The sequence below is a fragment of the Nocardia sp. BMG111209 genome, from assembly GCF_000381925.1.
GTDB lineage: Bacteria > Actinomycetota > Actinomycetes > Mycobacteriales > Mycobacteriaceae > Nocardia.
In genome coordinates this window covers 746,319-803,989 of sequence record NZ_KB907308.1, presented here as the reverse complement: position 1 = coordinate 803,989, position 57,671 = coordinate 746,319, and the positions used below count along the sequence as shown (strand labels likewise).

Here is a 57,671-nt window from a genome sequence, read left to right as displayed (position 1 = left end):
GCTTCCTGTTCTACTCCGGCTTCTATCTGCCGATGTACTGGTCCTCACGCGCCAAGCTGACCAACACCGCCGACCTGATCCGCCTGATCATCCGCGACGAGGCCGTGCACGGGTACTACATCGGCTACAAGTACCAGAAGGGGCTGGAGCCGCTCACCCAGCCCGAGCGCGAGCAGCTGAAGAACTACACCTTCGAGTTGCTGTTCGAGCTGTACGAGAACGAGGTGGAGTACACCCAGGATCTCTACGACGAGGTCGGGCTCACGGAGGACGTCAAGAAGTTCCTCCGGTACAACGCCAACAAGGCGTTGATGAACCTGGGGTACGAGGGGTTGTTCCCGAAGGACGAGACGGATGTGAATCCGGCCATCCTGTCGGCACTGTCGCCGAATGCCGACGAGAACCACGACTTCTTCTCGGGGTCGGGGTCGTCGTATGTCATCGGCAAGGCGGTCAATACGGAGGATGAGGACTGGGAGTTCTGAGCCGCGCGCATTCCCTCGCCGGCGGCTTACCCTGCCAGGAGTGTTGATGCACCTGCCACCCGATATCGCCGCGCGGGCACTGCTGGACGAGTTTCCGTGGGTGGATGTCATGCCCGCGGCGGCTCGGCAACAGTTCGTCCACGATTTCGCTCGTGCTTTTCGAGCGTCCGCAGAACTGGGGGAGTGGTCCGTGTTGGCGCAAACCCTCGGAGAGTGGCGCAGTACTGCCGCGGTCTACGCGGATCCGGTTCTCGCGGAACAGCTTTCGGGCCCGATCGACGACGACTTCGGTCCGGTTCACGAGCCGATCGGAAACTGAACAGTGCCCGCCGAGAGTGGTGATCGGGTGGCGCCGCCGAGGCAGCCCGGGATGTGGGAAGCGCGGTTCGCGACGACGCATGCCGGCAAGGGGTGCGGGTGGGCACATCCGGTACTGCCCCGATCCGGTGCTGACGTTCGACCGCGCACACCTTCACGGAGAGAACCTTTTCGGTGCGGGGTAGGGTGGCCGCATGGTGGCCGGGGATGAGGTGACGGAGGCGGCGGGTACCGATCCGTGGGCGGCGTACCTGCCGGGCCAGGAGCTGGTGCCGTCCTATCTGGCGTCGCGGTTCGCGGCGCAGTATCGCGCGATCGTCGAGGTGATGCTGGAGGCGCAGGACACCAGCCTGACCGGGATGGCGTTCGACGAGATCGCCGCCCGGCTGCGGACCTGGCTGGGTGAGCGAGTCGAATCGGTCACGGCCGATCGGCTGGTGCGTGACGACCTGTTCCCGCTGGACGGTCGGCTGGACAGTCTGGTGAACTGGGGCGTCCTCACCCGATGGCAGGAACCGGCGCGCACCGGCGAGGATTTCCTGCGTCGTCGCGATCGGTTCCAGCTGACTCCGGTCGCCGCACGGTTACACGCGTTCTGGACACTGGAATTGGGGTCCGACGAGGATGCGGCCGCGGATCTGACCCTCGCGCCGCGGGCGATCCACGACCGCTTGCGGCAGTTCGCTGCCGCGGTGCGGGAGCGGCAGTTTCCCGCCGCCGCCGCCGAATATCAGCAGATCATCACCTTGCAGCACAGCATGGCGGTCGCGGCGCGCACGTGGCAGCGCAGTCTGGCACATGCGTTGTCCGGTGCGCCCGACCCTGGTAAACAGGAAATCCTCTGGCGCACTTTGCAATCCTATGTGGGGATGTGGGGTGAGCAGGTCGACATCTACACCCCGACCGTGGCAGCCCTGATCGACGAGCTGGAACCCTTACTGTCCGAACAGATCTGGCGGACCTGTGTGCGGGGCGCGTTGCCCGCCGATGCGGCGGACGGGATCGTCGAACCACAGGTGCGGCGCTGGGTGGGCACCTGGGCGGCGCTGCGCGGGTGGTTCGCCGGTGGTGACGGCCAGGCCCGTCGCCTACGCCGGCAGCTGCGCGATCTGGTGGCGCCGTGGGCGCGCAACATGCACATCCTGATGGACACCGGTGGCGCGCTCACCAGGCGAAGCGAATTGCTGGCACTGGCGCGGTCGATCGAACGCGCCCCGGACGACGAGTCCGCGTGGCGGATATGGGATACCGCGGTGGGCGTCTTCCCGGCCCGGCATCTGCTGGTCCCCGCGGAGGGCGCCGACGAGCACGCGGTGGCGTGGGCCGACGCGGATCCGGCACCGATCACCGCACGGTTCCGGGAACACGGTCACCGTGCAGCAGTCGGCAAGCGCACCAAGGCAATCGACAATTCGGCCGGCCGCGCGGCCGCGCGCCGGGCCCGGTCCGCGGCGCGGGCCGAGCGGCTGGCCGCCGAAGCGGAACTGCGAAGCCGTTCCGGCACGTCGATGTCCACGTGGGCGCCGTTGACCGAACCTCAGCTGGCGGTGCTGCTGGACTTCATCGCGGTAGCCCGGGCCCGCCGCGGTGAACCACAACGCACCGCGGTCACCGAGGACGGGCGGTGGCAGGTCACGCTGACCGGGCCGGCCGACGGCGCGACCACCGCCATCGATACCGCACAGGGCCGATTCGTCACCCGGGACTGGCTCTTCGAACTCGAACCGGCGCAGACGTAGTCGGCTATCGTTCAGCAGATGGGTGGGACCAGGGACGAAGTGGATCTGCGGCGCGCCTTCGTGGGCTTGCTCGCCAATCCCGTGGTGGATCGGCGCCGCGATCCGGAACTGTTCGGATTGGTGCGCCATCCGCGGCACCGCGTGGAGTTGTCGAACTGGTTCAGTTCTCGTCTCGGTTATCGGCTGGTCGTCACCGATACTGGTGCCCGGTTGTTCCGACTTCCGCTGGGGGACACGGTGATCGCGCCGCGACGCGTGGAGATGCCGCCGCGGCGTGCGCTGGTGCTGGCGTTGCTGGCCGCGGCGGCGGCCGAGGAGGCCGAGGAGATCACCACCACCCAGGACCTGTCGGATCGGGTGCGGGTGCTGTCGGGCCGGGACGACGCCGAACTCACCGAGTACGATCCGGACCGGTTCGCCGAGCGGAAGCTGTTCGCGACGGCGGTGAAACTGCTGCTGTCCACCGGCGCGCTCGCACCCGTCGACGCCGGCGGGGACGAACAGCGTGATGGGTGGACGCGGCGCACCGACCAGGTCGGCGGTACCTACGAGATACGGCGGGAGATGTTGCTGCGCATGGTCGATCCGGCCGCGCTCGCGGCGGCCCTCGGCACCCGCGGACCCGTCATTTCCGAAGGCGCCGAACGGTTTTCGGTGATGCGGCGGTTACTGGAATTGCCGGTGTGCCTGTACCGCGATCTGACCGAGGCCGAGCGGGCGTACCTGATCCGGCAGCGCAGCCGAATCGTGGCCTGGTGCACCGAGATGACCGGGTGGACAGTCGAACAGCGGGCGGAGGGACTGGCATTGATCGCCACCGAGGAATCGGACACCGACCTGCCGTTCCCGCGGCTGCGGGCCGTCGATTTCGTCAGTCTGATGGTGCTCGACGAACTGTATCGGCGGCGCGACGACGCGGACGTGGTGGGCGAGGCGGATCTGACGGCCGCGGTGGCAGAGGTCTCGGTGCGGCATCCCAAGTCGATCACCGCCGATATCACCGCCGACGCCGCGCGGCGGGAGCGCGTGCTCGATCTGCTGCGGGCATTGGATCTGATTCGCCCGGGTCCGAAGGCGGGTGAATGGCAGCTCACCCCGATCGTCGCCCGATACCGGGATCCGCGGGTTGTGGCGGTGACCGCTCGATTGGAGGACACGCAGTGACCGGAACGCTGGACCGCGTGGGGTTGGCGGACGAGGCCGCCTGGCTGCGGGCCGCGCAGACCGGTGGGCTACCCGCACCGGGGCGCACCCGATGGCAGCCGCTACGGGTCGGCATCGCGAATCTGTGGGAGTACGACGACGCCGAATTCTGGTTCGCCGACGGGCGATTGGTGCTGCGCGGCGGTAACGGCGCCGGTAAGACCAAGGTGCTCGAGCTGACCACGCTGATGCTGCTGCGTGGTGAGATCGCGCCGGCGGTGCTGGACCCATTCGGTTCGCAGCATCGGACCATGCGCTTCAATCTGCTGCCCACCGGCGACGGTGATGATCCGCGGCCGCCGGCGGACGCGGGGCTCGGCTATGCCTGGGTCGAATTCGGCCGCCGCGCCGACGACGGATCCGAGCAGTTCTTCACCTGTGGTCTCGGCGCGTCGGCGCGGACCGGAACCGGGTCCACGCCGGTGAGTACCTGGCATTTCGTCACCAGGATGCGGGTCGGACCGGATTTCTGCCTGATCCGCGAGGGACGGGCGATCGAGCAGAAGGATCTGAAGAAGTTCGACGGAATCACGATGCCGCCGAGCGCCGTTGCCTATCGGGCCCGGCTGGCCGACGAGTTGTTCGGGCTGTCTCCGGAGTCGTACGACAATCTCACCGAACTGCTCAAGCAGTTGCGCAAGCCGAAACTCGGAGAGCGGCTCAACCCCGCCAGCCTCGCCAATACCCTGCGAGATGCATTGCCGCCGTTGGCTACTCATGAGGTCGATCAGCTGGCCGACGGATGGGAGCATCTCGAGCAGCTGCGGTCGGCGATGCAGCGCACCGAGGACGCCGCGCGGGCGATCGCCACGTTCGTCCGGGTCGGGTGGCGGCCGTGGGCGCGCGTGGTGCTGCGCCGCCGCGCGGACGAGATGGCAAGTGCCACAACCCAGCTGGACCGGACGACGGCTGACAAGAAGGCGGCCGAGGGGCAGGTGGAGCAGGTTCGCGCCGAACTGGAGTCGACGCGAACGGTGCTGGCGGAGACCAGAACCGCGCACGCAGACAGCGATACCGCGTTGCGGGAGCTGCTGGAATCCCAGGTGTACCAGGACGCGGTCGCGGCCACCGGCAGGGTGGAGGGACTGCGCCGCGAAACCGCCGCATGGCGTTCCCGGCACGCGGATGTCGCGGCCAGGGTGCGGCGGGAGGAGATCTCAGAACGGGCGGCCCGTGATCGGACCGCCGGCGCCCGGGCTGAAACAGTCCGTGCCGGTGCGGAAGCCGAGCAGGTGGCGCAGCGACTGATCGCGGCCGCGGACGGCGCCGGGCTGGCGGGTGCGCTCGCGCGGCATCTGCCGGATCGTGACGTCGACGCACTGGGCGGCGAGTTCCAGTCCAGGACAGCGCGTTTTCGGCAGCTGCGGACGCTGGACCGCAAGCGCACCGACGCGCAACGGGACGCCGACCGGTCCGAGCAGTCCGTCGAACTGGCCTCGGCCGCGGTGCACCGGGCAGGTGTGGACGAGGACCGAGCCCGGCACGAGGTCCAGGTTGCGGCCGATATCCTGACCGAGCGGGTCCGGGCCTGGGCGGCCGAAGCGTCGGCCGCGGTCTGCGCCGGCGAGCTACTCGGCCGCTGGTGCGACATGATCCCGGAGATGACCGTCATCGACGATGCCGGATCGCCTCCGCCGCAACCACCGTCGGTGGTCGAGGCGATGCGCGCACATGTCGCGGAGATTCGGGGGACCTGGTCCGGGCGGGCCGAAGCGATCCGGCTCGAGCGGGCGCCACTGGTCACCGAACGGGACGCGGTCGCCGAACGGCTGGCCGTGGCGCGGCGCAACACGGAGTCCGAGCCCGCCGCACCGACGTCGTGGCAGCGCCGCACCCGGCCCGAACTCGGCGCCGACCGCGGTGCGCCGCTGTGGCGACTGGTGAATCCGGTTCCGGGAATGGACGATTCGACGCTCGCGGGATTGGAAGCCGCCCTGGCGGCGTCGGGACTGCTGGACGCATGGGTCGCCCCGGACGGATCGATCGACGCCGGTTCGATGGATATCCATGTCCCGGTGAGTGTTTCCGAAGTCCCGTCGAATCTGTCGGCGGTGCTGACGCCGGTGTCCGCGGGTGGGGTACCCGCCGGGATCGTCGCCCGGGTCCTGGCGGGTTTCGGCTGGTCCGAGCGGGCCGGCACCGCCACGGACGGTGATTGGTTTGCCGCCGAAGGGAGTTGGCGGCTCGGCGGGCTGGCCGGTCGAGCGGCGCCGTCCGGTCCGGCCGCCTACCTCGGCGCGACGGCGCGAGCGGCGGCTCGGGCACGATTGATCGCCCGGCTGGAAACCGAAGTGGCGGCACTGAATCAGCGGATCGAGGAGTGCGACGAGCAACTCGCCACCGCCGAAAGAGCTTTGGCACAGCTGGCGGTCGAAGCCCGCACCGTGCCGGCGGCCGGGGAGCGGGCCTTATCCGACGCGGTCGTGCGGTGGGCGGAACGCTACCGGTCCCGGCTGGCCCGCGCCGCGGAACTCGCCGATGCGGAGAGCGTCCACAATGCCGCTCTCGGCCGGTTGGACGACGCTCGCGCCGTATTCGCCGAATACGCCGGCACACACGGTTTCCGGCTGACCGAGCTCGACCTCCAGCAGCAGGCACTGACCGATTTCGGCGACCGGCTGACCGACTATCGGCACGCCCTCGACCTGCTCGGGGTGCTGGAGGAGGCCCTGTCCGGCGTACTGGCCGCCCACAGCGAGCGGCTCGACGTGCTGCGTGCGGCACAGGCCGAACTGGACGACGCCGCCACCGCGTTGCGGCAATCGCAGGTCAAGCTCGACACCGCGGAACTGGCGCTCGGCGCGGGCGCCCGGCAGCAACTCGATCGGAAGGAGGAGCTCCAGCAACTGCGCGACCGGCTCGCGCGGGAGATCGATGGGCATTCCGAGCGTCTGATCACGGCGCACTCGGCGCGACTGCACGCCGAGAATGTGCTCGACAACCACGAACAGCGGCGTGCGGAGGCCGAACAGCGGCGCGACGCGGCGATGACCGCGCTCTGGGAGGCGGTCGACGCCGGACTCGCTCGCACCCTGGATCTGGAGTTGCCGGAGCGCCGCGTGGTGCAGTCGGCCCGGGAGCTCGCGACCGGGATCCGCCGCACGATCGAGGTGAAAGCCGAAGAGGCCGACCAGTCCCGGGCGTGGGGTGGCTGCGTGCAGAGGCTCGAGGAGCTCCGGCAGGCACTGCTGCCGTCGCAGGATGCCCGGGTGCTCGACGAGGACGACACCCTGCCCCGGGTGGAGATCCACAGTGACAGCACCCACGGCTTCGAACTCCCGCCCGACGCCGCCGACACCCTGGCCGACCTGGTGCGTAATCAACGGGAGAGCTACGACGCGGAGCAGCAGCGGGTGCTCGCCACCCTGCTGGGGTCGACCTTCATCGAACATCTGAAGGACCGCCTGGATTACACCACCCGCACCTTCGCCAATATCAACACGCACCTCGTCTCGCATCCGACCCGGCAGGGGCATGCGGTGCGTGTGGTGTGTGAAGCGGACCCGGCCGACCCGGATGCGGAGGCCGTCGTCGGCGCGCTGGGCCAGGGATACGCCGAATTGTCACCGGAGCGGCAGGAGATGGTGCGGGAATTCCTGTCCCGCCGGATCGATCAGGCCCGCAGTGATGCGGCGGCCGAAGGGGCCGCCGACTGGAAACAGCAGCTCACCCGGGCACTCGACTACCGTGGCTGGCTGCGGATCACGTTGCAGTACCGGCCCGGGTCGACCAGTCGGTGGTCGCTGTTCGACGCGGCCAAACACGGGGCGAAATCCGGTGGTGAGAAGGTGGTGCTGCTGTCCCAGCCGCTGTTCGCGGCCGCCGTCGTGGCCTACGACGCGGCGGTCGCGCACGCGCCGCGGTGGGTGTGGCTGGACGAGGCGATGACCGGAGTGGATACCCAGATCAAGGCCTCCTTCATGGGGCTGACCGTGGATTTCGAACTCGACATCATGCTGACCGCGCACGACGAATGGTGCAACTACGAGACCGTGCCTGCGGTCGCGGTCTACGACCTGGCCCGCGAACGGCACCTGCCGGGGGTCGATGTCCTGCCCTACCTGTGGTGCGGCGGGACTTTGACCACTGTCGACGTCGAACGACTGGGGTTCACCGGCGCGGTGGAGACGCCGGGCGAGGGGCTGTTCGGACTCGATGATGAATGAGCCGGTGCCGGAAGGGCTTCGGGTATGGGCGGCGTTGCCCGGGCCGGCGCGGGTACTCGGGGCGGTTCGCCGGCGGGCGCAGCGTGGTGGCGGCCTGGAACGTGGAAAGCTCAGTATCACACTGACATCCGACGAGCGCCGGCAGGTGGGTCGCTTGCTGGGAACAGCATGGGAAGTGTCCGGGGGTCCGGTCACGTTGCAGGCGTTCGCCTCCGGACTCCGCGACCATCGGATGACCGTGCGGGGGTTCGTGGAGACGCTCGACGGTATGCCGTTGGTCGATCGGCGAGAGACTCGCGATGCGGAACATCGTGCGGCACAAGAGGAACACGGGCAGGTTCTGGAAATACTCGATGCTGTCGGGGTTTCCGCCGAGGTGGGCCGGCGGTGGCTGGCGGATCGGAGCATCCCCAGACCCGGCACCGGGCGGGCCGCGGAACTCGCCGGGCAGATAGCCGAGGTGTGGCCCCGTTTACCGTGGACCGGTCCGCCGATGCGGCTCGCCCAGCTGGCCGCCATCGTCACCCACAACGCGCACGCGCTGGATTACGACACCGAGTTGGGCCGGGCGACGGCCCGGCTCATCGCCGCGAAAACCTGTGTCGCGCGGCCGGCCCGGCCGGGACGAGAATGGCGAGCGGTCTGGTCGGCCGCCGGCGTCCGCTGCGATACGGTGTCGTCCCGGGTACTGACCTTGAACCTGCCACTGGACATCACCGCCGGTCACCGGCCGGGCGCCCCGGCCTGGCTCACCCTGCGGGACCTGTTGGGGCCCTGGCATTTCCAGCCACCGCCGCCGCGGATATACGTCTGTGAGAACCCGACCGTGGTCGAGGCCGCTGCCGACGAACTGGGGGAGCGCTGTGCGCCGCTCATCTGCACCGACGGGGTACCGGCGCTGGCGGCGCTGGATCTGATCGCCGGTGCCGCGGACGCGGGTATCGAGGTGCGGGTACGGGCGGATATCGACGCGACCGGATTCGTCATCGTGGACGCCGTGCGTACGGCGGCGCCGGGGGCCGGGTTGTGGCGGTTCGATATCGCCACGTACACCGGGTATTTCGGTGCGGGGGAGGGGGATTCGCTGGTGGGGGTGCACGGATCGGTGGGGCGGGATCTGCACGAGGAATCGGTGTTGGGGGCGTTGCTGGCGGATCTGGCGGGGTGACGATCGGCTGATTGCGGGAAAATCACGGCTGAATGGTTAGGATCTGCGGTGTGCCACAGACCTCGTTCGAAGATGACTATCGGTGCGCTGCGCAGCGGCACCACAAGGACGCCGTCTACTTGCACGACGACAGTCGGCTGCCGAATGCCGACCACCACTATGGATTTGCCGTCGAGTGTGCTTTGAAGAGCATGATGCTGCGGTACGGCGGGGCGAGCATGGCGCCGAAAAGGGTAAACGGAAACCCGCCGAACAAACCGTGGATCGGCTCGGACAAGAAGGACCTCGGCCACCTACCCAACCTGTGGCACGATCTGCCGCTGCATATTCACGGCCGTTCCGGCGGAAAGCTACACCGGATACTGACGACGTCGGATCCGTTCAGTACCTGGGATGTCGCGGATCGGTATCGTGACGACACGACGGTAACGGCGACGACGGTGGCCGAGCGGAAGAACGCATCGGTCGACATGCTGACCCTGGAACAGGAAGCGAGTCTCGCCGGGAGGATCCCGTGACCATGGACTCCGACCCCATCCGCTTCGACGATGTGATTCCTCGGGCCCGGGAAATCGCGAAGGAAATAGCCTCCACCGGGCTTGGCGTCGTGATGGTGCGCGACGTGCTGGGGCGGATGACCCTGGTTCTGGACGACCAGGAGCAGGAAGTCGACCCCGACGCGCTTGCCGAATGGCAACGTCTTGCGTCAGATCGGTTCGGGCCCTACAAGGCCGAGCGTCCTGTGGTCGTGGCCTCGAGTCTGTTCATGGCAGCCGAACTCCTCGGTCGAGCGTTGCCGGAGCCGATCGACCAGAATATCGCGGGGCATGGGAAGATCCGCCGCATCGAGAACACAATTGTCGGACAGGATTGGGCGCGGGTTCGGCCGCAATCTCCCGACCCGAGTGGCTCATTTCGTGTCGCCCTGTACGGTTTCAAAGGTGGGGTGGGCCGATCGACCGCCACCGGTATGCTGGCCCGTTACTTGGCAGATTCGGGTAGATGTGTACTTGTCGTGGACCTGGACCTCGAGTCTCCGGGGGTGGGGCCGATGTTGGTCGCCGGTGACGAACTTCCTCGTTACGGGTTGATCGACCAAATGGTCGAATCTGCCGTGGAGAATTCCGATGGTCTGGATTTGGTGGTGCGCGCATCGAAATTCTCTGCACGTGGAAACGGCGAACTGTGGGTGGCTCCGGCACGCGGCGCCGGTAATGGTGACGGCAATTATACCTATGTGAGCAAACTCAACAGAGTGTATGGTGAATTGTCGGGTGGGTCGACCTTCGCGGACCGGTTGGAATCGGCCGTCACCGCCTGTGAAGATTCCATTGCCGATCGCAGCAGGCGGCCGGATGTGGTGTTGCTGGACAGTCGGGCGGGATTGCACGACCTGGCGGCGGTGACAATTTCCAAACTCAGTGACCTCGCGCTGCTTTTCGGGGCAGATAATTCCCAGACCTGGGACGGTTATCAGGACCTGTTTCGATATTGGCAGGAATGTGGCCAAGCGCAGTCCGTTCGTGAGAAGATCAAAATGGTCGCGGCCATGGTGCCCGACCGTCCGGGGATGTCCAAGGACCATTATCTGGATTCTTTTGTCGATCGCTCGTGGTCATGCTTCTCCATTTTGTACGACAACCTGCCGGATGGTGACTCGGTGGGGTTCAATCCGAGTCCTGAAGATATTACCGGACCACATTTTCCGATTCCGATTCTGTTCACCCAAGAGCTGGTCGGTATCGATGCGGTTTCTACCGACCTGGCCGATATAGGATTTGTGGGAACTGCTTACGCTGAATTCCTCCGTGATGCAGGGAATCTGGTTACGGGAGGAACTGTATGAGCACTGTCCACCTGGATGTCGACGAGTACCGTGCGCTGCTGTCCGATGCGCTTCCCTCGGCGCAGGATGCGGACACGATCCGGCCTTCGATCACGAGTCTTTTCACCCCGGACCGGCATCGGCGGGCACTGGATGTCGACGCGACGGTCGTCCGCGGTGGCCGGGGTGTCGGGAAGACCGTTTGGTGCCGCTCACTGTTGAACGACGATCTGCGCAGGCTCGCGGCAGCCGAGTACAACATCGATCGCCTGAATCGAGTGCAGGTCTCGGCCGGATTCGGTGCCGACCTCGAACCGGACCGCTACCCGGGACCGAGTGAACTGCGGCAGCTCATTGATTCCGGAGCCGAGGCATACCAGCTGTGGAACGCCGTGTTGCTGGTCGCGTTGAAACATCCCGGGATCAGTGCGGCCGCCGGCTGGTCGGCGCGGCTCGACTGGTTGCGGGACAATCCTGGCGAACGTGATCGCTGGATTGCGCGTGCCGACCAGGAAGCACAGGCGTCCGCCACCACACAGCTCATACTGTTCGACGCACTCGAACACCTGCACTCCGAACGCCGGCTGGCGGACCTCTGGGTCGGCGGAATTCTGCAATTGGCACTCGACTTGCGATTGCGGACCAAAGCGATCCGGTTCAAGATATTCATACGCCCGGATATGCTGGAGGGGGCCGATCTGCACTTCCCCGATGCCTCCAAACTGGTATCCAACGCCGCTGATCTGAAATGGTCCACCGCCAATCTCTACGGGCTGTTCTTCCACTACCTCGGCAATTCAGAGCTCCCCGCGGCCGAGAAATTTCGGACAGCCACTCCAGGCTGGCGGGAACCGGCATCCGGCAGACATCTTCCGCCGGAATCGCTCGTGCGTGAGGCCGAAACGCAGGCGGCGGAATTCAGGAAGATAGCCGGTCCCTATATGGGTGCAAACTATCGCAAAGGAATAACCTACACTTGGTTGCCGAATCATCTGATGGACGGCACCGAACAAGTCAGTCCGCGCAGTTTCATGGTTGCGCTGTTCGCGGCGGTGCAGGACACCATCGAGAACCGTCCTTCCAGTACGTACCCGATCTTCCACGAGGGAATTCGTCGTGGAGTTCAGGTGGCTTCCAAGACCCGGGTTACCGAAATTCGAGAGGATCTGCCGTGGGTCGGAACCGCTGTTGAACTACTCGCCGGACAGCAGGTACCCATCGAGGAGTCGGCTGTGGTCGACCTGTGGGAAAAGAGAGGACTGTCCCAACTGTTCCGCGAAGAGGCCGTCCGGATGTCGCGCAGTGACGAAGACGAACTGCGCACCGGCCCCAGGTATCCGGACAACTACAGCCGCCTCATCGGCGAATTGATCGAACTCGGCGTGATGCAGCGCAGGAAAGACGGGCGATTGGACCTCCCGGACGTGTACCGGATCGCATTCTCCATCGGGCGGAAGGGCGGGGTCCCCAAGGCGTAGGCATGGGGATGACGATGGTGGTCGTCGTGGTGGTGGCCGAGCCGAGCGCCGGCCGCCGAGAGGCCAGGCCGGGGGCGGTAACGCGTCGACATCCAGGCGAATCGGGTTGTCGGCGGCTCTGGACTGGGCGCAGCCAGGCAATGACGGGACCAAGCTTGCTGGAATCGAAGGCTCACGACCGGATAGTAATTCGAAGAGCAAGAGACCGAGCGAGTGCAGATCGGTCGCACGGGACGGCGGTGCGCTCTCGAACAGTTCCGAAACACAATAGTGCAGTTGAATATTCGCTCTGGTTCCTGCCTAGCCGAGTGGGAGGCCTCGAATCTCGCGCTCGGCCGGCAATGCACCCATGGGTGTTAGGCCGTTCCATCACCAGATACAGTTCGTCCTTGTCGAAGTCGAACACTGCCAGTACACCCGGGTGGTGCAGCCGGGAGGTGATGCGAGCCTCTCGGGCGAATCGTCGACGAGCTTCCTCGTCGTCGGTGAATGCACGGCCGATCTGTTTGATCGCGACCTCTCGGCGCAATCGAATGTCTCTGCCGCGGAACACCTCACCCGTACCACCCGGCAGATGGGCGAGGTGATCTCAGAGCATTTGCCCAGGATGTCGATCTCTCGGCCAGTTCGCGCCCGGGACCTGTTCGATGTGACGGGGACCGAGCAGGCGTCGGAAGGTGGGCAGCTGCTGGGTCAGACGGTGCGTCAGCAGGGCGGGGTCGCCTACTCAGTAAGGATGGGTGATAGCCGGTCGGTGCCCACCCAGCCCATCGGACCAGGTCGGTGCCGGTCATGGGCGTGCCCGGATGTGACGGCCGGGCCATGAGCCGTGCCTCACGGCGGAACCGTGCCGTCCACTTGGGTTCGGATCGAGGTCCTGCTCGGCCACGGTAACCTGTCGTGGCGGTGCAGGGGGATCGGAACCCGCACAGCATTCGGCTATCGGAATGCGCGCTTGGTGAGCCGGGGCCGGATCCGCGATAATGTCTGAAACCTATTGCAGCAGCGGTGGTCTCTGTGTCGGGTGATGGCGTTCGGGTCGATCCCGAGGATCTGAAGGCGGCGGCCGAGGGCATCAACACGGTCGTCGGTGAGTTGAATTCGCTTGCCCACGACAAGGTTTCCGGAGATCTCGGGCGCGGGTTCGGAGAGATGAAGATGCCGGGGCTGCAGGCCGGTACCGCGGAGTGCAAGAGCGCGTTCGACCGGTTCTGTGACAGGTGGGAGTGGGGCGTGCGGTCGCTGATCCGGGATGCGAACAAGATCGCTTTCATGCTGGGGCTGGACGCCGGCCTGTATCACGATGTGGAGCAGTTGTCGGCGAACAGCCTGAAGGAACTCACCGTCGACGCGATGAGCGCCGTCAGCAACCCGCATGTCACCGATGAGCAAGCCGATCGGACGGGCTGGTCGGAGATCTTGTCGGCCCCGCGCCACGATTTCGATCACGCGCTGGACCCCGCGGAGCTGACCCAGCTGCAGCAGGATGCGAGGGCCGACTGGTCGAGGGCGTGGGACGACTCGATGGTCGGACGCGCGCAGCATCACGATTTCGATCCGTTCGACCACGGGCAGGGCTACAAGCATGGCTAGCTGGCTCGACGATGTCGAGGATTGGGCACACCGCGCGGAACGTGCGGCCGGGAAAGCGGTCGAAACGGGCGGGCATGCGGTCGGTGGCGTGCTCGACGATCTGGGCCTGCACGACTGGGCCCAGACGGTCGACAGCTGGATCGACGTGGTCGGTGACCGCCTCGGCGCGACACCCGAGGAGAAAAACCTCGGTGAAACGGACGATCCCAGGCAGCTGGTGCACGGAGACCCCGACCGTATCAGCGAAATCGCCGGGGACCTGCAGGTGTTCGCACAAGGCTTCGGCGAGGCCGCGCAGGCGCTGCATCGAATCGATGTCGGAGGCTGGACCGGCGCGGGCGCCGACGCCTTCCACACCGTCTACGCCAAACATCCCGAACAGTGGAGCGACGCGTCCCAGGCCTGCGACGAAGCGGGAAAAGTGCTGGGCGCCTATGCCTACGCGGTGCTGTGGGCCCAAGGGCAGGCAGCCGCCGCGATCCATCAGTACGCGCAAGCGGTCCAGGCCGGTAAGACCGCAGTCGACGACTACAACCGGCAAGTGCAGGCATTCAACAACAGTGACCGCAAAGGTCCACGACCCGGCGCGTTCACCGATCCGGGCAAGCCGATGGCCGAGTCCGCACAGCAGATACTCAACGACGCTCGCGCGCAACGCAATACCGCGTCGGCCACTGCCGCGCGAGCGCTCGCGGCGGCTGCCGACCTCGCGCCGGACCTCCCCGGTTTCGCGGATCGCATGACAACCGACGTGCTGGATTTCGGTAGCGAGCGGGCGCTCGGGGGGATTCGTCAGCTCGCAGGATTCGCCGGCGCATTGGGCAATCTGGCGAAGGCCGGCAACGCCATCAGCCCCTACAACCCCTACGTCTGGGCGCATCCACTCGATGCGGCGGACTCGCTGCAAGCCGATGCGGCCGGCTTCGTCCAGATATCCGGTGACCCGGTCGCGTTGGTGAGCTCGATCGTCGGCGACCAGGATTCGTGGCTGTCCGACCCGGACAAGGCCGGTGGCACAGCTGCTTTCAACATCGCCAGCATGTTCGTCGGCGACGGTGCCGGGGCCGAAGCGAGTGCCGCCGCCCATGGCGCCGAAGCCGGAGCCAGTGTCGCCGCTCACGGTGCCGAAGCCGGGGCGAGCACCGCCACCCACGCTGCTCAGGCCGGTGCGACCCATGCCGCCGAAACCGGAGCCGCCTGCGCGTCCCACAGTGTCCCGCACCACGATCCGCTGCCGCCCGAGCACGCGCCGTCCCGTCCCGAGGACAGCGTCCCGCTGCGTGACGAGCGCCCGGACTGTTCCGGCGAAGGCGAACCGGTCGACGTCGCCACCGGCGCGATGTATCTGCCGGAAACCGACCTCGTTCTGCCCGGTGTGCTGCCCCTGCGGATCACCCGCCGTTACGTCACCAGCTATTCCGCGGGACACTGCTTCGGCCGCCGCTGGGCGTCCAGCCTCGACGAACGCGTAGAGGTCGACACCCGGGGCGCGGTCGTCGTCGGCCCGGACGCCGACCTGGTCGACTACACCCACGCTCCCGTCGGCATTCCCATGCGCCCGCAATACCGCGGCCAGCCGCGCGCATTGACCCGCTGCGACTACGGCGGCTACCGCCTCGACGACCCCGTCACCGGAATCACCAAGCACTACTACCGAATCCCCGGCATCCCGTCCCCCGATGGGGTCTACCCCCTCGTCGCCGTCAGCGACCGCCACCACAACCACATCGTCTACAAACGCGACAACACCGGCCGCATCACCGAACTCGTCCACTCCGGCGGCTACACCGTTCACGTGACCACCGACCCGGCCGGACACGTCACCGCCATCGACATCGCCGACCCCAGCGGTCTCGGTGGGCGAATCCGACTGCGTGCCTTCGGTTACGACGATCACGAGCGGCTCACCCACGTGATCGACGGCTCCGGCCTGGCCATGGTGTTCGCCTACGACGGCGACGATCGGATGACGTCGTGGACCGACCGCAACAACTACACCTATCACTACGAGTACGACGAGCACGGACGCGTGGTCACCGAGGGCGGTGCCGACGGCACCCTGGCGGGCGGTTTCGAATACCTCGCCCTTCCGGGCGGCCGCTCTCTGACCCGGTACACCAATTCGTTCGGTGACCGAACCACCTATCTGATCGACGAGAACTATCAACCCGTCGCCGTGACCGACGCCCTCGGCCACACCTCGGCAACCCGCTACGACGAACATCGCCGACCCACCGCTCAGATCGACCGACTCGGCCGCGAAACCCGCTACCGGCACAACGACATCGGCCAGATCACGGGTGTCCGCCGCCCGGACGGCAGGGAACTGTTCGTCGATTACCACAGCCCCGGAAAGCCTTCGCGCGTCGAGCAATTCGACGGCACCGTCACCTCCTACGAGTACGGTGACGACGGCGATCTGGTCGCGACCGTGGATGCGTCGGGGGCGACGACCGGCTTCGAGCACGAATCGACCGGTGGCACCTGGGTCGTCGCCGACCCGGCCGGCGGACACACCCTGATCGACCGCAATCCCGCCGGGCTCCCGATCGCCGTCACCGATCCGGCCGGCGGCATCACCCGCTACCACCACGACCCCTTCGGCCGCATCGTCGCCGTCCACCGCCCCGACGGCACGGTCACCGCCGTGGAGTGGTCGGTCGACGGAAAACCGTTGCGCCGCATCCACCCCGACGGCACCAGCGAATCCTGGATCTGGGATGCCGAAGGTAATCTGCTGTCGCACACCGACGCCGGCGGCCGGACCACCGGCTACACCTACGGCCCCTTCGACAAACCCACCGCCCGCATCGCCCCCGACGGTACGGTCACCCGCTACCGCTGGGACGCCGAGACACGCCTTGCCGCAGTCACCAATCCGCAGGGCCTGACCTGGGTTTACACCTACGACCCGTGCGGCCGCCTGGCCTCCGAAACCGACTTCGACGGTCTCACCACCGAATACCGCTACGATGCCGCGGGACAACTGATCGCCCGAATCCGGGACGGCCTCGAAATCACCTACGAATACAACGAACTCGGTGATGTGGTCGCCGAGCGCGCCCCCGATGGTGACGTCGTCTACACCCATGACGTCATGGGCCGCATCATGACCGCCACCGGCGACGTCGAGGTCGCTTTCGAGCGCGACGTTCTCGGCAGGGTCACCGCCGAAATCATCGACGGCATCCGGGTCGAATCGCACTACGACATCGCCGGTCACCGTATCCGCCGCACCACCCCGGCCGGAGCCGTCGATTACCACCATGACTACTCCGGGCGCCTGGCCGCCATCGAAACCGCAGGCAGGCGCATCGATTTCGAATACGACGCGCTGGGCCGCGAAACCCGCCGCACACTCGCCCGAGATCTCGTATTCGAAACCGCCTGGACTCCACGTGATCTGCCCGCCGAACAGACTCTCACCACCGGCCGCACCACCGGTTTCTCCCTCGAGCTGGGCCTTCCGAGCACACCACCGCTCCCGGCCCCCGAACCCGAGCGCCGACTTCTCGAGCGGACCTACACCTACCACCCCGACACCGCACTGGCCTCGGTCCACGACACGCTGGGCGGTACCCAGGCATACACCCTCGACCCCGTCGGCCGGGTCACCACCGTCACCGGCAACCGAACCGAGAGCTACTCCTACGACACCGCCGGCAACCTCACGGCCGGCTACGCGTCGACCCCGGCCCGCACCGGCGACTCCACCAACGAGTACCGGGGCACCCGGCTGATCCGCTCCGGCCGATCCACCTGGCATCACGACAGTGTGGGCCGCCCCATCCACCGAACCGCCACACGGCTGTCCCGCAAACCCGAAACCTGGCATTACGAATGGGATTCCCGCGACCGACTCTGCGCCGTCACCACCCCCGACGGCAACCGCTGGACCTACACCTACGACCCCTTCGGCAGGCGCGTACGCAAAGCCGGAACCACCACCGACGGAACCGTTCTCGATGATATTCGCTTCACCTGGGACGGCGACCATCTCATTGCCCAGGTCGACCGGAGCGGCAACACCACCATATGGACCCATCGGCCCGGCAGCACCACACTGCTCATCCAGAGCGAAACCAGCATTCCCGAACAAGGGAGCGTCGACGAGCGCTTCTACGCCATAATCACCGACCTGGTCGGCGGCCCCGCGAACCTCATCGACCCTGATACCCGGAGCGTCGCCGGTCACGCCATGACCACCCTCTGGGGGCAGACCACCTGGGCTGGTGCGGCCACTCCGCTCCGCTTCCCCGGCCAATACTTCGACGCGGAAACAGGGTTCCACTACAACCGCCACCGCTACTACCACCCGGCAGTCGGCCGATACCTCACCACCGATCCTCTCGGCCTGGCTCCGTCTCCGAATCCGGCCGCCTACGCAAGTAACCCCACAGGATGGATCGACCCGCTCGGACTTGCCCCGGCCGAAGGCTGCGGAAAACAGGACAGCGACCCCAGCCGGAACGAAGCATTCCGAGATGCCAAACGCGATCTCGACATCCCGATGAGTCAGCATCCTGATTCGGTCGCTCGCGTACGCCTACAAGATAAATGGGGTCAGTCGATTCTCGATGACAACGGTATGCCGATATACACACGCGAGTATTCCTTCACTCGCCCGGACGGAAGCAGGGTCGTCATTCAGGATCACGGAGCCGGCCACTACTATGGGCCAGGTGATCCTGGAAACCAAGGCCCGCATCTCAACGTCCGACCCGACTGGAACACCAGGACCGGGAAAATCGATGGCACCCAGGAACATTACCCGTTCAGGAGGTGAGTAATGTGAGTTGGATCGAACTCCTGACCGATGCGCGAGCGGTGCAGGCCATATACCGGGACAATCCGCCATCTCTTGAGAATTTGATATTACATGAGCTCTGCCTGCATCGTGACGGGCCCCGCGTTGTTATAAAAGCAGATCTCGCCGATTTCCCCGACAACCCACCCAAGAAATGGCGAGATCGAGGATTCGATACCGTACGTGTCGAACTCTTGCTGGACGGGGTTACTCGAGCGGAAATCTCCGGAATATCCATCAACTCGCAGATCTCCTTGCGGCTGACCCGTGAGAAAGGTCAAATACACGCTACTGTCGGTCCTGGCTCGACGACGACGCTCGATATTTGGTCCGACTTGCTTACGCTGAATTTGATTTCGGCGTATCACACATCGCCGACTGAGGATCGACGCATAGTCCTCGTCGAAGCGCTGGCCGAGGCTGTCGAAACGCCGTGGGCATTTATCGTGCGATGTGTAGCCGGAACTGTCGAGCCGGGAACGGAATTTCATTACGTTCAAGATCCGAACGGCAACCGAATACCTTCGATACTCCGCGTTGTGCGAATTCTTCGCTCTGGTACGGAGGCTGATCTCCTCGAGCCGCCTCATTCGGCACTGATGATTCTAACTGGAAAAACAAAAAAGCCGCCTGAAATTGGCGACAAATTGGTTGGATGAAGCGCGGCGCAAGCCGTGCGGCGAATCCGGTAGGTTGGAAGTATGGAACCTGAAGACGATCGGGGGCGACTCGGGGCAAAGGGTCGGTGGTCAGTTGTCGGAACCGATAGTGGGCTCGATAAGCTCGGTCAGATCGAGTATCTTTTCGCAGACATCGATCGGGCCGGACGGAAGAGTTATTCGGTGCAACCTCACATAACCGATTCTGGTCGCGAGGAATGTGAAACACGAGGTGCCGTAGTAGGCATCCCGGAGTTCGAATCCTGCACGGCCGTTGATGTTGATCGGAGTTATTTGTAGTTGGTGTCCGGTAGCCTCGGCCTGTCTCCGCCCTTCGGCCAGTCCGATATTTGCAGAATCTATATGGAGATCGAATTTCTGTTTGAAGCGCCCGTCGGCGTCGTCTAGAAATCGGCAGCCCAGGATGATGGAGACGGGGTCGGTGGTCTGGTCCATGTACCGTTGTCGGCTGGCCGGGTTGTAGCCGGCTTTGGAAACCACGCTGTCGGGGATCCACGTGCAAGGATCGTAAATCACCTGGGGGAGTGCGCCGATCTGTGCCGGAGGTTGCAGATTCTGCGCAGTCAATGTGGTCGGAGGTGCGAATGAAGGTGGTGCGGCCGGCGGCGGCGAGCTGCAGCCCGCGATGGCGGCCACCAGGGTTGCGACACCGAGAATCCCCGCTACCTGCCTCATTTCGTTGCCTCCGGTGGCGTCTGGCCGCTCCGTGGCGCGAGGGCGGACTCCGTAATTTCGGTATCGGTCCGGTCCTGGGCAGGGAAGACATTACTGTGCAGATCAGCGTTGGTGTCGTGTGAGAATTGTGCATACGCATTTCGCCAGGCATTCATACTGGAGGCGCCATCGGCGGTGATATTGTGCCAATCGAGCAGGCTGCCGTGACCTGGGCGATCGAAATAATGCGCTGCCGAGGGATCGCGTTGGATATATCCTTGGACTTGAAGGTATTCATCGCGCAAATTGTCCACCTGGATGGTCGACCGGATGGAGTTCAGTTCGGTGGAGACCTTGTCGTCGGCCAGGGGATGGGCCGGGTCAGCCGGATTCGGGATGACATCGGCTTTGATGTAGGAGTCGGCGGTGGCCGCGATGCCGCCGATCACGGGGCCGGTGGGCCCCGGGCCGAATGCGGCGACGGTTTGGACGGCGCTGGTGACGCCGTCGGCGAAGACGCCTTTGTCGGCGTAGTCCTGGGCTGCTTGGAAGGAGCGTTCGGCGGCGTGTGCGTTGATCTGGTTCACCAGCCCGGTGTTCATGGCCTGTTGCAGGCTGCTCGAATTGGCCAGTAGTGCTGGGGCGTTGGCGGGATCGAGGCCGCGGGCGTAGGCGATCGCATCGTGCCATTGCAGGCCCGCGCTGTTGATCGTGCGTGCGGCTTCCGGATCGGAGTCGAGGACGGAGAACAGGTTGCTCAGGCGGCCGGCATCCTCGAAGGGCAGTTTCAGCGGGTGTCCGGTGGAGTCGACCGGTGCGCTGTTGAGGAGGCCGGGACCGGCGTCGTCGGTCACCCCGGCGAAATTGCCGAGATACGGTGACATCACATTGGCCAGGGTGCGGGTCAGGCCGGGATTGCCGACGCCGAGGGGATTGGCCGGGCTGTTCAGGCCCTGCTGATTGTTCGGGTCGGCCAGGATGCCGGCCAGCGCGTAAGCGGTCTGACCGGCCTGGTTATTGGCGAAGGTACCTTTGGACTGCGCGTCGGCATCCTCACCGATCCATCGGAAGAGATGCTCGGCGCCGTGCTGGTCCGGGTTCCACGGATGTTGCAGGATGCCCAGGACGTGCTTGTTGCCGTAATACTTGCCGCCGTTGTCACAGATGGCATTCATGCGGTCGGCGGCGCTGTGCGGATCCGTGCCCGCCGGACCGTTGGGGTCGGCGATGATCGCGTCGTGAATCGCGATGCGATCGCCGGATGCGTTCTCCAGCAGGCCGTTGGTGAGCGCCGGGAGCAGCCCCGGGTTGTTGACGTCGGGATGGTGGCCCGGTCGTGTCGCGGCGGCGAGTTCGGCGCCCTGTTTGATCATGGCGCGGTTGATATCGCTGCCCTGAATCGACTTGTCGCCGTTGGACATCACCGTATTGATTCCGAGCAGATCGTCCCAATTGTTCACGACGCCCGGTCCGAATCTCGAGGATGCGATCGGATTGGCCATGAGGGCCCGCTGCACGGTATCCGGTAGTTGTTTCATTCCGCCGGTGAGGCCGCCGGGGCCGCCGTCGATCCCGGCGGAATGTACCTGCGGGTCGGAGACGATGCGGAAGGTGTCGGCGACAGCGGCCTGTACCTGATCATGACCGCTGCCGGTGAGCGTGCTGCCGAGGGTGGCGATGTCGTTGCCGCTCAGCCCGTTCAGGCCCTGGGACAGGGCTTGCAGGTACTCGAATTGGGGAATGTTCGCGCTCTCCCCACCGGCAAGGGCGTCCTTCTCCGGCTGCGACAGGGTGGTGGCGAGACGTACCCGCTCCAGGGTGGCGGCGTCGGCGGTGCCGTTGCGGATCGCTCGAAGGTCTGCCTGAGCCTGGCGCGCCCTGAACTTGTCCGCCGGATTATCCGTGATTTTCGCCTTCGTGATCGGGGCGGTCGTGGAGATCGCCTGGACCGCGGCGGCGATCGTCGGCGCCCAGGTATCCATGGCCCGGCCGAGTTGGGCGGCGAGGCTCTGCAGGCTCGCGGTGTCGTTCGCGGCGGTGTTCTTGTCGGCGGCAGCGGGTGCGGTGACGGTGAAATCTTCGGCGACCGACCAGCCCGGCGGCAGATTGCGCACGGTCTGCTGGATCTGGCCGATGAGCCAACCGGTGTCGTTCTCGGCGCCCTGCAAGGCATTCGACAGGTCGTCGTAGGCGGTGGCGACCGCGCGCTGCTGAGCCTTCTCCCGGTCGGCCCGGTCACCGGCCGCCCGCGCCGCGTCACCGGACCAGTCCAGCCCGTGGATCGTGCGATTCATGGTGTCGGCGTGGGTGTCGATGATGTCCCGGAGTTTTGCCGCATCGGCGGCGACGGCGGTCATTGCGCCGGACTTCCATAGCATGACCAGGGATTTCGTCGGCGTCATCTCAATTACCCGCCCCGTTGAGATCGCCGAACTCCGCCAGCTTGCCCGCCAGTTCCTCGTCCTGGTCCTGGAATGTGGCCGCGGTGGTGAAGAGTAGCTGTCCCAGCGCCGCGAACCGGGACGCCAGCGTCATCCCGGCCTGGTCGCTGGCCGTATCCGCGCCGGCGAGGGCTGCTGAGATCGGCGAGGACGGTAGGGCGTCGACGGTCCGGCCGGCGTGCAGCGGCGGAAAGGTGTTCGGATCCCTGACGGCCTCCCCGAGCTTGCCAAGCCCGATTGCGGCCTCCCGCAACGATTCCGGCGTTATCTTCATTGCCTCACCCCGCCCATCCCCTGATCGTGCCCACGAGATCCGGCTGTGACGCCGCGGCCTCGATGCCTCCGAGCATAGCCAGTGCCGGGTGCCGTGTTCCGCACACGCTTTGAAGGGATGCGGCGCTGGGCCGCCGGTCGATGGCGGTTGTTGTGGCGGGCGCTGTCGGTGGCGGCTCGAATCTTGCCGCGCCGATACGTCAGGCCGGGGACGGTAGCGCATCGACATACAGGCGAACGGGGTCGTCGGCAGGTCCGGGGTGAGCCCAGCCGGGCAATGGTGGAACCGGGCCGGCGAATGCCGCGAGGGTGCGCAGTGCTGTTCGGGTGTCCGCTGGGCGCTGGGCCGGGTCCACCGCCAGCAGGTTGTGGGTGAGGCGCAACAGATCCGCCGGAATTCCGGGGATCGGCGGTCGAGCCGTTCGATCCGCGAGGAAGCCGTCGGTCAGCTTCCCGGAGTCGAAAGGTCTACGACCGGAAAGTAATTCGAAGAGCAGGACGCCGATCGAATACAGGTCGTTCGCCCGGGACGAGGGTGCGCCATCCAACAGTTCCGGCGCGGAATAATGCAGTGAGACCGGTGGTCGGCGACCGCGGGTGATCATGGAGTATTCGGTCTGGTTCAACGAGGCTGCGGCGCCGAAGTCGATGACCTTCACTTGTCCGTTGGGGCAGAGCACCAGGTTGTCGGGCTTGAGGTCACGGTGGATCAGTTCGACATCGTGCGCAGCGGTCATCACGGCACAGACCTGTGCGGTGATCGAGACGGCCCAGCCCAGCGGAAGGCCTCGGTACTCGCGATCGGCCAGCAGCGTACCGATGTTGTCGGGCGGTAGCAGTTCCATCACCAGATACAGTTCGTCTTCGTCGAAGTCGAACACGGTGGGCACGCCTGGGTGATGCAGTCGGGACGTTATGCGAGCTTCTCGGACGAATCGACGCCGGGCCTCCTCGTCGTCGACAAGCGTGCCGCCGATTCGCTTGATCGCGACCTCACGGCGCAGCCGGATGTCTCTGCCGCGGAACACCTCCCCCATGCCGCCTCGGCCGATGGGTGAGGTGATTTCGTAGCGATCGCCCAGCATATCCATTGCGAATCCGTTCTTCCGGGGCGGATCAACTGTCGCTGCTGTTCGTCGATCGCTTCGACCGCATTGTCGAACGCAACGGTGTTCGGAAACTGGCTCAAGAGGACGCGTGTCAGGTCAGTGGGCGGTATCCGGCCGCGAAGTACCGAATCTCCTTGCAGGAAGCCATGAAAGCTCTCGCGGATGCGGTGGCCACCGGCGGTGGGTCGTACCCGCTGGCCATCGTCCGGATGGTGGAGATCGCCGCCTTCAGCTACCTGATCGGCAACGGTGACCTGCATGGAAAGAATCTCTCCATCGGGCAGAATCCGGACGGAGTCTGGGAGGTCACGCCGGCTTACGACCTGCTGACCACTCAGCCCTATCTGTCTTGGAACGATCCGATGGCGCTGTCTTTGTACGGTCGCGACGGGAAGTTGGCCCACCGATGGTGGATCGACGCTGCTCGGCGTCTCGGCGTCGCCGAGCGCGCGGTCAAGCGTGGTCTGGTGCGTATCGCCGATGCCGCCGAACCGTATATCGACCGGGTCTCGGAGATCGGCTTCGACGAGACGGCGACGCGGCGATTGCAACGGATGATCAATCAGCGGCGCGAGGAGCTTCGTTCGCCTGCCGGGTGAATCTGCCGCTCTCTGCCCGTCGGGCGAACTATCGCTTATCGTTAATATGCTGACGATTATGGAAGATATAGTGATGCGCGTCATATAATTCGAACTTATAGCTTTTATCGTGATGATAAGTCTCGTCATGCATCGTCGAGCTGGGTCGATTGCTTTGTGGGACAAGGGATCGCGAGAATGCAGAGGCTCTCCGCACGTGGCGCGGAGAGCCTCTGTCGCTGTGGGCCAGGTCAGTTCAGGGCCGGAACGGGCTCCCGTTCCGGCTCCGGGTCCCGGCGGCGGGACAGGGGGTTGGGCCACCAGATTCGGTCGCCGATGTCGAGGCTGAGGGCGGTGACCAGGATCGAGCGGACTATCAGGGTGTCCAGGAGGACACCGATCATGATGACCAGGCCTACCTCGGCGAAGGCGACCATGGGCATTGTCGCGAAGACCGCGAAGGTACCTGCGAGGACGAGGCCGGCCGAGGTGATGACGCCGCCGGTGGCGGAGAGGCCGGTGAGGGCGCCTCGGCGGGTGCCTTCGGTTTTGGCTTCTTCGTGGACTCTCGACATCAGGAAGATGTTGTAGTCGATGCCGAGGGCCACCAGGAAGACGAACGCCAGCAGGGGGAGTGCGGGGTCGGCGCCGTGGAAGCCGACGGCGTGGAACACCAGGGTGCTCAGGCCGAGGGCGGCGAAGAAGGACAAGACGACCGTCAGGGTGAGGAGGACGGGGGCCAGGAGGGAGCGCAGGAGCAGCATCAGGATGGCCATCACCACCAGGAGGACAACCGGGACGACTACTCGGTTGTCCCGGGACGAGGCCCGTTCTATGTCCATCCGGATCGCTGTGTCGCCACCGACTTTCGCGTCGGCGCCCTCGATGGTGTGGAGGGTGCTGCGGAGGCGGTCGATGGTGGCGCCGGCGGCGGCGCTGTCGGGGGCGTCGGTGAGGGTGGCTTGGATCTGCATCAGGTCGCCGCTGGTGTGGGCCGCGGCGGGGGCGGTGATGCCGGGGGTGGCGGCTATCGCGGATGAGACTTCTTGTAGGCGGGCGGTTTTCGCTATGACTACTACCGGGGAGCCGGTGCCGAGGTCGAAATGTCTTGCCAGGGCTTGATTTCCGCGGACGGCGTCGGTGGTCTTGGTGAAGGAGTGCTCGTTGGTGAGGCCGGTGTTGTGCAGGCCGGTGACGCCGAAGGACAGGGCGAGCAGGGCCGCTCCGGTGCCGAGCCAGATCGTGCGGGGGCGGGCGGCCACGAGTGTGCCTACGCGGGACCAGATTCCGGTGGCGGTGTGGTCTTCGGTGCCGAAGTTCGGGTGGCGGGGCCAGAAGATCCAGCGGCCGGGGATCACCATCAGGGCGGGGAGGAGGGTGAGCATCGCGAGGAGGGCGACCGCTACGCCGATGGCGCAGACCGGGCCGACGCCCTTGGTCGAATTCAGTTCGGCGACAAGGAGAACCAGCATCGCGACGATGACCGTGGTGCCGCTGGCGAGGATCGCGGGGCCGGCTCGGTGCAGGGCCACCGCCATGGCCTCGTGTCTGTCCTCGTGGCGGCGTAGTTCCTCGCGGTAGCGGGCGATCAGCAGCAGGGCGTAGTCGGTGCCGGCGCCGAAGACCAGGATGGTGAGGATGCCCGCGCTCTGGGCGGTGACCGTGAGGCCCGCGCCGGTCGCGCCGTAGACGGCGCTCATCGCCACCGACAGGGCGCCGCCCGCCGCGAGCAGCGGGAGGATCCACAGCATCGGGCCGTAGGTGAGCAGCAGGATCACGATCACCACGGCGGCGGTCGCGTAGAGGAGGGTGCCGTCGATGCCCTTGAACGCGGCCGAGAATTCGGCGGCGTAGCCGGCGGGACCGGTGGGCAGCATGGACAGGCCGGGTGGGTGGGTTCCCGCGGCGGCCTTCAGTTTTCCCACGGTGGCGCCGATGGTGTCCCAGCCGCCGTGGCCCACCGGGATCGGGACCAGGACCTCGAGGGCCTGGCCGTCCTTGGCGGGGACGGGGCCGACTATCGAGGGCGCGGCCACTCCGGGGACCTGGGCGAAGCGGGTCACGTCGGCGGCGGCCACCGCCCGGTCGGTGTCGGTGAGGCCCGACGCGCGTTCGTAGACGAACACCACCGGGACCTCGTCGGCGCCGCCGAAGCGCTGGCCGAGCTGGTAGGCCTGGGTGGATTCGGCTGCGCCGGGCAGCCATTGGATGTTGTCGTTCTTCTCGGCGCCGTTGAGTTTCCCGGCGAAACCACCGAGGGCGAGGATGGCGATCAGCCACGCCGCCAGCACGATCCACTTCGTGCGGCGGCCACTGGGGATGCGGGCCAGGCGGCCCGCCAGGGTGGTCGAATCGGGGGCGGGGGGAGCGGACATGGGGTCTCCGTCGCAGGCAGCGGCCGATGAGGTCCGCTCGATCGTAGGATCGGCGCGAGGGTGGACGGCACCCTGAAATCCGGAATCCGGGTGAACCCCTACCTACCCTGAAACATCCCTGGCGCCAACGGGATTCGAGGGATCATCCGGTGAGTCCGGCCGCGATCGGATCAGTCGCTGACGTAGCCGTTGAGGGTGCGGCGCAGATCCTCCAGGATCGCGCGCGCGGCGGTGATGCCCGAGCCGTGCCAGATGGTGTCGTCGACGGCGAATTCGCGGCGGTCGGAGACGGCGCCGAGTTTCTTCCAATCCTTGCTGTGCATCACGGATTCGGCGTGTTCGCGGCCGGCGGTGCCGTCGAACATCAGGTAGATGAGGTCGCCCTCCACCTTCGCGCGTTCGGCGTCGGTGCTCAGGGCGGTGACCGGGAACGAGTGTCCGCGTTGGGAACTCGGCCGTTGCACGCCGGTGTCGGTGAGCACGGCGGCGGCGAAGGTGTCGTCGCCCTGGATCTGGATGTCCTTGTCGGTGAAGCGCAGGACCGAGGCCTGCGAGAAGTTCGCGGCGATCGCGTAACCGGTCTCGCGGGCGGTGGTGCGGTAGTCGTCGAGGGCCTTCGCGCCGGCCGCGCCGCGGCCCAGGGCCGTGGCGTAGGCGGTGAAACGGTCCTGCCAATCGGCGGTCGCGTCGGTGAGGACGGTGGGGGCGACGGCCTGCAGGGCGGACTGGTCGCCGTCGCCGGCACTGCCGAGAATCAGGTCCGGGTGCAGTTGCGCGATCTTCGCCGGATCGGCGCTGCCGACCGTGCCGACGCCGGGGACCTTGGCCAGGCCGGTGCCGAGGTAGGTCGGCTGCGGGGACGGGCCGGTGAGGGTGGCCGCGCCGGCGACCCGCTCCCACAGGCCGAGGGCGCAGACCGCGTCCAGGGCGGCGGGGTCGAGGACCACGATGCGCTGCGGATCGGCGCCCGGTTTGTCGGGTGCGGTGGGCAGGGGGCAGGCTTGGCGGGTGTCGCGTTCGATACCCACCACGGCCGCGCCGGCGACGTTGGTGGTGGTCCGGACGATCGAGCTCTCGGCATCGGTGGAACCCCCGGCGCAACCGGTCAGCATCCCCGACACCAGCACCGCGAGGGCCGCGGTGGCCGGCAGCACGGCGGTGGCCCGGCGGCGGGTGCTGTTGCGCGCTCGAGTGTTTCGGGTGGAGTCGACCTCGATCACCGGCATGCGGGGGAGGGTACACGCGCGCCCGGTCGCACCCAATTACGACACAGAGTAGGACCCGGCGAGGGGCTTGCGGCAGCACGGTTTACGATCTGTCGTAGCGCAAGCCGACCGTAGGAGGATCAGTGACTGCTGTAGAGCCTCAGCCAGTCCCCACGTTGGAAGCGACTCGGCCGTATCCGCAGCGTCTGGGTCCGAAGGGTTCGTTCATCTACAAGTGCGTCACCACCACCGACCCCAAGGTGCTCGGCGTGATGTACCTGGTGACGGCGATGTCCTTCTTCATGATCGGCGGCCTGATGGCGCTGCTCATGCGCGCCGAACTCGCCCGTCCGGGCTTGCAGTTCCTGTCGCCGGAGCAGTTCAACCAGCTGTTCACCATGCACGGCACGATCATGCTGCTCTTCTACGCGACCGCGATCGTCTTCGGCTTCGCCAACATCGTGCTGCCGCTGCAGATCGGCGCCCCCGACGTGGCGTTCCCGCGCTTGAACGCCTTCAGCTACTGGCTGTACCTGTTCGGCGCCACCATGGCGACCGCGGGTTTCATCACCCCCGGCGGCGCCGCGGACTTCGGCTGGACCGCCTACACCCCGCTGTCGGACATCGTGCACTCCCCGGGCGTCGGCGGTGACCTGTGGATCCTGGGCCTGGCCGTCTCCGGTCTGGGCACCATCCTCGGCGGCGTCAACATGCTCACCACCGTGGTCTGCCTCCGCTGCCCGGGTATGACGCTGTTCCGGATGCCGATCTTCACCTGGAACATCGCCGTTACCAGCGTGCTCGTGCTGCTGGCCTTCCCGCTGCTGACCGCCGCGCTGTTCGGCCTGGCCTACGACCGGCACCTGGGCGGCCACATCTACGATCCGGCGACCGGCGGCACGCTGCTCTATCAGCACCTGTTCTGGTACTTCGGCCATCCCGAGGTGTACATCATCGCGCTGCCGTTCTTCGGCATCGTGTCGGAGGTCTTCCCGGTCTTCAGCCGTAAGCCGATCTTCGGATACACCACGCTGGTGTACGCGACCCTCGGCATCGCGGCGCTGTCCATCGCGGTGTGGGCGCACCACATGTACGCCACCGGCGCGGTGCTGCTGCCGTACTTCTCCTTCATGACCTTCCTCATCGCGGTGCCCACCGGCGTGAAGTTCTTCAATTGGATCGGCACGATGTGGCGGGGTCAGCTGACCTTCGAGACGCCGATGCTGTTCTCGGTCGGCTTCCTCGTGACCTTCCTGTTCGGCGGTCTGTCCGGTGTGATCCTCGCGAGCCCGCCGCTGGACTTCCACGTGTCCGACAGCTACTTCGTGGTCGCGCACTTCCACTACGTGCTCTTCGGCACCATCGTGTTCGCCACCTTCGCGGGCATCTACTTCTGGTTCCCGAAGATGACCGGCCGCATGATGGACGAGCGGCTGGGCAAGTGGCACTTCTGGACGACGATGGTCGGCTTCCACACCACCTTCCTGGTGCAGCACTGGCTGGGTGCGCAGGGTATGCCCCGCCGCTACGCGGACTACCTGCCGACCGACGGTTTCACCACGCTGAACACCATCTCCACGATCGGCGCGTTCATCCTGGGCGGCTCGACCCTGCCGTTCATCTGGAACGTGTTCAAGAGCTACCGCTACGGCGAGGTCGTGACGGTGGACGATCCGTGGGGCTACGGCAACTCGCTGGAGTGGGCCACCACCTGCCCGCCGCCGCGGCACAACTTCTACGAACTGCCGCGGATCCGGTCCGAGCGTCCGGCGTTCGAGCTGCACTACCCGCACATGGTGGAGCGGATGCGCGCCGAGGCCCATGTGGGCTGGGGTAGCAAGTCGCACGAGGTACACGAGCTCGAGAAGGTGTCGAGCTAGAACCCTCGAGCCATGCGGCGGTCGTCCTCGGACGGCCGCCGCGCTGCTTTACGGACCGGTCGCGCGCCGCCGCCCGGTGCCTCGGCGCGGCCGCGCGGCTGAGAGAATGACCGGGCCGTTATACCCCCGTGCGCGGGGCGAGTTCGCGAGAAACGGAGTTCCAGACTTGGCCGAGCCCGAGACGACCGTGCTGGTCACCGTCACCGGCCCCGACAAGCCCGGCGTGACATCGGTCCTGCTGGCCGCGCTGTCGCGGCACGGAGTCGACCTGCTCGACGTCGAGCAGGTCGTGATCCGCGGCCGCCTGACCCTCGGGGTGCTGGTGACCTCGCCCGCCGATCCGGAGGATCTGCAGGATCAGCTCGAGGACGCCATGGCGACCGTCGGCATGGAGGTCGGGGTGGAGATCGGCGCGAACTCCGTCGCCGGCGCCCGGCTGTCGACGCACGCGGTGGTGGTGCTGGGCAGTCCGGTCACCGCGAAGGCGTTCAGTTCGATCGCTCGCGAGCTGGCCGGGCAGGGCGTGAACATCGACGCCATCCGCGGGGTCGCCGACTATCCGGTCACCGGGCTGGAGCTGATGGTCACCGTGCCGTCCGGCACCCCGGACGCCGAGACCCGGCTGCGCACCGGGCTGGCCGAGGTGGCCGCGCGGCGCAATGTCGATGTGGCGGTCGAGCGCGCGGGGCTGGCCCGGCGGGCCAAGCGGCTGATCGTGTTCGACGTGGACTCCACCCTGATCCAGGGCGAGGTGATCGAGATGCTGGCCGCGCACGCCGGCGTCGAGGACGAGGTGCGGCGGGTCACCGAGGCCGCGATGCGCGGGGAACTGGATTTCGCCGAATCGCTGCGGCAGCGGGTGGCCACGCTGGCCGGGCTGGACGCCACGGTGATCGATGAGGTCGCCGAGACCATCGAGCTCACGCCCGGGGCCCGCACCACGATCCGGACGCTGCGCCGGCTCGGCTTCCACTGCGGGGTGGTCTCCGGCGGTTTCCGGCAGGTCATCGAGCCGCTCGCGCACGAACTGGAACTGGATTTCGTGCAGGCCAACACCCTGGAGGTGGTGGACGGCAAGCTCACCGGCAGGGTGATCGGTGAGATCGTCGACCGGCCCGGGAAGGCGGTCGCGCTGCGCCGGTTCGCCGCCGACGCGGGGGTGCCGATGGAACAGACGGTCGCGGTCGGCGACGGCGCGAACGATATCGACATGCTCAATGCCGCGGGGCTGGGTATCGCCTTCAACGCCAAGCCCGCGCTGCGCGAGGTGGCCGATGCCGCGCTGTCGCACCCGTTCCTGGACGCCGTGCTGTTCATCCTCGGCGTGACCCGGGACGAGGTGGAGGCCGCCGACGCCCGCGACGGCCTGGTGCGCCGGGTGCCGCTGCGCTGATGGCATCGCTGGATTCCCGTCCGGCCGGGGCGCACGGATCGCAACCACCCGGCGGCCCGGCCGACGAAGTGCGGACCGCGGACGCCGCCGCCGTGCCGGACGCCGATGATCTCGCCGGATTCGCCGTCCGGCATGCCGAATTGGCCGCGGGTTACGGCGGTGGGGGTGATCCGGCCGATCCCGCGCTGGTGCAGGCCATGCAGATGGTGTTGTACCTCCCGAAGAACGGTGACGTGCCGCTGCGCAGCGAGTTGCTGGCGGCCGCGGCGTCGGCCGCGGTCGCGCTGTGCCTGGATCCGCGGGTCGGTCCCGGCGGGCCGTGGGAGCAGCGTTATCTGGCCTGGAAGCGGTCCCGCATCCGCAAGGTGGCCCGGCGCGCGCGGGGTGCGCAGTGGGCGGCCGCCGGGGAGGTCGACGGGGTGACCGTCGAGGGGAACGGCGCGCAGGCGCGAGCGCTGGTGCCCGGGCCCGTCGGCGATATCGATCCGCGCATCCGCCGGCTCCAGATCGGCGGCACCGAACTGGAACCCGACCGGCCGGGTCCGCCCGATCCGGCGCTGCCCGTGCTGTGGGTGAACGCCGATCTGGGCATGACGGTCGGAAAGGCCGCCGCGCAGGTGGGGCACGCGAGTATGTTGCTCGCGGGGGCGCTCCCGGTGGACGAGGCGTTCGCCTGGTCTCGGCGCGGCTTCCGGTGTTCGGTGCGCGACGCCGCCGGTGAACACAGGGCGACCCTGTGCGATCGGGTACGGGAGGGCGCCGCCGTCGCCGTCCGCGACGCCGGGTTCACCGAGGTCGCGCCCGGTTCCATGACGGTCGTCGCGGTGCCGGCCGCGCATCCACTCGTAGTACCCGACCGTGACACGACATCCATTCCGCCCGAGAGTCACTGATGACACAGATCACGCGAACCGACCGAGTTGACGACGGACCCGGCGGGTCGGCAAAGATGTACCCCGTGCCGCAACCGGATCCCGATCTACTCATAGATTTCAACGAGGTCACCGTCCGGCGTTCGGGCCACACCCTGGTCGGTCCGGTGACCTGGCAGGTGGAGCTGGACGAACGCTGGGTTGTGCTCGGCCCCAACGGCGCCGGCAAGACCTCCCTGCTACGCATGGCCGCCGCCGAGATGTATCCCACCTCGGGTGTGGCCATGCTGCTCGGCGAGAAGCTGGGCCGCGTCGACATCAACGAGCTACGTCCCCGCATCGGGCTCTCGTCGGCGGCGGTGGCCGCCCGGGTGCCGCTGGACGAGAAGGTCAGCGACCTGGTGGTGTCCGCCGGGTACGCGGTGCTCGGCCGCTGGCGCGAACGCTACGACGACGTCGACCTGGACCGCGCGGTCGACATGCTGGAAAGCCTGGGCGCCGAACATCTTTCCGATCGCGCCTACGGCACCCTCTCCGAGGGCGAACGCAAGCGGGTCCTGATCGCGCGGGCCCTGATGACCGACCCGGAACTGCTGCTGCTCGACGAGCCCGCCGCGGGCCTCGATCTGGGTGGGCGCGAGGAGCTGGTGGAGAAACTCGGCGATCTGGCCGCCGACCCGGACTCGCCCGCCACCGTGCTGGTCACCCATCACGTCGAGGAGATCCCGCCCGGCTTCACCCACGGCCTGTTGCTCAAGGAGGGCAGCGTCGTCGCGCAGGGCCTGCTCGAGGACGTGCTGACCGCGGAGAATCTCAGCGAGGCGTTCCACCAGTCGATCGCGCTGAACCGCATCGACGGCCGCTACTTCGCCCGTCGCTCGCATCGCTTCGGCCGGCACCGCAGCCGGTAGGGGCCGGTCGGGCCCGATTGCCGGGCGGTTATGGTGCGAAGGTGAGTGAGATCATTGCCGGGACGGAATCGCCGGCGGCGCCCAAGGACGCCTCCACCGTGATTCTGGTCCGGGACGGCGCGTCGGGGCCCGAGGTGTTCCTGCAGCGGCGGGTCGACGGGATGGCCTTCGCCGCCGGGGTGACCGTCTTTCCGGGCGGCGGGGTGGACGAGTCGGACAGTGTGGCCGGTATCGGCTGGGCCGGACCGGATGCGGCGTGGTGGGGTGAGCGTTTCGGTGTCGGCGAGAGCCGGGCGCGGGCGCTGGTGTGCGCGGCGGTGCGGGAACTGTTCGAGGAGTGCGGGGTGCTGCTGGCGGGACCGACCGCCGATACCGTCGTGACCGACGCCGAGACCCATACCGAGGTGCGGGAGCGGTTGGTGCGCCGCGAGCTGACCCTCGGTGAATTCCTGGCCCGCGAGCGGCTGGTGTTGCGCGCGGATCTGCTGCGGCCCTGGGCGAACTGGATCACCCCCGAACTGTCGCCGCGACGCTACGACACCCGCTTCTTCGTGGCGATGCTGCCCGCGGGCCAGCAGGCCGACGGCGCCACCACCGAGGCCGCCGACGTGCGGTGGACCACGCCAGCGGCCGTCCTGGACAGCTGGCGGGCCGGCGCCGACGAACTGCTCGGGCCGACCTGGACCCAGCTGCGCACGCTCACCGAATTCGCTTCCGCCGCCGAACTTTTCGACGCCGATCGCCGAATCGAGCCGGTGCTGCCGGTGGTCGAGCGGGGTGGCGACCGGGTCCGCCTGGTGTTCCCGCACTGCGACGCGTACTACGCCGATCTGCCCGTGGCGCACCGGCGCTGGTAGTAGTAGACCGTGATCTCCGAGCCGGCGGCGACCGCCGAATATGTGAGCGTGCAACGACCCGAGGCCGGAATCGCCGTGCTGCGCTTCGCGCGGCCGCCGATGAATCTGATCGACGCGCAGCTGGCGTTCGAACTGTCCGCCGCCGCCCGCGAGCTGGCGGCGGACGAGTCGGTCGCGGCGGTCGTGGTGTACGGCGACGAGCGGGTGTTCTGCGCCGGTGACGACCTCGCGGAGGCGGCCCGGCTGGGCGCCGAGCAGGCGCGGGCGATGGCCGCCGACGTGCAGTCCGCCCTCGGCTGCCTGGCCCGGCTGCCGCAGCCGACCGTGGCGGCTGTCACCGGTTATTGTCTGGGCGCCGGGCTGGAGCTGGCGCTGGGCGCCGACCGGCGGATCATCGGCGACAACGTGAAGCTGGGCCTGCCGCAGATCCGCGCCGGACTGCTGCCCCTCGCGGGGATCCGCCGGCTGAGCCTGCTGATCGGGCCCGCCGCGGCGAAGGATCTGGTGTACACCGGCCGGTTCGTGGCGGCGGCCGAGGCCGCGACGCTCGGGCTGGTCGACGAGGTGGTCGCCCCCGACGACGTCCACCTCGCGGCGCTGCGGTGGGCACGGCGTTTCGTCGGCGGTCCACGGCTCGCGCTGGCCGCCGCCAAACGGGTGTTCGAGGCCGGTCCGCACGGCGCCGAGCGGGCCCGCACGGAGTGGGCGGAGCTGTTCGCGACCGCGGATCGCAGCATAGGAACACGTTCCTATTTGGCGGACGGTCCCGGGTCCGCGGAATTCTCGGGTCGCTGACGGCGGCGATTTTGACCCTCGAGTAATGTTGGCGACCATGACCGGACGCCCCGACGATCCCGCGCCCAACCCGCACGCCACCGAAGCACAGGTTCAGGCCGCCCTCGCCGACAACAAGCTCGCCCAGGTGCTGTATCACGACTGGGAGGCCGAGACCTACGACGACAAGTGGTCGATCTCCTACGACGAGCGTTGTATCGCCTACGCGCGCGGGCGTTTCGACGCGGTGGCCCCGAATGCGGCGCTGCCGTACGAGCGGGCGCTGGAACTCGGCTGCGGCACCGGTTTCTTCCTGCTGAACCTGATGCAGTCCGGCATCGCGAAGTCCGGTTCGGTCACCGATCTGTCGCCGGGTATGGTCCGGGTCGCCACCCGCAACGCCGGGCATCTGGGCCTGGACGTGGACGGTCGCGTCGCCGACGCGGAGACCATCCCCTACGAGGACGAGACCTTCGACCTGGTGGTCGGACATGCTGTGCTGCACCACATTCCGGATGTGGAGCTGGCGCTGAAGGAATGCCTGCGGGTCCTGAAGCCGGGCGGGCGCTTCGTCTTCGCCGGTGAGCCGACCACCATCGGCAATGTGTACGCGCGCAGGCTGGGCCAGGTCACCTGGAAGGTCACCACCGAGATCACCAAGCTGCCGTTCCTGCAGGGCTGGCGGCGGCCGCAGGAGGAACTCGACGAGTCCTCCCGCGCCGCGGCCCTCGAGGCGGTTGTCGACCTGCACACCTTCGATCCGGCCGATCTGGAGGCGATGGCCACCCGGGCCGGGGCGGTCGGGGTGCATGCCGAGACCGAGGAGTTCGCGGCGGCGCTGTGGGGCTGGCCGGTGCGTACCTTCGAGGCCGCCGTGCCCGAGGAGAAGCTCACCTGGCGCTACCGCGTGACCATGTACCGCGCCTGGCTGGGCCTGAGCTGGCTGGACGAGAACGTCATGCGCCGCATCGTCCCGCGGCAGTTCTTCTACAACGCCATGCTCACCGGCGTGAAGCCGGGCGCGCGCGGCCGATAGTCGAAAAGTTCTGCGGCACAGCGCAGTTCCCGGCCGGGGAGAGAGGCGTAGTGGGCTATCGGTTCTCGCGGACGGACGTCGGGTACCTGGGTGGCGCCGAAGGGGCCGCGGCGCTGACAGCGGTGAACGAGTTGTCGTTGACCGTGAAGAGTCTGGTGCGCGACCTCGAGCGGGTACGGCGCGACTTCGGGGAACATGCCGGGGCGCTGGTGGAGACGGTGCGGCTGCGGCGGCGGGCCGCGGTGAAGCTGCCGGGCGCCGAGCGCTGGCTGTTCGACGACGACGCCTTGCAGCAGGCGACGCCGACGGTGGTGGCCGCGCATCGGGCACGGCGCCTGGCCGGGCGGCCGGTGCACGATGTCACCTGCTCGATCGGTGCGGAACTGGCTGCGCTGCAACAGGTTTGCCCGGCCGTACTGGGCAGCGATCTGGACGAGGTCCGGCTGGCGATGGCGGCACACAATCTCGCCGGTGCGTCGAATGTGCTGCTCGCGCGGGCGGATGCGTTGGCGCCGTGCAGTTCCGACACGGTGGTGATCGCCGATCCGGCCCGTCGCGCCGACGGTCGCCGGACCCACGACCCGGCGAAACTGCAACCGCCGCTACCGGACCTGATCGACGCGTACGCGGGCCGGGACCTCGTCGTGAAATGTGCGCCGGGTATCGATTTCGACTGCTTCCTGGTCGGTCTGCCCGGCGTATCGGCGCATTCCCGCACGAGCGGGGTCGGTGGTGACCCGGGCGATTCGGGGCCGGGTCGGGCCGGGCACGCCTTCGGCGGTGACATCTCCGGGTCGAGCGGAGTTCGGGGTGGTTCCGGCCGGGACGCGACCGTGCGGCGCACCGGAAGGGGCTCCGGCGGTCTCGGGGGGATGCGGTGGCACGGGGAGGTCGAGGTCGTGTCGCTGGACGGTTCGGTGCGTGAGGCGTGTCTGTGGCCGGCCGGGCTCGCGACGCGGGGGGTGACCCGGCGTGCGTCCGTATTGAGCACCGGCGGGCCGGGGTGGACGATCACCGATGCCGAGCCCGACGACATCCCGGAACGGGATCCCGGCGACTGGATCATCGATCCGGACGGGGCGGTGGTGCGGGCCGGGCTGGTCCGGCACTATGCGGCGAGACACGGGCTGTGGCAACTGGATCCGCGCATCGCCTACCTCACCGGGGACCGGGTGCCCGACGGCGTGCGGGGATTCCGGATCCTCGACCGGTTCGACTTCCGGGAGAAGACGCTGCGCGCGGAGTTGCATCGCCGGGACTGCGGGCCGCTGGAAATCCTCACTCGCGGTGTGGATCTCGACCCGGACGCGCTGCGCACCCGGATCCGGCCGCGTGGCGGCACCCCGTTCACCCTGGTGGTGACCCGGATCGGGTCGACCCCGACGGTCTTCCTCTGCGAAACTCCGCCGGTACCACGCTGATTCGGGACCATCGGTCGGTGCGGCCGGGTGAAGGTCGCGCGCTGACGCCTACTTTTCCGGTTTGAACGCGTACACCTCGCCGATGCGGGTGGTGACCACGACCTCGCCCTCGGCGCCGATCGCGGTGCCGACCGTGGTGCCCTGGGCGTCGGGCAGGACGGCGGAGGCCACGGTGGCGCCGGTGCGGGTGTCGAAGGTGACCAGATTCAGGCCGGAGCCGATGGCGGCGACCACGTAGCCGGTGTCGCCGGCGGTCTGTACCGGCCGGCCGCGCAACTGCAGATCCTTGCGCTCCCAGGCGATGTCGACGGAGTCGCCGTGGTCGCGCAGGGCGACCAGATGACCGTCGTCGCCGCCGGGGATCAGCAGGCCACCGGACAGCGAGATCGCACCCATCGGCGAGAAACCCAGTGGCTGTGCCCATTTCCGGTGGCCGTCGGCCGCGTCGACGGCGAGCAGTCGGCCCGCGTTGTCGCCGACGTAGACGGTCTTGCCGTCGGCGGACAGCGTGGGGCTGGTCGCGCTGCCGTCGGTGAGCAGGTCGGCGCTCCAGTCCTCGCGAATCGTCTTGTCCGCGTAGCGCAGCGCCACCAGCGACGCCGTCGCCGAGCCGGGCCGCCACACCGTCAGGTAGAACCGGCCCGAGGCCTGGTCGACCGCCGACACGTTCGCGACGGGGCAGTGCGGCCAGCCGAAGGCGCAGTCGTCGATGCCCTGGCCGTCGGGTGGGCGCGGCAGATCGGGCAGCTTCATGTAGTCGGGCTCGCCGAGCACCTGGAAGGTGGCGGCGATCCGGTCGCCGGTCTGCCGGTCGAGCACGTCGACCTGGCCGAGCTGGCTGACTGTGAGCACCCGGCCGTCGCCGGTGAACTGCACCGATACCGGCACCCCGGCCACCGGGGTACGCCAGCGCGGCTGACCCACCTGGGTGAACGAGTTCACCCCGCCGTTGTCGCCGAGATAGACGTTGGAGGCGCTGTCGACCGCCGAGGTGGTCGCGATGGCGTCCGGGCCCAGCACGTTGCAGAAGCGCTTGCGCCCGGTCGGCATCTGGAAGGAGAAGACCGATCCGGTGATGCCCGGATTGCCGGTGCAGTCGTTGCCGGTGCGGGTGGTGAGGAACAGCTGCCCCTCCGAACCCACGGTGGTCGCCGACATGACCGGGCCGCCGACGGGCCGCGACCAGCCGAGTGTGAGATGGCGGGAACCGGACACCGGGCTGGTGGCGCTGTTGCGGGAATCGTGGAACGCCGAGGGCCACCCCTTACCGGGGCCCACCGACAGATCCTCGCGGCCGCCGCTGCACGCGGTGAGGGCCAGCAGGCCGAGCGCGCCGAGCGCGGCGATCCGGAAACCCTTGCGGCGCACCGACATCCGAGCGCGGGCCGCGACGATGCGCGCCGCTGCGCTCGGTCCCTCCGTATCCCCTGCACGCCGGTCGTGCTCGCTGTGCTCGGGTCGCCGGCTGCTGTAACGCACCTGACTGTGCTCCCCTCTGCTGGTACGGGCCTGCATGACCCTAACCCCTCCGGCCGACACCGCGACCGCCTGCCTCGCCCCGATACCGGTTCGCCGGATTTCCCGGCGGCACGAGGGCGGGGGTCGTCCGCGGGTGCGGCGAACGTACCCTGATAGCTCACGGTCGGCACCGCGGAAGGACGCCGCGGAACAAGATACAGTCGCCCGAGGACACGAGGAGCAGTTCGTGACGAGCATGTGGGGCGCACCGTTGCGCGCACGGTGGCGGGGTTCACGTCGGCGGGATCCGGAACAGGCCCGATTCCTGACGGCGGCGTCGCTGCGGTGGGTGCTCGCCAACCGGGCGTACACGCCGTGGTACCTGGTGCGCTACTGGCGGCTGCTGAAGTTCCGGCTGGCCAATCCGCACATCGTCCTGCGCGGCATGGTGTTCCTGGGCCGCCGGGTCGAGGTGCACGCGACGCCCGAACTGAGCCGCATGGAGATCGGCCGCTGGGTGCACATCGGCGACGGCAACGCCATCCGCTGCCACGAGGGCTCGCTGCGCATCGGCGACAAGGTGGTGTTCGGCAAGGACAACGTCGTCAACACCTACCTCGACATCGAGATCGGGGAGTCCACCCTGGTCGCCGACTGGTGCTACATCTGCGACTTCGACCATCGGATGGACGACGTCACGATGCCGATCAAGGATCAGGGCATCGTGAAGAGCCCGGTCCGCATCGGCCCGGACACCTGGATCGCGGCGAAGGTGACCGTGCTGCGCGGCACCCGGGTCGGGCGCGGCTGTGTGCTCGGCGCGCACGCCGTCGTCCGTGGCGACATCCCGGACTTCGGCATCGCGGTGGGGGCGCCGGCCAAGGTGGTCAAGAACCGCAAGCAGGCCTGGGACGACGCGGCCGGGGAGCGAGCCCGGCACGAGGCGGCGCTGGCCGATATCGCGCGCAAGAAGGCCGGAACCGCCGCGCTCTGATCCCGGACGGCCCCCGACCGGGGGCCGCACCCCTTTCCCGGTCGTGGGGCGCGAGCTTGTCGGTGGCAACCGGTACGGTCGGCCGCATGATTCGCTACGCCGCCCTGCTCCGCGGGATCATGCCGACCAATCCGAACATGCGCGGCGAGAAGCTGCGCGAGGTCTTCACCGGCCTCGGGTTCGATTCCGTCGGCTCGGTGCTGACCAGTGGGAACATCGTCTTCGGCAGTACCGAGACCGATGTTCCCGCACTGGAATCGCGCATCCAGCGGGCACTGAACGCCGAACTCGGTATCGCCGGCGGCACGCTGATCCGCAGTCGCGACGAGTTGCAGGCACTGGTCGATGCCGCACCCTTCGGCGAGCGTACCCACGGCCGCGGCACCTATCTCACGGTCACGTTCGTGAAGAACGATGCGCCGGGCGAACCCTCGCGGCCGCTGCCGCCGGAGCTCGGCAAGGTCATCGACATCCTCGGTTTCGACGCCGGTGCGCGGGCCGTACTCGCCGTCATCGACAACTCGAACGCCGGGAGTACGCCCAGCCACATGGCGTGGCTGGAGACCATGTACGGCAAGGACATCACCACCCGCACCTGGCTCACGGTGCAGAAGGTGCTGGCGAAGCTGTAGGGCGGCGGCCGTCGGGCGCGGCCGGAATCGAGATGCCAGGGAATCGGGGCACCCGACAGTACTGTTCGATACGCGTCTGCTATGGCGAACGGCACGGGAGGCTCTGGCATGTCCGTACGACTCGCGGTGGTGGCCGGTCTCGCGCTGGCTCTGGTGGCGGTTCCGGCCGTCACCGTGGTCGCGCAACCGCCCTCACTGGTGAACAGCCCCAAGACGATTCATCGCAACTCCGGCGGATCCGTCCGTCAGGTCGTGCCCGACGCGCCGGTACCGGCGCCCGGTGGCGCCGCCGCCGATCCGCGCCGCGCGGCCGTGGCCCACGCGCCGGATGTCGCGCAGCTGTTCGGATCCCGGCCCGCGACAGATCTGGCGGTGGAGCGGGTGTCGCGGCGCGGTACCGGCACCACGGTCCGGCTGACCCAGTCGGTCGACGCGGTACCCGTCTACGGCGGCGGCGTCGCGATGGCGCTGAAGGCCGACGGCGCGCTGCTCTCGGTCACCGGCGCCCTCGCCGAACAGCTCCTGGGCCGCTTCCCGGCCGGGGCCGCGCACCCGACCGCCGCGGCCCGGTCGGCCGCCCTGGACCGCGCGGCCGAACTCGCCCGCGCCGAGGCGGCCGCGGTGCGGGTGCGGTCCGAGGGTTCGACCTGGTACGACCCGGGCCTGTCCGGCAGCGGCCGCAGCGAGCACGCCGCGCGCCCGGCCTACCGGTTCGATCTCGCCGTCGGCGACAGCGCCTGGCGGGTGTTCGTCGACGCCACGGACGCCCGGACCGTACTCGACGCCTGGAAGACGGCCGAGAACCTGATCCGGGTGATCTGCGACGCCGATTCCGGGGGCGACGAGATGCGCCTCGAGATCCCCTGCGGCGGGGTGGGCAGCTATCCGGTGGTGCGCACGGAGGGCAATCCGCCGGTCACCGACGAGAACGACGCGAACGAGGTCTACGACTGGATCGGTGACACCGAGGTCTTCTATCACCGCTTCACCGGCCTGGACAGCCTGACCGGCCTGATCGGGATCGACGCCCGCGACCGCAACGGCCGGGCGCTGCGCTCGGTGGTGCGGGTGTGTGTGGTGGCCTGCCCGTATCGCAACGCCTACTGGGCCGAGGGCGTGGGCTTCGTGATCGGGGCCCCGGTGCTCGCGATCGATGTGGTGGCGCACGAACTCACGCACGGCGTCACCGAGAAGACCAGCGGGCTGGACTATCTCAACGAATCCGGCGCGATCAACGAGTCCATGTCCGATGTGTTCGGGGAGTTCACCGAACTGACCACCGAACGGATCCCGCACGCGCCGGAGGATCGCTGGAAGCTCGGCAACGGCACCGAGGTGGGGGTGATCCGCGATATGCGTTCGCCGCGTTCGGCGCCCGCGCATCAGCCGGAGATCTATCGCGGGCCGGGCTGGCAGCCGGCCGTCTACTCCGACCGGAACCCCGTGCCCGACCGCGGCGGCGTGCACACCAACAGCGGCGTCGGCAACAAGCTGGCCTATCTGATCACCGACGGGGACACCTTCAACGGCCGCACGGTGCGCGGGCTCGGCCTCGTCAAGGCCGCGGCCCTGTACTGGACCGTGCAGACCCAGCTCTACCCCAGCGCCGACTACCCGGCGCTGGCGGCCACCCTGCTGACCGCCTGCCACGATGCCGTGGCGGACAATCTCGCGGGTCTCACGACCGCCGACTGCGTCCAGGTGCACGCGGCCGTCGACGCGGTGCAGATCCCCGTCGTCGCGGAGCAGGCATGAACGGTTCAGCGACCGGATTCCATTGCCACGCGCAGGATGTCGTGATCCAGCGGCCGTCCGGGCAGCGGATGCGCGGCCGCGGTACGCAGACCGTCGAGCAGGATCGCCACATGCCGCCGCCAGGCGTCGGGGGCCTGCTGCCGCACCCCCTCGGTGGCGCGCACCACCGACCACAGCAGCAGCCCGATATCGGTGACGTCGACATCGGGCCGCAGCGTTCCGGCGGCCTGGACCCGCGCGATCAGTTCGTGGAACAGCACCTGGCCGCGCTGTTTGGTCTGCTGGATCCGGCTGCCCTCGGGCAGCGGGCGCACGCAGACGTCCGTGAAACCCCGGTCGGTGGCCTGCAATTCAGCCATCGTGGTCAGATGCTGCACCAGCCCGGTCCACGGGTCCGCGGCCCGCAGCGCGGCCTCGGCACTGCGCACCGACTCCTCGACCCGGTCCAGCTGGGTCTCGTCGATCAGCTCGTCGCGGGTGGGGAAGTGGTTGTACAGGGTGCCGATGCTGACGCCGGCGTCGCGGGCCACCGCGTTCAGGGAGGCGTCCAGGCCGTCGGCGGCGAACCGCCGGCGCGCCGCGGTGAGCACCTTGTCCCGATTGTCCCGGGCATCGCGGCGGCGCGGCCGCGGCGCGAGATCCACCATCTCGCCAGCCTAACAATGGCCCGGACGGTCCGGGCCCGGTGCGACGGCCGGTCAGGGCTTGATCCCGACCCCCGCGAAGATGCCCTGCCGCGCCACGTCGCCCGGGTCGACCGCGGTGGTCGGCCGCCAGTCCGGCGCGTACACGATGCCGGGCTCGACCAGCGCGAAGCCGTCGAAGAATTCGGTGAACGTCGCCCGGGTGCGCGGCGTCACCTGATTGCTGACCACCCGGTTGTATTCCGCCATACCCGCGGCCGCCCGCGCCACGAAGGCCGGGTCGACATCCTCCAGGGACAGGTGGCTCATGGCGACACAGCTGCCGGCGGGCAGCCATTCGCGCAGCGTCGCCATCACCTCCAGCGGGCGATCCGAATCGGGCACGAAATGCCACACCGCGACGACCAGGAGCCCCACCGGCAGATCGTGGCTGATCAGGCGGGCGACGTCCGGATGGTCGAGGATGTACTTCGGATCGCGCAGATCGGCCTCGAGCACCGTCGCGGTGCCGAGCGCGCCCTGTGCGGCCAGCAGTTCGTAGGAGCGGTTCACCGCCTCCAGGTCGTAGTCGACGTAGACCACCCGGCTGCCCGGCGCGACCGCGCAGGCCACCTCGTGGGTGTTACCGGCGGTCGGCAGCCCGGAGCCGATGTCGAGGAACTGCCGGACCCCCCGCCGGGCCATGAACGTGACCGCGCGTTGCAGGAAGCTCCGATTGTGGCGGGCCAGTACGTCACCGTCCGGGGCGATCCGTGCCATCTGCTCCGCGTGGACGCGGTCGATCTCGAAGATCGGCTCGCCGGACAACAGATAGTGGTAGATGCGAGCGGCCGACGGCCGTCCGGCGTCGAGCTCGCGCGCCGAATAATCCCGATCGCTCATGTCAGGACCCCCTGATCGCGGAATCCGGCGCCGTTCGCCCGAATCCCCTTCGATCGCAGCATCTTACGTGCGGTCACCGCGATCCGCCGGAGATGTGAAGGGATGCGCGCACTTTCGCCCGCCGCTCGACTTCCGGCTAAGTCGAGAGCATACTCAACTTGAGTACCCTCTCGACTTATCTGGAAGGATCATCCATGCCCCACCTGGCATTGTTCGGCGCCGGTCCCGCGCTCGGCCTGTCGGCGGCCCGCCGCTTCGGCCGCGCCGGCTATTCGGTGACGCTGACCGCGCGGAACAAGGAGACGCTGGCGCAATTGCGCGACGCCCTCGCCGCCGACGGCATCGCCGCCGATGTCCTGTACGCGGATCTCACCGAGGACGCGCAGGTCGATGCCGCGCTCGCGGAACTGCAAGTGCGGCACGGGGTTCCGGATGTGGCGCTGTACAGCCCGGGTGACGTCGCGCGGCTGCCGGTGGACGCGCTGGCGCTGGATGTCGACATCCTGCGTTCCTGGCTGCCGCTGCATCTGCTGACCCCGGTCCGGATCGTGCACGCGCTGCTGCCCGGCATGCTCGCGCGCGGCTCGGGTGCGCTGCTGATCGCCCAGGGCATCGCGGTGCGGGATCCGCAGGCCGCGCTCGCCAGCGTGAGCGTGCCCAGTTCGGGCCTGCTGAACTATCTGCACGGGGTCGACCAGCAGGTGCGCGAGCGCGGCGTGCGGGTGGGCAGCCTGCTGATCAGCCGCCTGATCGAGCGCAGCGCGGCCCAGATCCTGTTCGATTCGGGACATTTCGCGACTGTCGAGCCGAACGAGTTGCCGCGGGTACATCCCGACCACCTGGCCGAGGAGTTCTTCGCGATGGCTACCGGTGGCGCCGAGGTCGGCCGCGCCGCATAGGTCCGGGGTGTGCGCCCTCGTGCCGAGGGCGCACAGTGTGCCCGGCCACTACGCTCTCGATGCCTCGCTATACGGCGAAACCCTCCGAACCTGGGTTGGTTCGGAGGGTTTCGCGCGGTGAGTGCTTGCGTCAGGCTGCGCGTTGTTGGGGTATGGGGACCTCGCGGGACCGGCGGTCGGCTTCCTGGAAACCGGGGCGGCCGGTGCCGACGAAGGCCACCAGCCAGGACAGGATGGCGACGAAGCGGTTGCGGAATCCGACCAGGTAGAACAGGTGGACCGCCAGCCAGGTGAACCAGGCCAGGGTGCCGGTGAACTTCACCTTGTCGTTGAGCTTGGTGACCGCGCTGAATCGGCTGATCACCGCCATGGAGCCCTTGTCCCGGTAGCGGAACGGCGTGCCGGGCTGCTTCTTGCGGCGGATGATGTCGGCGACGTGCCGGCCCTCCTGCATCGCCGTCGGCGACTGGCCCGGATAGCCGTTCAGCGACGTCATATCGCCGATGGCGTAGATGTCGGCGTGGCCGCCGACGGTGCAGTCCTGGTTGATGAGCAGCCGGCCCGCGCGGTCGGTCGCGCATCCGGTGGACTCGGCCAGCAGTTTCGCGAATCCGCCGGCCTGCACACCCGCCGACCAGACCACGGTCTCGGCCGCGATCAGCCGCTCGACGCCGTCCTTGCTCTTGACGGTCACCTTGCCCGCGTCGATATCGGTGACGAAGGTGTCCAGCAGGACGTCGACGCCGTTGCCGCTCAACGACTTCAGCGCGTACTCGGACAGGTTGCCGCCGAACGGGGGCAGTACCGCGCCCGCGCCCTCGACCAGGGTGACCGAGACATCCTTGTGGTAGTGCCGTTTCGACAGCTCCTTCAGCTGCCCCGCCACCTCGACGCCCGTCGGCCCGGCGCCCACCACGACGAAACTCAGCAGCCGCTTCCGGGTTTCGGGATCCGCGTCGGCGGCCTCGTCGAACACCCGCTTGATCTGCGCGCGCAGCCGCTCGGCGTCGGCGACGGTCTTCAGGGAGTAGGTCTTCTCGGCGAAATCGTCACGGCCGAAATAGGATTGGCTCGCACCCGTGGCGGCGATCAGGGACGAGTACCGGATCCGGCGCGTCCCCTCGGGTGTGTCGTAGGTGAGCACGGCGGCATCCGCGTCGAGATCGACGACGGTGCCCAGGCGCACATCGGCGTTGCGATGCCGGCGGCCGTCCAGGATGTCGGCGATCGGCGGGGCGATGTCACCGGACGGGAGCACGCCCGTGGCAACCTGATAGAGCAGGGGCTGGAACAGATGTTCCGGCGTACTCGAGATCAGGACGTAGTTCACCTTCGATTTGCTCAGTTGTTTCGCTGCGGCGAGTCCGCCGAAGCCCGACCCTACGATGACCACATCGGTGGTCTCGATGTCGTGCTGGACCCGCAGATCCTCGTCCACTATGACCTCCTCCTTCTGCCATTAGTAAACGCGATTCGGAAACTGGCTGTTCCGCGGGTCAGGGCGCATAATTCAGATGACTCTTATCTAGATCGTTCATGAATGGAGATCTCGATGGAACTGCGGCAGCTCGCCTACTTCGTCGCGGTGTGCGAGGAACTGAGCTTCAGCCGGGCCGCCGCGCGGTGCTTCATATCGCAATCGGCTATCAGTCATCAGATTGCTCGGCTCGAGCACGATCTTGGCACACAGCTGTTCGAGCGCTCCACCAGGTCCGTGGTCCCGACCGACGCGACCACTCGGCTACTTCCGCTTGCGAAACAAATGCTCAGCCTCGAATCGGCGATCCGCGCTGCTGTGCGGGCGTCCGGTCCGCGTATTCGCCTGGCTGCGAACATGTCCTTCGCAACCCGGTCGCTGTCGGCCATCGCCGCCGCGCGGGCGGCCCATCCGGGGGCCGAGATCGAGTTCGTGATCAAGCCGTTCCGGCAGCGCATCGCGGCTGTCGCGGACGGTGATTGTGATATGGCTCTCATTCGCGGCAGTGTCGATCACCCCGGTCTGACCGTCCGCCGGCTGTGGGTGGAGAACCTCGTGATCGCCGTTTCGACGGCACACCCGTTGGTCGGCCGCGAGGATGTGACGCTCGCCGATCTCGGCGGATATCCGCTGCTGCTGCCGCCGGAGCAGGAACAGATCCTGCTACACAACATCGTGCGCGCGGCCTATCTGCCCGGCCGGCCGGCCTACGGTCCGCCGATTCCGCCGGATCACACCGCGACCATGGAACTGGTCAACCGTCCCGACGCGTGGACGATCCTCTATGCCGACAGCGCGACCGAGGGCATCGCAACGCTGCGGTTGGCCGGGCGGCCGCTGCGGGTGCCGGTCTCCGCGGTGCTGCGCGCCGACGCCCGGCCCTCACCGATCCTGGACACACTGCTGACCACCCTGCAAGGTGTGCGCGCCGAGCCACCCACCGATGTGCCGGGGCCCGGCGAATCCGCCGTGCCGGACGACGGTGGGTACCACTCGCCGGAGGTGTGACAGCAGATCGCGCCGGACACCCCTGGGGCGCCACCCGGCAGCGGGCAGACCGTGCCGGGCGACGGTGGGCACGACCCGCCTGACGCGTGACAGCAGACCGCGCCGGGAAAGGGACCGTCCCGGCGGGCGTAATCGGTTGTGCGGGAAGGGGTTCAGCGCGCCGCGCAGGCGCCGACCGAATAGCACCAGCCCAGCCAGCGCAGGCCGGCCGATTCGGTGGCGGAGCCGGTGACCAGCGCGCCGGGCAGACTGAACGGTACGGCCGGGGTGGCGCTCGAGCCGCTGCCGATCGTGATCTGTTCCGCGTCAGGGTATTCCGCCGTCAACGGGATTCCGGCGGCGACGGCGGCAGGGGGTGCGGCCGACGCGTCGACCGCGCCGATCGTGAGCACGGCGGAGAGCAGGGCTCCGGTGATCAGGGTGACAGCGAGAACTCGCATGGCGCTGTTCCTTTCCGAGCGGGTCGGCGCCCGCGGCACCCTATTCTGAAACCTCAATACTTCAAATGTGTCCGTTTCGTGAAAATAAGGGAGTGGTCCGGCCGGGCCGGGCCGCTGCATGCCTTCCGGTCGGCGGCGGGCGGGCCGGGGGAACCGGCCGAGGGCCGCGGGAGCGCTCGGTCCGGTGGGCCCGGCGGGTGAGCCGTGTGGTGCGGGGGTCGATCCGAGCGGAGCGCGAGCCGGTCGAGTGGACGGCCGACCAGCTCGGCCGGGGATTGCAGACAAGTAGCGCGAATCGGGCATTCGGCGCGACGGGTGGGGTGTGCGGCGCCGGATCGGGGCCGTCGTGGAACCTGTACGGCCGCCGGCGGCGGAACGAATCGCGCACCCGGTGTGGTCCGATCTCGGCGCGGGCGCCCCCGAACGGCGGTACCGGAATCGCGCCGCCGAAAATCATGAAAGTGCCTATCGCACATGTTGTTCGAGTCCGAACATCCGGCCGGGTCGAGTCCCCTGACGGAGTGAGCGGGGAGGGAACGGATCCGGGGGAGACCGGTTTCCCGGCGTGGGTGACGGTATTCCGAACGACGCTCCGATGAGCCGAAATAGTTGTGGTGCAGCGTGTTTCAGAATCCGGCCCGAGCCGGGTAGCGATCCGGTCGCTAGTGGGATGCTGCGTGAAAACTGTACGGCCGCACCACTTGTTGCGGGCGAGTCGTGCTATGCTGTCTCCGGGTCTGTCATGGACCGCAGGGATTCCAGCCAGAAAGGCATTGTTGCGCAAGGTGTTTGTTTTGTTGCGCCATCATGACGGTGGATCCCGCTCATCCGAATAGTGGTGGTGCCAAGGAGGTTCGATATCTCGGCTGAAATGCGTCGGCCGTATTCGATTCACTCCTCGATCGCCTCCTTCGAGGGCAGAAGTCTGTCCGTAGGTAGATCGGGGACGACTACCGATTGGGGATCACCGCCATGAGCTCGACAACCCCTGACCGCATGCTCGAAACCCGGGCGCCTGTGGTCGAATTCGCTGCCACCAATGCCGTTCTCGATTTGTTCGCGCCGTCCGGCTGGGTGGATCCGCACCGCTCCTACGCGGCGCTGCGACAACATTCTCCGGTCTATCCGATCAGTTCCCGCAGTGTCCTGGTGACCGGCTACGACGCGTGCTCGGAGGTACTGCTCGATCCGCGCCGCTACCACGTGCCCGACATGGATTACGCGGATCGCGCACTGGCCGGCTGGCGTGATCATCCCGCGGTCGTCGCGCTCTACAACATTCTGCTGTACCAGAATCCACCGGACAATCTGCGAGCCCGGCGATTGCTGTTGCGAATGTTCACCGGCGCCAATGTCGTGGCGCTGCGATCGCTGTTCGAGCGCCACGCCGCTGCGGGCGCCGATCTGGAACCCCGGGAGCAGGACGGCATCGCCGATGCCACGCACTCGTTCACCACGATTCCGAACGCGATCATCGCCGAGCTCTGCGGAATCCCGCAGTCGGACATCCCATTCGTTTTCTCGCTCCTGGACTCCGCGGGATTCGCGTACAACCCGCACAATCCGCCCGATCCCGGATTGGCCACGGCGAACGCCAAAGCAGAGCAGCTGGACGCCTACATCCGGAATCGGTTGTTACCCAGCGGCCGTCGCGGCGGCGGGAGCATCGTCGCGGATCTGGCCCGCGACTGGCCGGCCGCCGAGGAGGACGGTCTGGCCGGGACGGTCGCCTTCCTGTTCGCGGCGGGGGCCGTCACCACGGTATCCCTGCTGGGAGCCGGGATCCTGGCCCTGACCGAGCAGCCCGATCTGCTCCCGCGGTTGCGCACCGACGACGCGCTGCTCGCCTCCTTCGTCCAGGAGATCGTCCGGTACGACCCGCCCGTCCAGCTCGGCACCCGGTTCGCGGTCGCCGACACCACGCTGCACGGTATGCACATCCCGCAGGACACCACGGTCCTGGTGTGTTACGGCGCGCTCGGCCGCGACCCCGCGCACTTCGCCGAGCCGGATACCTTCCGCGCGGACCGATTCCTGGCCGGCGGCGCGGATCCGCGGCGAATCCTGTCCTTCAGTACCGGCACACATCGTTGTGTGGGAGCCGCTTTCGCGCTCTCGGTCGCCGAGGCCGCCTTCCGCGCGCTGGCGCAACGCTACGACCGGGTCCGGCTCGCGGCCCCGCCCCAGCGGGAGAACTCCAGCGTCGTACGGACATTCACCTCTCTCGAAGTCGTGGCAGAACCCCGCCGCAAGTGAAAGGGATGACCACCCATGACTATCGTGTCGTCGTCGTGCCCGGACCGTGATCCGTTCGCGGACTTGACAATTCCCGGCGCACTCGCCGTAGCGGCCCGGGAGTCCGGCCGATCCCGCTGGTATTTCCCGCAACTCGGCGTCGAGACGAGTCTGGCGCAGATGTGCGACGGCGGATTCCGCGTCGCGCGAGCGCTGCGGGCCGCGGGCGTGGGTCCCGGCGATGTGGTGGCGGTCCTGGCCGTGCCGGGTGCGAACGTGTGGCAGGCCATGTTCGGCGTGCTGGCCGCGGGCGCCGCGGCCACCGCCCTGGCGCTGCGGCCGGTGCGCGGTGACCTCGCCACCGAGGTGGCGGGTTACGCCCGGATCATCGAGGCCGCGGGTATCCGGCATCTGATCGTCGCGCCGGAACTGGCCGATCTCGGCACCGCGCTGCGCGCCGTGCACCCGGATCTGGTCTGCTGGACGCCGCGGGAACTGGAGGCCGGCGGTACCGCGGCGCTGCCGGACGTCGCACCCGGCGCGCCCGCGGTGATCCAGTTCACCTCCGGTAGTACCGGAAATCCCAAGGGTGTCGTGCTGACCCACGCGGCCGTGCTCGCCCATGCGTACGGGTTGCGGACGGCGGCGGCGATCGGGCCGGAAGACGTTCTGGTGCAATGGGTTCCGCACTACCACGATATGGGCCTGTTCGCGCCGCTGGCCCTGACCCTGGCCGGCGCGGACGTCCACGTCGACAGCCCGCTCTCGTTCGTCCGGGATCCCGCGGGATATCTGAACTATCTGGCCCGGCACCGCGGCACGATCACCTCCGGCCCCGACTTCGGTTACGACCTGCTGACCAGGACCGCGGCCGGGCTGCCCGGCCCGGTGGATCTGAGCGCCTGGCGGCTGGCCTTCAACGGCGCCGAGCCGATCCGGGAGGCGACCATCCGGCGGTTCGCCGACGCGCTGGCGCCCCACGGGGTGGGGCCGGGGGTGATGTACCCGTGTTTCGGGATGGCGGAGGCGACATTGGCTGTCACACTGCGCGTTCCGGGCCGCCCGCCGCGCGTGCTGCACGTCGACCGGGACGTCCTGGCCGACCGGCGGACGGTCGCGCCGGTCGATCCGGCCTCGGCCGCGGCGAAAGCCGTTGTCGCGCTGGGCGCTCCGCTGCCGGGCATGTCGCTGCGGATCGTCGGCGCCGACGGCCTCGCCGGGCCGGGCGAACTCGGCGAGATCCAGCTGCGGGGCCCCAATCTGACCACCGGCTATCTGAACGAGCCGGAGCGGACCGCGGAGCTGTTCGACGAGGGCTGGCTGCGCACCGGTGATCTCGGATTCGTCGACGACGGTGAGCTGTTCATCGCCGGCCGGGCCAAGGAGATGATCATCGTCAACGGGCACAACCTCTTTCCGCAGGATGTGGAGGAGGTGGCCCGCACCGTGCCCGGCGTGCACCGCCGCCGGTGCGTGGCGGTCGCGGTCCACGACGCGGAGACCGAACACATCCTGGTCGCCGCCGAATGCGACGACCCGGAGCAGGGGCCCGCGGTCGAGCGGCGGATTCGCGCGGTGGTCGTCGACGCGCTGGGCGTGGGTGCGGGCGCGATCCGCGTCGCGATCCTGGCGCCGGGCTCGATTCCGCGTACCACCAGCGGGAAATGGCAACGGTCCCTGGTGCGCAGCCGGTTCGCCACCGTCGCGCCCGCCTGATACGTCACCGAGAAAATCACGCGAGAAGTAGGTAATCATGACCAGTCGATCGTTGCGGCAGGACGAACTGTGGAAGTCCGTCGTCGAGGTGATCTCCCGGGAATTCGACGTCCCCGCCGACAATCTCGAACCGGAGACCCTCCTGTTGCACATCGAGGGGGCGGATTCGATCAAGCAATTGCGCGCCGTCACCCAGCTCGAGCACATGTACGGGGTCACCCTGATGACGGCGGCGGTGCCACCCGCCCAGAGCCTCTCGGATCTGGTCACGCAGATCGGGGGCCTGCGCGAGGCGAGCGGGGGGCAATGAATACTGTTGCGCCCCAGCATGGTTCGAAGATCAGGCAGCTCGCGCCGAGCGAGGAGATGTTCGTCGGCTTCGGTGAGTACATCGGGCTGTCCCTGTGGGCGGTCGGCACACTGGATGCCGACACCCTGGCGGACGCGTACGACGCGCTCATCGACAGCCATCCGGTCCTGACCACCTGTCTGAGCTGGGACGGCCACGGCCACAACCTGATCCGGACGGCCGGCCCCCGGCCCGCGCCGTTCGTGCGGGACGGCCGGCTCGACGATCCGCTGGCCGGGGCCGACCCGGATCCGGAGACCAGCCTGGCGGGTCTGTACGTGGTCCGCGACGGCCGCCGCGCGGTGGTGACCCTGCTCATCCACCACTGCATCGCCGACGCCCTGTCGGCCTCGGCGATGCTGGCCCAATTGTGGTCGTACTACACCGATCTGATGGAGAACCGGACCTTCCTGGTCGTACCGCACGAGTATCCGGCCTCGGCGGAGGAACTGCTGTCCGGCCGGGCCCCCGACCGGCGGCCCGGATCGGCCGCGCGACCGCCGGAACCGGGCGTGGCCGGGTCCGTGCCGCGGATCCTGTCGCTGCGCCTGACGGCGGCGGAGACCGATCAGCTGGTCGAGCTCGCCAAACACGAGCTGGTGACGGTCAACAGCCTGGTCACCGCGGCGATCGTCCGGGCCGAGGCGGACTGCCTCGGCCTGGCCCCGGCCGATATCCGCTTCCACTATCCGATGAACATGCGCGCGGTGACCAGGCCACCGACGCCGGTCACCGCGGGGACGGCGGTCCTGGGCATCGGCCGCTTCCGGGCCCCGGCCGGGATCACCGATCAGGTCGGGCTGGCGCGGGCCTTCTCCGACAATCTGCGCGCGGAACTGGTCGAGGGCACCGTCCGGGAGTCGGCCCTGCGGCTGCCGGAGGCGTTCGGCGAGATCGGCGGGCACGGCCCCGGCGCGGTGCTGACCACCAACTGGCAGACGATCGTGCCCCCGCGGGTGCCGGCCGGCCTGGCGTTCGAGGATTTCCACGCCACGATCTATCACCGGCCCCGCCGGCCCGGCACCGTCGGCCTGGCCGAGACATCCGGCACCACGCTGTATTTCGTCAACATCTTCCAGGGCCGGATGCGGGTGCAGGTCAGCGCGCCGCAGACGGTGGCCGTGGAGTCCCGGCAGAGTCGGCTGGCGGTGCTGCGGTCGTACCTGACGACCGTGCCCTGAATACAAGAGTCCCGGAAACCGTTCCGGTGGAACGGTTTCCGGGACCGGTGCTCACACCGACAGCGGCGGCGACTTCGGGAACGTGATCGGCAGCGCGGTCAGCGAACGGTGGAAAGGTCCCGGCCGCCAGGTCAATTCGGCGGCGGGCACCGCCAGGTGCGGTTCCGGGATGGCGTCCAGCAGTTGTTCGATGGCATCGTGCGCGATCACGTACGACATCGAGCGCGCGGGACAGGCGTGCGGGCCGGCGCTCCAGGCCAGATGCGACCGGTTCCCGGTGTGCGCGCGGGCGCCGACCTCGGGATCGGTATTGGCCGCCGACAGGGAGATGACCACCGGATGGTGCGCGGGCAACCACTGGCCCTCGATGAAGACCGGCTGGCGCGGATAGGACACGCTGAAGTTGGAGACCGGCGGATCGGTGAACAGCAACTCGTTCAGCGCGTCCGAGATGGACAGACTGCGACCGTGCCAGCCGCGGCCGGCGAACCGGTCGTCGGTGAGGATGAGCAGCAGGGTGTTGGTGATGAGGTTCTGCTCCGGCTCGGTGCCCGCGCCGTAGAGCGTGACGATCTGATTGGCCAGTTCGGCATCGTCGAGTCCGGCCGAATGCTGCATCAACCGGGTGGCGACGTCGTTGCCCGGATGCGCGCGCTTCAGGTTCACCAGTTCCATCAGGGCCCCGGTGAGCAGGTCGCCACCCTCCGGCACGCCCTCGTAGACCATCGCGATACTCGACGCGATCCGCTCGCCGAGCTCGTCCGGACAGCCCAGCATGGCGTTGAACACGGCGAAGGTCAGCGGGAAGGCGTACTCCGCGATGAGTTCGGCGGAACCGGTCTCGCAGAACCGGTTGATCAGCGGGACGGCCAGCCGCTCGATGGTGGCGTGCAGCGCGTGCAGATCGACACCGTCGAGCGCGGCGGTGTTGACCTTCCGATACCGCGCGTGCTCGATTCCCGCGCTGCGCAACGCATTCGGGCGCCATTCCAGCATCGCCATGATCGGCGAGTCGGCGGGTGCGCTCTTCTGCCAGATCCGCGGATCGGCGGGGAAGTGATCCGGATCGTTGAGGATCCGCACCGCGGTGCGGTACCCGACGACCAGCGTCGCCGGCACGCCGGGTGCGAGGTCGACCGGTACCAGCGGGCCGTAGCGGTGGCGCATGTCCGCGTAGGCCGCGTGCGGATCGGCGGCGAACTCGGGTGTGTAGATCGGCACGCGCGGACCGGCGGTGCCGCCGGGGGAGTCGAACGGCACCGGCCGAGCGTCTACCGGGTTTTGTGTCACGAATGGGGCTCCAGACGATGAAACAGGAATTCGACGAGAGTGATCAGCGACTGCAGACAGGTGCGGCGGTCGCGGGCATCCACGGCGATCAGCGGAGTGACGGGTTCGAGGTCCAGCGCCTCGCGGATGTCCTCCAGTTCGAAGCGGCGGGCCGCCTCGAACTGGTTGACGGCCACCGCGAACGGCACGCCCCGCTCCTCGAGGTGTGCCAGCACCTCGTCGGCCTTGTCGAGGCGCCGAGTGTCGACCAGGACCAGCGCGCCGAGCGCGCCGCGCGCCAGTTCCTCCCACAGCGGCAGGAAGCGCTGCTGCCCGGGAGTGCCGAACAGGTACAGCACGGTCCGCGGATTCAGCGTGATCCGGCCGAAATCCATGGCGACGGTGGTGGTCGTCTTCTCGTGCAGATGGGCCATGTCGTCGACGCCGATACTGGCCTCGGTGATGGTCTCCTCGGTCCGCAACGGCCGGATCTCCGACACACTGCTGACGAAGGTCGTCTTGCCGACACCGAAATTGCCTGCGACGAGCAGCTTCACGGAACGGGTCACGGTCGCGGGCACGTATTCGACGGTGCGTTGCGGCACCACCTCGACGCGCTCAGACGGCGAGAGCGCGGAGCCCATTCAGTACCTCCTCGAGCAAAGCGGCCTCCGGAAGGTTGTCCACCGGAGTGGGGATGGTCAGATGACCGCTGTCGAGCAGGTCGGACGCGATGATCTTCACCACGGACGGCGGTTGGTCGAGGTAGGCGGCGATTTCGGCGATGGACAGCGCACCCCGCCGGTCGCACACGCTCATCACGCGCCGGGCATCGGGAGTGGCGTTGGCCGCCGGGTCAAGCGCCGCCGTCACCAGCGTCACGAGATCGATGTCCCGGGTGGGACGCGACCGCCCACCCGTTCGCACGTATGCCCGCACCAGATCGGGATCGCTCCACGGGGTGTTCATGGTCGGAGGTCACCCTTTCCGGGGCAAGCTACCGAGTTCGCGGCCGACCCGCACCGCGAGTTCGTTCATCCGGTGCGCGACCAGGCTGACATCCACCTCGACCGTGGTCGACACACCCAGCAGCGCGCCCTGCCCGGCGGCTGTGATGAAGATCATGCCGCCGTCGTACTCGGTCATGTTCTGGCGGACCGCGTCGGTCGAGCCGCAGAACTCGCCGAGCGCCTTACCCAAGGAGCGCAGGCCCGAGGCCGCGGCGGAGAAGCGTTCGGCGTCGTCGACGGTGATGTCGCCGGTGTGCGCGATCCGCAGCCCGTCCTCGGATAGCAGTACCGAGAAACGGACGCCGGGGACGTTGAGCTCGTCGAGCGTCCACGACAGCTTGTTCGTATCGAAAACAGCAGATCCAGGTGTTCCCATCAGGATGTCATCCTTCGGTGTGTTCGTATGCGGCAGCGCGACCGGTCTGGGAGCCGATACGCCACTCGGCGGCGATCTCGGGCCGGGGGAGAACCTCGGGGCCGGAGGGGCGCTCGTCGTCCAGATACCCGGCCGAGGTCTCCGGGGTGTGCGGTACGGCGGACAGCGCCGCCGCCCGGCGGCGCCGGCGAGGCAGTCCGCCGTTGGTGATCTCGGGAACGCTGGGTGGGACCGTCTCGGACTCGATGATGCTCGGCTCCTGTCCCGAGCCCTCGGCCTTGCGTGTCACGACCTCCGGAGTGGGCACCGGTGACTCCTGGGGAGTCAGCAGCGTCTCCGGCACGAACACCATGGCGCGCATGCCACCGTAGGCATTGGGCCCGTCGATGTGAACGGTGAACCCGTACCGCCGTGCGAGGGCGGCGACACCCGGGAACCCGACTCGCGGGGTGAGTCCGAGATGGAGCACATCGACCACACGGTCGCCGGACAGCACCTCCCGCGTCTCTTCCAGCTGGTCGGCGTTCATCCGCACACCGGCGTCGTCGATCAGCACCGTCACGCCGTGATGGCCTTCCTGGAAGCTGACGTCGACATAGGAGTTCGGCGGCGAATAGCGAAGTGCGTTGTCCAGCAACGTCGCCAGCGTGTGCACCAGCGGTTCCACCGCGCGGCTGACCACGATCCGGTCGAGTTGCTGCGGCCGCACCCGGGTGTACTCGCGGACGCGGCCGATCGCACCGCCGACCACGTCGGTGAGCAACTGCCGCGGCCAGCGGCGGCCGGGCAGGCCGCCACAGACGATCACATACGACTGCGCGAGATGGATCATCTGCTGGACGCTGTGATCGATGTGGATGAGCGTCTCGTAGACCGCGTCGCTGCGGTGCCGGCGCAGGGCGACGCTCACCACCTGGCTCACATCGGCGCCGATGCTCACCACCGAGGTACCGAAGGCGCGGACGGCGCCGCCGGTGGCGTCGCGCGCGCTGGTCTCCACGTCGCCGCGGAGGGCCTGCTCGGTCCGCGCGACCGCGGCCCGGGTCTCGGCCTCGGCCTCGCGCAGGGTCAGGTCCCGGGTTTCGGCATGGACGCGGTGTAGATCATGAATGTAGTTGTCGGCCAAGCGATGTAGCGCATGGGCGAACTCGGGATCGGTACTGACGACGGGCTTCTCGTGCGGCACCTCGCCCCGGCGGGCGGCCTCCGAGAGATAGCGCATCGTGCTGCCGGTGAAGTGTTCCAGTTCCTCGGCGCGGGTCTGTAGTGCCCGCCGGGCCGCCTCGGCGCGATCGTGCTGCCGTGCAGCGTAGTAGGTCGCGTAGAGGGCGGCCGTGACGGCTAATACCAGACATGCGGCGAGAATCCACGAAATCGTAACGGCGGTAGTCTGATTCATCAGGTATCCACGTTGCCGGCGGACCGGTCGCCATTCCTTTCCTCAACTCGCCGACCAGGAGGTCGGGATCGTTCGGAGGGGTCGGCGACGCCGGGTACCGCACGCCGCCAGGTACAAATGCTCGAATCGGGTATAGCAGACAGCGAGATTCGCTTCATCGACTCACCTGCCGAGGATCCGGCTCGAGTATTCGATGGGCCCTGACGTTATCAGCAAACCGGCAAGACAGCTACCGAAACGTTATGTACCGCTTGGTTTGTCAACGGCTCGCGGCAACAGGCCCGAGATGTCACAGCATATGCCACAAATCTGAAATGGCAGTGACCCCGGTCGAAAACCGACCGGGGTCACTGTTTGCTGGCTATCGTTTGCTGGCTACCTTCGCAGGTTGCCGTTCAGTTCTTGTGGTTCTTGACCGCCTCGGTCAGCTGCGGTGCGACGTTGAACAGATCGCCCACGATGCCGAAATCGGTGATCTCGAAGATCGGCGCCTCCTCGTCCTTGTTGACGGAGACGATGGTCTTCGAGGTCTGCATTCCGGCGCGGTGCTGGATCGCGCCCGAAATGCCCAGTGCCACATACAGTTGCGGGGAGACCGTCTTACCGGTCTGGCCCACCTGGAACTGACCGGGGTAGTAACCGGAGTCGACCGCGGCCCGGGAGGCGCCCACCGCGGCGCCGAGCGAATCGGCCAGCGGCTCGATCA

48 protein-coding genes (2 of these 48 cut by a window edge) are annotated in these 57,671 nt (G+C 67.9%); 30 read left to right on the top strand and 18 right to left on the bottom strand.

Going from position 1 to position 57,671, the window contains the following annotated elements; translation table 11 throughout:
* The 9 genes from nrdF to G361_RS0127195 form a co-directional block, all read left to right on the top strand.
* On the top strand, window positions 1-485 hold the 3' portion of the coding sequence (gene nrdF / locus G361_RS0127235; protein WP_019930294.1) for a class 1b ribonucleoside-diphosphate reductase subunit beta. Its footprint begins 478 nt before the window's first position; the window shows 485 of its 963 coding nt (coding positions 479-963); its start codon lies off the left edge, out of view; the stop codon is at window positions 483-485.
* Between the two features lie 40 nt (window positions 486-525).
* Window positions 526-804, top strand: a complete 279-nt coding sequence (locus tag G361_RS45080) for a hypothetical protein (RefSeq protein ID WP_019930293.1) — start codon at window positions 526-528, stop codon at window positions 802-804.
* Window positions 805-997: 193 nt separating this feature from the next.
* Window positions 998-2,542, top strand: coding sequence for a DUF2397 domain-containing protein (locus tag G361_RS0127225; RefSeq protein WP_019930292.1), 1,545 nt, complete (start codon window positions 998-1,000; stop codon window positions 2,540-2,542).
* 18 nt (window positions 2,543-2,560) lie between these two features.
* Window positions 2,561-3,706 carry a TIGR02678 family protein gene (locus G361_RS0127220; protein WP_036495551.1) on the top strand — a complete coding sequence of 382 codons (1,146 nt, stop codon included), beginning with the start codon at window positions 2,561-2,563 and terminating at the stop codon, window positions 3,704-3,706.
* On the top strand, window positions 3,703-7,911 hold the full coding sequence (locus G361_RS0127215) for a TIGR02680 family protein (protein ID WP_019930290.1): 4,209 nt from the start codon (window positions 3,703-3,705) through the stop codon (window positions 7,909-7,911). Before G361_RS0127220 ends, G361_RS0127215 begins: the two co-directional genes overlap by 4 nt.
* Window positions 7,901-9,079: a TIGR02679 domain-containing protein gene (locus G361_RS0127210; protein WP_369797939.1), complete on the top strand. Its 1,179-nt coding sequence runs from the start codon at window positions 7,901-7,903 to the stop codon at window positions 9,077-9,079. The genes G361_RS0127215 and G361_RS0127210 overlap by 11 nt, the downstream gene beginning before the upstream one ends.
* A gap of 50 nt (window positions 9,080-9,129) precedes the next feature.
* Entirely contained in the window at window positions 9,130-9,597 is a 468-nt protein-coding gene (locus tag G361_RS0127205) for a hypothetical protein (RefSeq protein WP_155981795.1), read from the top strand.
* A 2-nt stretch (window positions 9,598-9,599) separates the two neighbouring features.
* Complete coding sequence (locus G361_RS45075; protein ID WP_052172878.1) at window positions 9,600-10,925, top strand: KGGVGR-motif variant AAA ATPase; 1,326 nt, start codon at window positions 9,600-9,602, stop codon at window positions 10,923-10,925.
* Complete coding sequence (locus tag G361_RS0127195; protein WP_019930286.1) at window positions 10,922-12,382, top strand: hypothetical protein; 1,461 nt, start codon at window positions 10,922-10,924, stop codon at window positions 12,380-12,382. Before G361_RS45075 ends, G361_RS0127195 begins: the two co-directional genes overlap by 4 nt.
* A 172-nt stretch (window positions 12,383-12,554) precedes the next feature.
* On the opposite strand, the gene G361_RS51905 is transcribed toward G361_RS0127195, so the two are convergent.
* A complete protein-coding gene (locus G361_RS51905; protein WP_196814646.1) occupies window positions 12,555-12,935 on the bottom strand; it encodes a hypothetical protein in 381 nt (126 codons plus the stop codon).
* 455 nt (window positions 12,936-13,390) lie between these two features.
* On the opposite strand from G361_RS51905, the gene G361_RS45070 reads away from it, so the two are divergent.
* The 3 genes from G361_RS45070 to G361_RS48590 are packed head-to-tail and all read left to right on the top strand — an operon-like array spanning window position 13,391 to window position 19,441.
* On the top strand, window positions 13,391-13,975 hold the full coding sequence (locus G361_RS45070) for a hypothetical protein (protein WP_081635602.1): 585 nt from the start codon (window positions 13,391-13,393) through the stop codon (window positions 13,973-13,975).
* A complete protein-coding gene (locus G361_RS0127180) occupies window positions 13,968-18,761 on the top strand; it encodes a putative T7SS-secreted protein (protein ID WP_019930283.1) in 4,794 nt (1,597 codons plus the stop codon). The genes G361_RS45070 and G361_RS0127180 overlap by 8 nt, the downstream gene beginning before the upstream one ends.
* Before the next feature lie 5 nt (window positions 18,762-18,766).
* Window positions 18,767-19,441 carry an Imm50 family immunity protein gene (locus tag G361_RS48590; protein WP_196814645.1) on the top strand — a complete coding sequence of 225 codons (675 nt, stop codon included), beginning with the start codon at window positions 18,767-18,769 and terminating at the stop codon, window positions 19,439-19,441.
* 90 nt (window positions 19,442-19,531) lie between these two features.
* On the opposite strand, the gene G361_RS0127170 is transcribed toward G361_RS48590, so the two are convergent.
* The 4 genes from G361_RS0127170 to G361_RS45065 all read right to left on the bottom strand — a co-directional run bounded on the left by G361_RS0127170 (window position 19,532) and on the right by G361_RS45065 (window position 23,921).
* Window positions 19,532-20,137, bottom strand: a complete 606-nt coding sequence (locus tag G361_RS0127170) for a DUF3558 domain-containing protein (RefSeq protein ID WP_081635599.1) — start codon at window positions 20,135-20,137, stop codon at window positions 19,532-19,534.
* Window positions 20,134-22,473, bottom strand: a complete 2,340-nt coding sequence (locus G361_RS0127165) for a hypothetical protein (RefSeq protein ID WP_019930280.1) — start codon at window positions 22,471-22,473, stop codon at window positions 20,134-20,136. Before G361_RS0127165 ends, G361_RS0127170 begins: the two co-directional genes overlap by 4 nt.
* A gap of 46 nt (window positions 22,474-22,519) precedes the next feature.
* Entirely contained in the window at window positions 22,520-22,831 is a 312-nt protein-coding gene (locus G361_RS50530) for a type VII secretion target (protein ID WP_019930279.1), read from the bottom strand.
* A 199-nt stretch (window positions 22,832-23,030) separates the two neighbouring features.
* Window positions 23,031-23,921, bottom strand: a complete 891-nt coding sequence (locus G361_RS45065) for a serine/threonine-protein kinase (protein ID WP_019930278.1) — start codon at window positions 23,919-23,921, stop codon at window positions 23,031-23,033.
* On the opposite strand from G361_RS45065, the gene G361_RS45060 reads away from it, so the two are divergent.
* Complete coding sequence (locus tag G361_RS45060; protein ID WP_019930277.1) at window positions 23,921-24,538, top strand: HipA domain-containing protein; 618 nt, start codon at window positions 23,921-23,923, stop codon at window positions 24,536-24,538. The genes G361_RS45065 and G361_RS45060 overlap by 1 nt on opposite strands.
* A 230-nt stretch (window positions 24,539-24,768) precedes the next feature.
* On the opposite strand, the gene G361_RS0127145 is transcribed toward G361_RS45060, so the two are convergent.
* Both G361_RS0127145 and G361_RS0127140 read right to left on the bottom strand, forming a co-directional pair.
* A complete protein-coding gene (locus G361_RS0127145; protein WP_019930276.1) occupies window positions 24,769-26,892 on the bottom strand; it encodes an MMPL family transporter in 2,124 nt (707 codons plus the stop codon).
* A 170-nt stretch (window positions 26,893-27,062) separates the two neighbouring features.
* Entirely contained in the window at window positions 27,063-28,118 is a 1,056-nt protein-coding gene (locus tag G361_RS0127140; RefSeq protein WP_019930275.1) for an iron-siderophore ABC transporter substrate-binding protein, read from the bottom strand.
* Between the two features lie 122 nt (window positions 28,119-28,240).
* Here G361_RS0127140 and ctaD point away from each other — a divergent pair, with 122 nt between their 5' ends.
* The 8 genes from ctaD (at window position 28,241) to G361_RS0127100 (ending at window position 37,241) form a co-directional block, all read left to right on the top strand.
* Entirely contained in the window at window positions 28,241-29,977 is a 1,737-nt protein-coding gene (gene ctaD / locus G361_RS0127135; RefSeq protein WP_052172877.1) for a cytochrome c oxidase subunit I, read from the top strand.
* A gap of 166 nt (window positions 29,978-30,143) precedes the next feature.
* Window positions 30,144-31,370, top strand: a complete 1,227-nt coding sequence (gene serB / locus G361_RS0127130) for a phosphoserine phosphatase SerB (protein ID WP_019930273.1) — start codon at window positions 30,144-30,146, stop codon at window positions 31,368-31,370.
* Entirely contained in the window at window positions 31,370-32,263 is an 894-nt protein-coding gene (locus tag G361_RS45055) for an aminoacyl-tRNA hydrolase (RefSeq protein WP_019930272.1), read from the top strand. Before serB ends, G361_RS45055 begins: the two co-directional genes overlap by 1 nt.
* A 56-nt stretch (window positions 32,264-32,319) precedes the next feature.
* Window positions 32,320-33,153, top strand: a complete 834-nt coding sequence (locus G361_RS0127120; protein ID WP_019930271.1) for an ABC transporter ATP-binding protein — start codon at window positions 32,320-32,322, stop codon at window positions 33,151-33,153.
* 41 nt (window positions 33,154-33,194) lie between these two features.
* A complete protein-coding gene (locus G361_RS0127115) occupies window positions 33,195-34,010 on the top strand; it encodes a hypothetical protein (RefSeq protein WP_019930270.1) in 816 nt (271 codons plus the stop codon).
* Between the two features lie 9 nt (window positions 34,011-34,019).
* Window positions 34,020-34,805 (top strand): enoyl-CoA hydratase-related protein, encoded by a 786-nt coding sequence (locus tag G361_RS0127110; protein WP_019930269.1) that lies wholly within the window; start codon window positions 34,020-34,022, stop codon window positions 34,803-34,805.
* Between the two features lie 37 nt (window positions 34,806-34,842).
* Entirely contained in the window at window positions 34,843-35,820 is a 978-nt protein-coding gene (locus G361_RS0127105) for a class I SAM-dependent methyltransferase (RefSeq protein WP_026343570.1), read from the top strand.
* A 50-nt stretch (window positions 35,821-35,870) separates the two neighbouring features.
* The gene (locus G361_RS0127100; RefSeq protein WP_019930267.1) at window positions 35,871-37,241 is read left to right on the top strand and encodes a THUMP-like domain-containing protein; all 1,371 of its coding nucleotides are present in this window, start codon (window positions 35,871-35,873) and stop codon (window positions 37,239-37,241) included.
* Window positions 37,242-37,289: 48 nt separating this feature from the next.
* On the opposite strand, the gene G361_RS0127095 is transcribed toward G361_RS0127100, so the two are convergent.
* Window positions 37,290-38,720 (bottom strand): PQQ-binding-like beta-propeller repeat protein, encoded by a 1,431-nt coding sequence (locus tag G361_RS0127095; protein WP_231387105.1) that lies wholly within the window; start codon window positions 38,718-38,720, stop codon window positions 37,290-37,292.
* A 226-nt stretch (window positions 38,721-38,946) separates the two neighbouring features.
* On the opposite strand from G361_RS0127095, the gene G361_RS0127090 reads away from it, so the two are divergent.
* The 3 genes from G361_RS0127090 (at window position 38,947) to G361_RS47300 (ending at window position 42,080) form a co-directional block, all read left to right on the top strand.
* Window positions 38,947-39,693: an acyltransferase gene (locus G361_RS0127090; RefSeq protein ID WP_196814644.1), complete on the top strand. Its 747-nt coding sequence runs from the start codon at window positions 38,947-38,949 to the stop codon at window positions 39,691-39,693.
* Between the two features lie 86 nt (window positions 39,694-39,779).
* Entirely contained in the window at window positions 39,780-40,325 is a 546-nt protein-coding gene (locus G361_RS0127085) for a DUF1697 domain-containing protein (RefSeq protein WP_019930264.1), read from the top strand.
* 108 nt (window positions 40,326-40,433) lie between these two features.
* A complete protein-coding gene (locus G361_RS47300; RefSeq protein ID WP_019930263.1) occupies window positions 40,434-42,080 on the top strand; it encodes a M4 family metallopeptidase in 1,647 nt (548 codons plus the stop codon).
* 5 nt (window positions 42,081-42,085) lie between these two features.
* Here G361_RS47300 and G361_RS0127075 read toward each other — a convergent pair whose 3' ends face one another.
* Window positions 42,086-42,727 (bottom strand): TetR/AcrR family transcriptional regulator, encoded by a 642-nt coding sequence (locus tag G361_RS0127075; RefSeq protein ID WP_019930262.1) that lies wholly within the window; start codon window positions 42,725-42,727, stop codon window positions 42,086-42,088.
* 51 nt (window positions 42,728-42,778) lie between these two features.
* Entirely contained in the window at window positions 42,779-43,606 is an 828-nt protein-coding gene (locus G361_RS0127070) for an SAM-dependent methyltransferase (protein WP_019930261.1), read from the bottom strand.
* A 194-nt stretch (window positions 43,607-43,800) separates the two neighbouring features.
* Between G361_RS0127070 and G361_RS0127065 the strand changes: the two genes are divergently transcribed.
* The gene (locus G361_RS0127065) at window positions 43,801-44,505 is read left to right on the top strand and encodes an SDR family NAD(P)-dependent oxidoreductase (protein WP_019930260.1); all 705 of its coding nucleotides are present in this window, start codon (window positions 43,801-43,803) and stop codon (window positions 44,503-44,505) included.
* A 130-nt stretch (window positions 44,506-44,635) separates the two neighbouring features.
* On the opposite strand, the gene G361_RS0127060 is transcribed toward G361_RS0127065, so the two are convergent.
* Window positions 44,636-45,943 carry an NAD(P)/FAD-dependent oxidoreductase gene (locus G361_RS0127060; protein ID WP_019930259.1) on the bottom strand — a complete coding sequence of 436 codons (1,308 nt, stop codon included), beginning with the start codon at window positions 45,941-45,943 and terminating at the stop codon, window positions 44,636-44,638.
* A gap of 114 nt (window positions 45,944-46,057) precedes the next feature.
* Between G361_RS0127060 and G361_RS0127055 the strand changes: the two genes are divergently transcribed.
* Window positions 46,058-46,990, top strand: coding sequence for a LysR family transcriptional regulator (locus G361_RS0127055; RefSeq protein WP_052172911.1), 933 nt, complete (start codon window positions 46,058-46,060; stop codon window positions 46,988-46,990).
* Between the two features lie 152 nt (window positions 46,991-47,142).
* On the opposite strand, the gene G361_RS0127050 is transcribed toward G361_RS0127055, so the two are convergent.
* Window positions 47,143-47,430, bottom strand: a complete 288-nt coding sequence (locus G361_RS0127050; RefSeq protein WP_019930257.1) for a hypothetical protein — start codon at window positions 47,428-47,430, stop codon at window positions 47,143-47,145.
* A 972-nt stretch (window positions 47,431-48,402) separates the two neighbouring features.
* On the opposite strand from G361_RS0127050, the gene G361_RS0127045 reads away from it, so the two are divergent.
* The 4 genes from G361_RS0127045 to G361_RS0127030 are packed head-to-tail and all read left to right on the top strand — an operon-like array spanning window position 48,403 to window position 52,911.
* Window positions 48,403-49,686 (top strand): cytochrome P450, encoded by a 1,284-nt coding sequence (locus tag G361_RS0127045; protein ID WP_081635596.1) that lies wholly within the window; start codon window positions 48,403-48,405, stop codon window positions 49,684-49,686.
* A 15-nt stretch (window positions 49,687-49,701) separates the two neighbouring features.
* Window positions 49,702-51,381, top strand: a complete 1,680-nt coding sequence (locus G361_RS45045) for an AMP-binding protein (RefSeq protein WP_019930255.1) — start codon at window positions 49,702-49,704, stop codon at window positions 51,379-51,381.
* Between the two features lie 37 nt (window positions 51,382-51,418).
* On the top strand, window positions 51,419-51,691 hold the full coding sequence (locus G361_RS0127035) for an acyl carrier protein (RefSeq protein WP_019930254.1): 273 nt from the start codon (window positions 51,419-51,421) through the stop codon (window positions 51,689-51,691).
* The gene (locus G361_RS0127030) at window positions 51,688-52,911 is read left to right on the top strand and encodes a phthiocerol/phthiodiolone dimycocerosyl transferase family protein (RefSeq protein ID WP_155981794.1); all 1,224 of its coding nucleotides are present in this window, start codon (window positions 51,688-51,690) and stop codon (window positions 52,909-52,911) included. Before G361_RS0127035 ends, G361_RS0127030 begins: the two co-directional genes overlap by 4 nt.
* A 51-nt stretch (window positions 52,912-52,962) precedes the next feature.
* Here the strand turns inward: G361_RS0127030 and G361_RS0127025 are convergent, their stop codons facing one another.
* The 6 genes from G361_RS0127025 to G361_RS0127000 all read right to left on the bottom strand — a co-directional run.
* Complete coding sequence (locus tag G361_RS0127025; protein WP_019930252.1) at window positions 52,963-54,171, bottom strand: cytochrome P450; 1,209 nt, start codon at window positions 54,169-54,171, stop codon at window positions 52,963-52,965.
* Window positions 54,172-54,197: 26 nt separating this feature from the next.
* Window positions 54,198-54,824 carry an ATP/GTP-binding protein gene (locus G361_RS0127020; protein WP_019930251.1) on the bottom strand — a complete coding sequence of 209 codons (627 nt, stop codon included), beginning with the start codon at window positions 54,822-54,824 and terminating at the stop codon, window positions 54,198-54,200.
* The gene (locus G361_RS0127015; protein WP_019930250.1) at window positions 54,799-55,149 is read right to left on the bottom strand and encodes a DUF742 domain-containing protein; all 351 of its coding nucleotides are present in this window, start codon (window positions 55,147-55,149) and stop codon (window positions 54,799-54,801) included. Before G361_RS0127015 ends, G361_RS0127020 begins: the two co-directional genes overlap by 26 nt.
* A gap of 9 nt (window positions 55,150-55,158) precedes the next feature.
* Window positions 55,159-55,566 (bottom strand): roadblock/LC7 domain-containing protein, encoded by a 408-nt coding sequence (locus G361_RS0127010; RefSeq protein WP_019930249.1) that lies wholly within the window; start codon window positions 55,564-55,566, stop codon window positions 55,159-55,161.
* A 7-nt stretch (window positions 55,567-55,573) separates the two neighbouring features.
* Window positions 55,574-56,965 carry an ATP-binding protein gene (locus tag G361_RS0127005; protein WP_019930248.1) on the bottom strand — a complete coding sequence of 464 codons (1,392 nt, stop codon included), beginning with the start codon at window positions 56,963-56,965 and terminating at the stop codon, window positions 55,574-55,576.
* Between the two features lie 395 nt (window positions 56,966-57,360).
* On the bottom strand, window positions 57,361-57,671 hold the end of the coding sequence (locus G361_RS0127000) for an electron transfer flavoprotein subunit alpha/FixB family protein (RefSeq protein ID WP_019930247.1). 649 nt of this gene lie beyond the right edge of the window; the window shows 311 of its 960 coding nt (coding positions 650-960); its start codon lies beyond the right edge, outside the window; its stop codon occupies window positions 57,361-57,363.

Excerpts from the sequence above, each read along its gene's own strand:
- G361_RS0127020 (WP_019930251.1), bottom strand. The coding sequence starts at position 54,824 with ATGGGCTCCGCGCTCTCGCCGTCTGAGCGCGTCGAGGTGGTGCCGCAA.
- G361_RS0127220 (WP_036495551.1), top strand. The coding sequence starts at position 2,561 with ATGGGTGGGACCAGGGACGAAGTGGATCTGCGGCGCGCCTTCGTGGGC.
- G361_RS0127055 (WP_052172911.1), top strand. The coding sequence starts at position 46,058 with ATGGAACTGCGGCAGCTCGCCTACTTCGTCGCGGTGTGCGAGGAACTG.
- G361_RS0127035 (WP_019930254.1), top strand. The coding sequence starts at position 51,419 with ATGACCAGTCGATCGTTGCGGCAGGACGAACTGTGGAAGTCCGTCGTC.
- G361_RS45075 (WP_052172878.1), top strand. The coding sequence starts at position 9,600 with ATGGACTCCGACCCCATCCGCTTCGACGATGTGATTCCTCGGGCCCGG.
- G361_RS0127085 (WP_019930264.1), top strand. The coding sequence starts at position 39,780 with ATGATTCGCTACGCCGCCCTGCTCCGCGGGATCATGCCGACCAATCCG.
- G361_RS0127050 (WP_019930257.1), bottom strand. The coding sequence starts at position 47,430 with ATGCGAGTTCTCGCTGTCACCCTGATCACCGGAGCCCTGCTCTCCGCC.
- G361_RS0127065 (WP_019930260.1), top strand. The coding sequence starts at position 43,801 with ATGCCCCACCTGGCATTGTTCGGCGCCGGTCCCGCGCTCGGCCTGTCG.
- G361_RS45065 (WP_019930278.1), bottom strand. The coding sequence starts at position 23,921 with ATGGATATGCTGGGCGATCGCTACGAAATCACCTCACCCATCGGCCGA.
- G361_RS47300 (WP_019930263.1), top strand. The coding sequence starts at position 40,434 with ATGTCCGTACGACTCGCGGTGGTGGCCGGTCTCGCGCTGGCTCTGGTG.
- G361_RS0127165 (WP_019930280.1), bottom strand. The coding sequence starts at position 22,473 with ATGACCGCCGTCGCCGCCGATGCGGCAAAACTCCGGGACATCATCGAC.
- G361_RS45045 (WP_019930255.1), top strand. The coding sequence starts at position 49,702 with ATGACTATCGTGTCGTCGTCGTGCCCGGACCGTGATCCGTTCGCGGAC.
- G361_RS0127120 (WP_019930271.1), top strand. The coding sequence starts at position 32,320 with ATGTACCCCGTGCCGCAACCGGATCCCGATCTACTCATAGATTTCAAC.
- G361_RS0127105 (WP_026343570.1), top strand. The coding sequence starts at position 34,843 with ATGACCGGACGCCCCGACGATCCCGCGCCCAACCCGCACGCCACCGAA.
- G361_RS0127145 (WP_019930276.1), bottom strand. The coding sequence starts at position 26,892 with ATGTCCGCTCCCCCCGCCCCCGATTCGACCACCCTGGCGGGCCGCCTG.
- G361_RS0127045 (WP_081635596.1), top strand. The coding sequence starts at position 48,403 with ATGAGCTCGACAACCCCTGACCGCATGCTCGAAACCCGGGCGCCTGTG.
- G361_RS0127030 (WP_155981794.1), top strand. The coding sequence starts at position 51,688 with ATGAATACTGTTGCGCCCCAGCATGGTTCGAAGATCAGGCAGCTCGCG.
- G361_RS50530 (WP_019930279.1), bottom strand. The coding sequence starts at position 22,831 with ATGAAGATAACGCCGGAATCGTTGCGGGAGGCCGCAATCGGGCTTGGC.
- G361_RS45055 (WP_019930272.1), top strand. The coding sequence starts at position 31,370 with ATGGCATCGCTGGATTCCCGTCCGGCCGGGGCGCACGGATCGCAACCA.
- G361_RS0127010 (WP_019930249.1), bottom strand. The coding sequence starts at position 55,566 with ATGGGAACACCTGGATCTGCTGTTTTCGATACGAACAAGCTGTCGTGG.
- G361_RS0127210 (WP_369797939.1), top strand. The coding sequence starts at position 7,901 with ATGATGAATGAGCCGGTGCCGGAAGGGCTTCGGGTATGGGCGGCGTTG.
- G361_RS0127140 (WP_019930275.1), bottom strand. The coding sequence starts at position 28,118 with ATGCCGGTGATCGAGGTCGACTCCACCCGAAACACTCGAGCGCGCAAC.
- G361_RS0127170 (WP_081635599.1), bottom strand. The coding sequence starts at position 20,137 with ATGAGGCAGGTAGCGGGGATTCTCGGTGTCGCAACCCTGGTGGCCGCC.
- G361_RS0127195 (WP_019930286.1), top strand. The coding sequence starts at position 10,922 with ATGAGCACTGTCCACCTGGATGTCGACGAGTACCGTGCGCTGCTGTCC.
- G361_RS0127180 (WP_019930283.1), top strand. The coding sequence starts at position 13,968 with ATGGCTAGCTGGCTCGACGATGTCGAGGATTGGGCACACCGCGCGGAA.
- G361_RS0127015 (WP_019930250.1), bottom strand. The coding sequence starts at position 55,149 with ATGAACACCCCGTGGAGCGATCCCGATCTGGTGCGGGCATACGTGCGA.
- G361_RS0127005 (WP_019930248.1), bottom strand. The coding sequence starts at position 56,965 with ATGAATCAGACTACCGCCGTTACGATTTCGTGGATTCTCGCCGCATGT.
- G361_RS0127075 (WP_019930262.1), bottom strand. The coding sequence starts at position 42,727 with ATGGTGGATCTCGCGCCGCGGCCGCGCCGCCGCGATGCCCGGGACAAT.
- G361_RS0127070 (WP_019930261.1), bottom strand. The coding sequence starts at position 43,606 with ATGAGCGATCGGGATTATTCGGCGCGCGAGCTCGACGCCGGACGGCCG.
- G361_RS0127225 (WP_019930292.1), top strand. The coding sequence starts at position 998 with ATGGTGGCCGGGGATGAGGTGACGGAGGCGGCGGGTACCGATCCGTGG.